Annotated in this window: 58 protein-coding genes and 1 other RNA gene (2 of these 59 running past the window's edge); 44 read left to right on the forward strand and 15 right to left on the reverse strand. The window is 29.1% G+C overall.

All coding sequences use genetic code 11. The features are described 5' to 3' along the window. The 4 genes from FRIFI_RS00755 to FRIFI_RS00770 all read left to right on the forward strand — a co-directional run. Nucleotides 1-1,225: the 3' end of a valine--tRNA ligase gene (locus FRIFI_RS00755; protein ID WP_166504713.1), read on the forward strand. Its footprint begins 1,448 nt before the window's first position; the window shows 1,225 of its 2,673 coding nt (coding positions 1,449-2,673); its start codon lies off the left edge, out of view; it ends in the stop codon at nucleotides 1,223-1,225. Nucleotides 1,226-1,363: 138 nt separating this feature from the next. Beyond that, nucleotides 1,364-1,987, forward strand: a complete 624-nt coding sequence (locus FRIFI_RS00760) for a PH domain-containing protein (RefSeq protein ID WP_092922464.1) — start codon at nucleotides 1,364-1,366, stop codon at nucleotides 1,985-1,987. A gap of 166 nt (nucleotides 1,988-2,153) precedes the next feature. Then, entirely contained in the window at nucleotides 2,154-2,939 is a 786-nt protein-coding gene (locus tag FRIFI_RS00765; protein WP_092922467.1) for a GNAT family N-acetyltransferase, read from the forward strand. A 114-nt stretch (nucleotides 2,940-3,053) separates the two neighbouring features. Continuing rightward, nucleotides 3,054-4,364 carry a bifunctional folylpolyglutamate synthase/dihydrofolate synthase gene (locus tag FRIFI_RS00770; protein WP_166504714.1) on the forward strand — a complete coding sequence of 437 codons (1,311 nt, stop codon included), beginning with the start codon at nucleotides 3,054-3,056 and terminating at the stop codon, nucleotides 4,362-4,364. Nucleotides 4,365-4,551: 187 nt separating this feature from the next. Here the strand turns inward: FRIFI_RS00770 and FRIFI_RS00775 are convergent, their stop codons facing one another. Continuing rightward, nucleotides 4,552-4,797: a TIGR03905 family TSCPD domain-containing protein gene (locus FRIFI_RS00775; protein ID WP_166504715.1), complete on the reverse strand. Its 246-nt coding sequence runs from the start codon at nucleotides 4,795-4,797 to the stop codon at nucleotides 4,552-4,554. A gap of 148 nt (nucleotides 4,798-4,945) precedes the next feature. Between FRIFI_RS00775 and FRIFI_RS00780 the strand changes: the two genes are divergently transcribed. Continuing rightward, the gene (locus FRIFI_RS00780) at nucleotides 4,946-5,809 is read left to right on the forward strand and encodes a YncE family protein (RefSeq protein WP_166504716.1); all 864 of its coding nucleotides are present in this window, start codon (nucleotides 4,946-4,948) and stop codon (nucleotides 5,807-5,809) included. 2 nt (nucleotides 5,810-5,811) lie between these two features. Here FRIFI_RS00780 and FRIFI_RS00785 read toward each other — a convergent pair whose 3' ends face one another. The 3 genes from FRIFI_RS00785 to FRIFI_RS00795 form a co-directional block, all read right to left on the reverse strand. After that, complete coding sequence (locus FRIFI_RS00785; RefSeq protein WP_092922479.1) at nucleotides 5,812-6,348, reverse strand: DUF4364 family protein; 537 nt, start codon at nucleotides 6,346-6,348, stop codon at nucleotides 5,812-5,814. A 171-nt stretch (nucleotides 6,349-6,519) separates the two neighbouring features. Further along, entirely contained in the window at nucleotides 6,520-6,723 is a 204-nt protein-coding gene (locus FRIFI_RS00790; RefSeq protein WP_092922482.1) for an alpha/beta-type small acid-soluble spore protein, read from the reverse strand. A gap of 118 nt (nucleotides 6,724-6,841) precedes the next feature. Continuing rightward, entirely contained in the window at nucleotides 6,842-7,009 is a 168-nt protein-coding gene (locus FRIFI_RS00795) for a hypothetical protein (protein ID WP_166504717.1), read from the reverse strand. 125 nt (nucleotides 7,010-7,134) lie between these two features. On the opposite strand from FRIFI_RS00795, the gene FRIFI_RS00800 reads away from it, so the two are divergent. The 10 genes from FRIFI_RS00800 (at nucleotide 7,135) to srtB (ending at nucleotide 15,812) form a co-directional block, all read left to right on the forward strand. Beyond that, nucleotides 7,135-7,902: a polysaccharide deacetylase family protein gene (locus FRIFI_RS00800; protein ID WP_092922485.1), complete on the forward strand. Its 768-nt coding sequence runs from the start codon at nucleotides 7,135-7,137 to the stop codon at nucleotides 7,900-7,902. Between the two features lie 79 nt (nucleotides 7,903-7,981). Beyond that, nucleotides 7,982-8,617 (forward strand): single-stranded DNA-binding protein, encoded by a 636-nt coding sequence (locus FRIFI_RS00805; protein ID WP_092922488.1) that lies wholly within the window; start codon nucleotides 7,982-7,984, stop codon nucleotides 8,615-8,617. 109 nt (nucleotides 8,618-8,726) lie between these two features. Then, on the forward strand, nucleotides 8,727-9,296 hold the full coding sequence (locus FRIFI_RS00810) for a class I SAM-dependent methyltransferase (RefSeq protein ID WP_240276208.1): 570 nt from the start codon (nucleotides 8,727-8,729) through the stop codon (nucleotides 9,294-9,296). Between the two features lie 77 nt (nucleotides 9,297-9,373). Beyond that, the gene (locus FRIFI_RS00815; RefSeq protein WP_166504718.1) at nucleotides 9,374-9,514 is read left to right on the forward strand and encodes a hypothetical protein; all 141 of its coding nucleotides are present in this window, start codon (nucleotides 9,374-9,376) and stop codon (nucleotides 9,512-9,514) included. Nucleotide 9,515: 1 nt separating this feature from the next. Continuing rightward, entirely contained in the window at nucleotides 9,516-11,285 is a 1,770-nt protein-coding gene (locus FRIFI_RS00820) for a sigma-54 interaction domain-containing protein (protein ID WP_166504719.1), read from the forward strand. Between the two features lie 281 nt (nucleotides 11,286-11,566). Beyond that, nucleotides 11,567-12,871 (forward strand): L-cysteine desulfidase family protein, encoded by a 1,305-nt coding sequence (locus FRIFI_RS00825; protein WP_092922497.1) that lies wholly within the window; start codon nucleotides 11,567-11,569, stop codon nucleotides 12,869-12,871. A gap of 70 nt (nucleotides 12,872-12,941) precedes the next feature. Continuing rightward, nucleotides 12,942-13,481, forward strand: coding sequence for a hypoxanthine phosphoribosyltransferase (gene hpt, locus FRIFI_RS00830; protein WP_092922501.1), 540 nt, complete (start codon nucleotides 12,942-12,944; stop codon nucleotides 13,479-13,481). Nucleotides 13,482-13,645: 164 nt separating this feature from the next. Next, nucleotides 13,646-14,053, forward strand: coding sequence for a VOC family protein (locus FRIFI_RS00835; protein ID WP_092922504.1), 408 nt, complete (start codon nucleotides 13,646-13,648; stop codon nucleotides 14,051-14,053). A gap of 67 nt (nucleotides 14,054-14,120) precedes the next feature. Continuing rightward, nucleotides 14,121-14,723, forward strand: coding sequence for a DUF4397 domain-containing protein (locus FRIFI_RS00840; protein ID WP_166504720.1), 603 nt, complete (start codon nucleotides 14,121-14,123; stop codon nucleotides 14,721-14,723). Between the two features lie 297 nt (nucleotides 14,724-15,020). Next, the gene (gene srtB, locus FRIFI_RS00845; RefSeq protein ID WP_166504721.1) at nucleotides 15,021-15,812 is read left to right on the forward strand and encodes a class B sortase; all 792 of its coding nucleotides are present in this window, start codon (nucleotides 15,021-15,023) and stop codon (nucleotides 15,810-15,812) included. A gap of 40 nt (nucleotides 15,813-15,852) precedes the next feature. Here srtB and dapD read toward each other — a convergent pair whose 3' ends face one another. The 7 genes from dapD to FRIFI_RS00880 all read right to left on the reverse strand — a co-directional run bounded on the left by dapD (nucleotide 15,853) and on the right by FRIFI_RS00880 (nucleotide 23,489). Then, a complete protein-coding gene (dapD, locus tag FRIFI_RS00850) occupies nucleotides 15,853-16,569 on the reverse strand; it encodes a 2,3,4,5-tetrahydropyridine-2,6-dicarboxylate N-acetyltransferase (protein ID WP_166504722.1) in 717 nt (238 codons plus the stop codon). Nucleotides 16,570-16,585: 16 nt separating this feature from the next. Then, nucleotides 16,586-17,332, reverse strand: coding sequence for a 4-hydroxy-tetrahydrodipicolinate reductase (gene dapB / locus FRIFI_RS00855; protein ID WP_166504723.1), 747 nt, complete (start codon nucleotides 17,330-17,332; stop codon nucleotides 16,586-16,588). Next, nucleotides 17,326-18,219, reverse strand: a complete 894-nt coding sequence (dapA, locus tag FRIFI_RS00860) for a 4-hydroxy-tetrahydrodipicolinate synthase (protein WP_166504724.1) — start codon at nucleotides 18,217-18,219, stop codon at nucleotides 17,326-17,328. Before dapA ends, dapB begins: the two co-directional genes overlap by 7 nt. A 48-nt stretch (nucleotides 18,220-18,267) precedes the next feature. Then, complete coding sequence (locus tag FRIFI_RS00865; protein ID WP_166504725.1) at nucleotides 18,268-19,266, reverse strand: aspartate-semialdehyde dehydrogenase; 999 nt, start codon at nucleotides 19,264-19,266, stop codon at nucleotides 18,268-18,270. Between the two features lie 312 nt (nucleotides 19,267-19,578). Then, nucleotides 19,579-21,507 (reverse strand): bile acid Fe-S flavoenzyme BaiCD, encoded by a 1,929-nt coding sequence (baiCD, locus tag FRIFI_RS00870; RefSeq protein ID WP_092922525.1) that lies wholly within the window; start codon nucleotides 21,505-21,507, stop codon nucleotides 19,579-19,581. Between the two features lie 59 nt (nucleotides 21,508-21,566). Beyond that, complete coding sequence (locus tag FRIFI_RS00875) at nucleotides 21,567-22,313, reverse strand: SDR family NAD(P)-dependent oxidoreductase (RefSeq protein WP_166504726.1); 747 nt, start codon at nucleotides 22,311-22,313, stop codon at nucleotides 21,567-21,569. A 303-nt stretch (nucleotides 22,314-22,616) separates the two neighbouring features. Beyond that, on the reverse strand, nucleotides 22,617-23,489 hold the full coding sequence (locus FRIFI_RS00880) for an IclR family transcriptional regulator (RefSeq protein ID WP_092922532.1): 873 nt from the start codon (nucleotides 23,487-23,489) through the stop codon (nucleotides 22,617-22,619). 339 nt (nucleotides 23,490-23,828) lie between these two features. Here FRIFI_RS00880 and FRIFI_RS00885 point away from each other — a divergent pair, with 339 nt between their 5' ends. The 14 genes from FRIFI_RS00885 to secG all read left to right on the forward strand — a co-directional run bounded on the left by FRIFI_RS00885 (nucleotide 23,829) and on the right by secG (nucleotide 39,578). Then, complete coding sequence (locus tag FRIFI_RS00885; protein WP_166504728.1) at nucleotides 23,829-25,814, forward strand: FAD-dependent oxidoreductase; 1,986 nt, start codon at nucleotides 23,829-23,831, stop codon at nucleotides 25,812-25,814. A gap of 22 nt (nucleotides 25,815-25,836) precedes the next feature. After that, nucleotides 25,837-26,352: a nuclear transport factor 2 family protein gene (locus tag FRIFI_RS00890; RefSeq protein WP_166504729.1), complete on the forward strand. Its 516-nt coding sequence runs from the start codon at nucleotides 25,837-25,839 to the stop codon at nucleotides 26,350-26,352. A gap of 475 nt (nucleotides 26,353-26,827) precedes the next feature. Further along, entirely contained in the window at nucleotides 26,828-27,946 is a 1,119-nt protein-coding gene (locus FRIFI_RS00895; RefSeq protein ID WP_166504730.1) for an amidohydrolase, read from the forward strand. 155 nt (nucleotides 27,947-28,101) lie between these two features. Continuing rightward, a complete protein-coding gene (locus tag FRIFI_RS00900) occupies nucleotides 28,102-28,344 on the forward strand; it encodes a small, acid-soluble spore protein, alpha/beta type (RefSeq protein ID WP_166504731.1) in 243 nt (80 codons plus the stop codon). Further along, on the forward strand, nucleotides 28,331-29,077 hold the full coding sequence (locus FRIFI_RS00905; protein WP_166504732.1) for a class I SAM-dependent methyltransferase: 747 nt from the start codon (nucleotides 28,331-28,333) through the stop codon (nucleotides 29,075-29,077). Before FRIFI_RS00900 ends, FRIFI_RS00905 begins: the two co-directional genes overlap by 14 nt. A 22-nt stretch (nucleotides 29,078-29,099) precedes the next feature. Beyond that, entirely contained in the window at nucleotides 29,100-29,981 is an 882-nt protein-coding gene (gene hslO / locus FRIFI_RS00910) for an Hsp33 family molecular chaperone HslO (protein WP_092922550.1), read from the forward strand. 268 nt (nucleotides 29,982-30,249) lie between these two features. Next, nucleotides 30,250-31,596, forward strand: coding sequence for an RNA polymerase factor sigma-54 (rpoN, locus tag FRIFI_RS00915; protein WP_092922553.1), 1,347 nt, complete (start codon nucleotides 30,250-30,252; stop codon nucleotides 31,594-31,596). Nucleotides 31,597-31,737: 141 nt separating this feature from the next. Beyond that, on the forward strand, nucleotides 31,738-32,763 hold the full coding sequence (locus FRIFI_RS00920) for a sugar-binding transcriptional regulator (RefSeq protein ID WP_166504733.1): 1,026 nt from the start codon (nucleotides 31,738-31,740) through the stop codon (nucleotides 32,761-32,763). 58 nt (nucleotides 32,764-32,821) lie between these two features. Then, entirely contained in the window at nucleotides 32,822-33,829 is a 1,008-nt protein-coding gene (gap, locus tag FRIFI_RS00925; RefSeq protein WP_166504734.1) for a type I glyceraldehyde-3-phosphate dehydrogenase, read from the forward strand. 166 nt (nucleotides 33,830-33,995) lie between these two features. Continuing rightward, complete coding sequence (locus tag FRIFI_RS00930) at nucleotides 33,996-35,195, forward strand: phosphoglycerate kinase (protein ID WP_166504735.1); 1,200 nt, start codon at nucleotides 33,996-33,998, stop codon at nucleotides 35,193-35,195. A gap of 164 nt (nucleotides 35,196-35,359) precedes the next feature. Further along, nucleotides 35,360-36,103 (forward strand): triose-phosphate isomerase, encoded by a 744-nt coding sequence (gene tpiA, locus FRIFI_RS00935; RefSeq protein WP_166504736.1) that lies wholly within the window; start codon nucleotides 35,360-35,362, stop codon nucleotides 36,101-36,103. Between the two features lie 12 nt (nucleotides 36,104-36,115). Next, entirely contained in the window at nucleotides 36,116-37,645 is a 1,530-nt protein-coding gene (gene gpmI, locus FRIFI_RS00940; RefSeq protein WP_166504737.1) for a 2,3-bisphosphoglycerate-independent phosphoglycerate mutase, read from the forward strand. A 179-nt stretch (nucleotides 37,646-37,824) separates the two neighbouring features. After that, a complete protein-coding gene (gene eno / locus FRIFI_RS00945; RefSeq protein ID WP_166504738.1) occupies nucleotides 37,825-39,117 on the forward strand; it encodes a phosphopyruvate hydratase in 1,293 nt (430 codons plus the stop codon). A gap of 233 nt (nucleotides 39,118-39,350) precedes the next feature. Next, nucleotides 39,351-39,578 carry a preprotein translocase subunit SecG gene (secG, locus tag FRIFI_RS00950; RefSeq protein ID WP_166504739.1) on the forward strand — a complete coding sequence of 76 codons (228 nt, stop codon included), beginning with the start codon at nucleotides 39,351-39,353 and terminating at the stop codon, nucleotides 39,576-39,578. Nucleotides 39,579-39,667: 89 nt separating this feature from the next. Here the strand turns inward: secG and FRIFI_RS00955 are convergent, their stop codons facing one another. Continuing rightward, on the reverse strand, nucleotides 39,668-40,024 hold the full coding sequence (locus FRIFI_RS00955) for a hypothetical protein (RefSeq protein ID WP_166504740.1): 357 nt from the start codon (nucleotides 40,022-40,024) through the stop codon (nucleotides 39,668-39,670). Nucleotides 40,025-40,327: 303 nt separating this feature from the next. Here FRIFI_RS00955 and FRIFI_RS00960 point away from each other — a divergent pair, with 303 nt between their 5' ends. From FRIFI_RS00960 to ssrA, 4 genes are all read left to right on the forward strand, one after another. Continuing rightward, nucleotides 40,328-40,639: a helix-turn-helix domain-containing protein gene (locus FRIFI_RS00960; RefSeq protein ID WP_092922577.1), complete on the forward strand. Its 312-nt coding sequence runs from the start codon at nucleotides 40,328-40,330 to the stop codon at nucleotides 40,637-40,639. Between the two features lie 359 nt (nucleotides 40,640-40,998). Beyond that, on the forward strand, nucleotides 40,999-43,170 hold the full coding sequence (gene rnr, locus FRIFI_RS00965) for a ribonuclease R (RefSeq protein ID WP_166504741.1): 2,172 nt from the start codon (nucleotides 40,999-41,001) through the stop codon (nucleotides 43,168-43,170). Nucleotides 43,171-43,303: 133 nt separating this feature from the next. Next, entirely contained in the window at nucleotides 43,304-43,759 is a 456-nt protein-coding gene (smpB, locus tag FRIFI_RS00970) for an SsrA-binding protein SmpB (protein ID WP_092922583.1), read from the forward strand. A gap of 150 nt (nucleotides 43,760-43,909) precedes the next feature. Further along, nucleotides 43,910-44,258, forward strand: a transfer-messenger RNA (tmRNA) gene (gene ssrA, locus FRIFI_RS00975). Between the two features lie 533 nt (nucleotides 44,259-44,791). Here the strand turns inward: ssrA and FRIFI_RS00980 are convergent. Beyond that, nucleotides 44,792-46,093: a conjugated bile salt MFS transporter gene (locus tag FRIFI_RS00980; protein WP_166504742.1), complete on the reverse strand. Its 1,302-nt coding sequence runs from the start codon at nucleotides 46,091-46,093 to the stop codon at nucleotides 44,792-44,794. Between the two features lie 110 nt (nucleotides 46,094-46,203). Continuing rightward, nucleotides 46,204-47,232: a YeiH family protein gene (locus FRIFI_RS00985; protein ID WP_166504743.1), complete on the reverse strand. Its 1,029-nt coding sequence runs from the start codon at nucleotides 47,230-47,232 to the stop codon at nucleotides 46,204-46,206. 217 nt (nucleotides 47,233-47,449) lie between these two features. Between FRIFI_RS00985 and FRIFI_RS00990 the strand changes: the two genes are divergently transcribed. The 4 genes from FRIFI_RS00990 to FRIFI_RS01005 all read left to right on the forward strand — a co-directional run bounded on the left by FRIFI_RS00990 (nucleotide 47,450) and on the right by FRIFI_RS01005 (nucleotide 51,728). Further along, a complete protein-coding gene (locus FRIFI_RS00990) occupies nucleotides 47,450-48,691 on the forward strand; it encodes an MFS transporter (RefSeq protein ID WP_166504744.1) in 1,242 nt (413 codons plus the stop codon). A gap of 149 nt (nucleotides 48,692-48,840) precedes the next feature. Further along, nucleotides 48,841-49,065, forward strand: a complete 225-nt coding sequence (locus FRIFI_RS00995) for a hypothetical protein (RefSeq protein ID WP_166504745.1) — start codon at nucleotides 48,841-48,843, stop codon at nucleotides 49,063-49,065. 69 nt (nucleotides 49,066-49,134) lie between these two features. Continuing rightward, entirely contained in the window at nucleotides 49,135-50,754 is a 1,620-nt protein-coding gene (locus tag FRIFI_RS01000; RefSeq protein WP_166504746.1) for an amidohydrolase, read from the forward strand. A gap of 80 nt (nucleotides 50,755-50,834) precedes the next feature. Beyond that, nucleotides 50,835-51,728: a LysR family transcriptional regulator gene (locus tag FRIFI_RS01005; protein ID WP_166504747.1), complete on the forward strand. Its 894-nt coding sequence runs from the start codon at nucleotides 50,835-50,837 to the stop codon at nucleotides 51,726-51,728. 177 nt (nucleotides 51,729-51,905) lie between these two features. Here the strand turns inward: FRIFI_RS01005 and FRIFI_RS01010 are convergent, their stop codons facing one another. Continuing rightward, nucleotides 51,906-52,274, reverse strand: coding sequence for a hypothetical protein (locus FRIFI_RS01010; protein WP_092922609.1), 369 nt, complete (start codon nucleotides 52,272-52,274; stop codon nucleotides 51,906-51,908). Nucleotides 52,275-52,653: 379 nt separating this feature from the next. Between FRIFI_RS01010 and FRIFI_RS01015 the strand changes: the two genes are divergently transcribed. From FRIFI_RS01015 to FRIFI_RS01045, 7 genes are all read left to right on the forward strand, one after another. After that, nucleotides 52,654-53,280: a hypothetical protein gene (locus tag FRIFI_RS01015; RefSeq protein WP_166504748.1), complete on the forward strand. Its 627-nt coding sequence runs from the start codon at nucleotides 52,654-52,656 to the stop codon at nucleotides 53,278-53,280. Continuing rightward, nucleotides 53,273-54,037: an ABC transporter permease gene (locus FRIFI_RS01020; protein WP_092922615.1), complete on the forward strand. Its 765-nt coding sequence runs from the start codon at nucleotides 53,273-53,275 to the stop codon at nucleotides 54,035-54,037. Before FRIFI_RS01015 ends, FRIFI_RS01020 begins: the two co-directional genes overlap by 8 nt. Further along, nucleotides 54,024-54,737 (forward strand): ABC transporter ATP-binding protein, encoded by a 714-nt coding sequence (locus FRIFI_RS01025; protein ID WP_092922618.1) that lies wholly within the window; start codon nucleotides 54,024-54,026, stop codon nucleotides 54,735-54,737. Before FRIFI_RS01020 ends, FRIFI_RS01025 begins: the two co-directional genes overlap by 14 nt. Before the next feature lie 32 nt (nucleotides 54,738-54,769). After that, nucleotides 54,770-55,738: an ABC transporter substrate-binding protein gene (locus FRIFI_RS01030; protein ID WP_092922621.1), complete on the forward strand. Its 969-nt coding sequence runs from the start codon at nucleotides 54,770-54,772 to the stop codon at nucleotides 55,736-55,738. Between the two features lie 13 nt (nucleotides 55,739-55,751). After that, complete coding sequence (locus FRIFI_RS01035) at nucleotides 55,752-56,297, forward strand: hypothetical protein (protein ID WP_166504749.1); 546 nt, start codon at nucleotides 55,752-55,754, stop codon at nucleotides 56,295-56,297. A gap of 295 nt (nucleotides 56,298-56,592) precedes the next feature. Beyond that, the gene (locus tag FRIFI_RS01040; RefSeq protein ID WP_092922627.1) at nucleotides 56,593-57,255 is read left to right on the forward strand and encodes a response regulator transcription factor; all 663 of its coding nucleotides are present in this window, start codon (nucleotides 56,593-56,595) and stop codon (nucleotides 57,253-57,255) included. Between the two features lie 82 nt (nucleotides 57,256-57,337). Further along, nucleotides 57,338-57,671, forward strand: the 5' portion of a protein-coding gene (locus FRIFI_RS01045; RefSeq protein WP_166504750.1) for an ATP-binding cassette domain-containing protein. The gene runs 215 nt beyond the window's last position; the window shows 334 of its 549 coding nt (coding positions 1-334); it begins with the start codon at nucleotides 57,338-57,340; its stop codon lies beyond the right edge, outside the window.

Consider the following 57,671-nt stretch of genomic DNA (forward strand, 5'->3'; position numbering starts at 1 on the left):
AAGTGTACTTGTAACTGGATACGATATAATATTCTTCTGGGTTGTAAGAATGGCATTTGCAGGAATGTTCTGTATGGGAGAAACTCCATTTGAACATGTATTAATCCACGGACTTGTTAGAGACTCTGAAGGTAGAAAGATGAGTAAGTCTTTAGGAAACGGAATAGACCCATTAGAAGTAATAGACCAATACGGAGCTGATGCTTTAAGATTCATGTTAGCTACTGGAAACTCTCCAGGAAATGATATGAGATTCTATATGGAAAGAGTAGAAGCATCTAGAAATTTCGCAAATAAATTATGGAATGCATCAAGATTTGTATTCATGAACATAGATGAAGAGATAATGAATGGTGTAACTAGAGAATCAGTTGAAAGCTCTATGACTTTAGCTGATAAGTGGATAATATCAAGAGCTAACAATGTGGTTAAAGAAGTTAACGACAACATGGACAAGTTTGACCTTGGTATAGCTGCTCAAAAAATATACGACTTTGCGTGGTCTGAGTACTGTGACTGGTATATAGAAATAGTTAAGCCAAGATTATACTCTGACGATAAAGCTGCTAAACAAACAGCATTATATACATTAACATATGTATTAGAGAAGATATTAAAACTTCTTCATCCATATATGCCATTTATAACAGAAGAAATATACACTCATCTTCCAACAGTAGAAGGAAGTATAGTAGTGGCTCAGTGGCCTCATTACACTGAAGAAGACAACATGGCTAAAGAAGAAGAAATGATGAACTTAACAATGGATGGAATAAGAAACATAAGAAATGTAAGAGCTGAAATGAATGTTCCACCATCAAAGAAAGCTAAAGTTATAATAGTTCCAACAGCTGAAAAGAAAGAAGCTATGGAAGCTGGTAGAGATTACTTTGTAACATTAGCATCTGCATCAGTTGTTGAAATAGTAGACAATGAAGCTGGTATACCAGAAGATGCAGTAAGTGTTGTTATAGATGGAGTTAAAATATTTATACCACTTGATGAATTAGTAGACTTCACTAAAGAATTAGATAGATTAAATAAAGAAAAAGCTAAATTAGAAGGCGAAATAAAGAGAGTTAACGGAAAGCTTTCTAACCAAGGATTCTTAGCTAAAGCTCCAGAAAGCTTAGTTAATGAAGAAAAGGCTAAAAAAGAAAAATTCGAAGAAATGATGAAATCAGTTCTTGAAAGAATAGAAAATATAGAAGCTAAAATAAAATAGTTTATATAAAAAGAGCTACCTCTAAATAGAGATAGCTCTTTTATTATGTTATGAAAAATCTTTGAGATAAGTGGATAATTATAGTTTATAATATAAGTAAGAGAATTGAAATACTTATTTATATTAGGAGGTAGAAAAATGGCAAAAAATATATTAGGAAGAATGGCAGCCGATACATTAGGACTATCAGATATAGGAAAGATTATATCTCCTCAAGATTTTGATAAAGTTGATGGAGACGACTACATAATGCATGAAGATGGAGAAAAAATATACTTTGTTATAAAGTCAAAATCAGATGAATACGTATTTACTAATAGAGGCCTTTTACATGTAGATGGAGCAAATGCAGTTAGTAGGAAAAGGGTTGTAAAAAGACATGAATTTTACTATGAAAGAGTAGATGAAGTTACATTAGAAACTGCAGGTACAGTAGATTTAGATATAGAAATAAAGTTTAATTTCGGTAATGAAAGGTTTAGCATAGATGTAGATAAAAAACAACTAGAACAGTTAAAAGATTTATATAAAGCTCTAGTTGAAATAAGTATGATACAAGGCAGAAATTATACATCTGTAGAAGATGGTATAAATGGACTTAAGATGGCTAATGATGCAATATCAAGAAATCATCTAGAAGGAAATCCGGTAAATATAGTAGAAGACTTAGCTAAGTTTAACTTCAACTGGATGGAAAACTTAAGAAATACATATAACAATAAAGATTTTGGAGAAGTATTTGAAAAATATATAAATAACTAATAACTCATAGAATTTTATAAAAGTTATTGATGATTTATAGAGCATAGGTATACTACCTATGCTTTTATATTTATTAGATAAAGTACAATGTAAAATATTTTAAAGGATATTATTTCCGAAAAAAGGAATATATATAATCTATATATTTAAGATTGGAGAGAATGCTATGATATTGAAACTAGAAGATAAACATAGAAATATAGTCTTAGATTATGTAGTAAAGGAGCCTAGTAAAAATTTATTTATAATAGGAGATATTGAACAGCATGGGTTTAATAAAGATTTCCAAGAAGTATGGGGAAAGTTTGATGAAGATAACAATTTAAGAGGTATTTTATTAAGATACACAAATAATTTTATACCATATATTGAAAAACTAGATGAAGATGTATATGAATTTAAGGATATTATAAGAAAATATAAAGGCAAAAAAATAATATCAGGAAAAGATACTATAATAGAAAAATTTAAAGATGTATTGGAAGATTACGAAGAAAAAATTACATATTTTTGTGAATTAAAAGATGATAAAAAACTTTTAAAATGGGATGATACTATAAAACTAGGCATCGAAGAGGATGCACAAAGGATATATGATTTATTAAGTACAATAGAGGAATTTTCTGTAGAATATAGTGTTGATACAATAAGAAGTAGAATAAAAGATAATAGCACAGTATCTTATTATATAGAAAATGACAACAAAGAAATAATAACTATATCACAAATAACGGCAGAGAATAGTAAATCTGCTATGGTTGTAGGGGTAGCAACTAAAAAAGAATATAGAGAACAAGGATATATGGGTAAATGTTTATCTAAACTATGTAGTGATTTACTTAAACGCAATAAGACATTATGTCTATTTTATGATAATCCAAAAGCGGGAAGAGTATATCGTAGGATAGGATTTAAAGAGATTGGAATATGGACTATGTTAGTAGAAAAATAATTTATTATTATGATGTAATTAAATATCATATTATAAACTAAATTAGTAAAAAATATACTATAATAAAAAGTAGATAAATAATAACAAAAGAGAAATGACTAAGGGGGATAATAAATGAACTACCAAGAATCATTACATTACATAGAAGAAACTCACAAGTTTGGTGTAAGGTTAGGACTAGATAATATATCTAAACTATTAGAACTATTAGGAAATCCACAAGATAAGATAAATATAATACATGTGGCAGGAACTAATGGAAAGGGTTCAACTTGTTCTTTTATAACAAGTATATTAAAGGAAGCTGGATACAAAGTTGGATTATATACATCACCATTTTTAGAGACTTTCACAGAGAGAATAAGAGTAAATGGAGAAAATATACCAGAAGATGATGTAGCTAGAATAGTTACCTTAATAAAAGAAAAAATAGAATATATGGTGGCAAATGGATATTCATATCCTACAGAATTTGAAATAGTAACTGCCATGGCATTTTATTATTATTGTGAACAAAATGTAGATTTTGTAGCGCTAGAAGTTGGATTGGGTGGAAGATATGATGCTACTAATGTTATAAGCAAATCAGAAGTAAGTGTAATAACATCTATAAGCTTAGATCATGTAGGTATATTAGGAGATACAGTTGCTAAAATAGCCTATGAAAAAGGTGGAATAATAAAAGAAAATGGAGTAGCTATAGTATACGATCAAAGTGATGAAGCAAAAGATGTTATAAAAAATATATGTAAAGAGAAAAATGCTAAATATATAGAAGTTACATTTGATAGTATGAAAATTAAAAAATCAGATATAAATTCTCAAGTATATAGCTGTAAGGTTATGAATAAAACATATGAAGACTTAGAAATAAAGTTAATAGGAGAACATCAAGTTAATAATTCCATGTTAGCTTTAAGTGTGGTAGAGTACTTAAAAGAAGCTAAAAATTTAGATATAAATGAAGAAGATATTAGAATAGGTCTATTAAATACAAAGTGGCCAGGTAGAATAGAAAAGTTAATGGAAGATCCTATATTTATAATTGATGGAGCACACAATGAAGATGGAGCAAGTTCTTTGGCTAAATCTATAAGTGAAAATTTTGGAGACAAAAAAGGAACTCTTTTAATAGGAATGTTAGAGGATAAAGATATAGATAGTGTGTTAAAAATAATTATGCCTTATTTTGATAAGGTAATAACAACAACTCCAGATAATCCAAGAGCTATAAGCTGTGAAGCTTTAAAAGAAAAAATATCTAAATATGTGGACGATGTAATTTCAATAGAAAACATAGAAGAAGCTGTCAATTATACACTAAGAAACTCTAAAAAAGAAGATATAATAATAAGTGCAGGATCTTTATATATGATAGGAGCAGTTAGAACAATAGTAAATAATACATTAGAGTTAGCAGAGTAGTATAAAACAAAGTGCTTTAAAATAGTAACAATGGCTATTTTAAGGCACTTTTTAAATTTAAAAACAATTATAAAATAGTTTATCAATATATTATTTAAATGAACTAAAAATTTATAAAATATATTTTATATAAATAAAAAAGAGTATCAAATAAGGTAAAATACCTAAAGATACTCATAAATAAATATTATAGAGATTGGCGTATAGCCTTAGATAATTGGTCTGGGCAAGAAGTAGTTTTTCCACCACAAGGTATATTAGCTAACTTATCAGCTACTTCAAATGCATTTTGCCCAATTACTAATTGCTTAAGTCCTATTAAATTACCTGGACATCCACCTACAAACTCAACATTAGTTATAACATTGTTATCATCTACTTCAAAATTCATTTCTCTACAACAAACGCCACTTGGCTTAAATGTTACTTTCATAATAAAACCCCTAACTTAATATATTATTTTCAATCCTATCATATCAAATATATATTTAATATTGCAATACTAAAAGATAGTAATAATATATAGATACAAAAGAATATACTATTATAGTATATGTATGAATAATAAAGGGGGCTAAAGTTTGAAGCTATACATTTCAAATTATCTATCGAATAGCATAAGTATATTAGATTATAAAGATTTTAAAACTGAAGAAATACTATTAGATGATGGGACTTATCCGCATCATTTTTGCATAAATAAAAAGCAGAAATTAATGTATTTACCCAGTTCAATTAATGGAATAATGTATATACTAGACCTGGAACTAAAGAAAATAATAGATAGTATGTCTATAGGTGGTAACTTAAGTCAGATAGGTATATCTAAAGGAGAGCTTTATATATCTAATGAAGATTCTAATAGTATTTACATAATAAATGAACATACGCTAGAGCCAGTAGGTATAATTAGTGTAGGAGAAACACCGCATGGATTTGATTTTAATGAAAAAGAAAATAAATTATATGTACCTTGTAAAAATTCTATATACTGTATAGATACCTTAAGCAAATGTATAGATAGGGAGATTAAGATAGACTTCAAAGCATGGCATATAAAGGTAGATACTAAAAAAAATGAAGTATATGTATCTACATTAGATGGAAGTGTAATAGTACTAGATGGATTTAATATGAAGATAAAGCATACAATAAATCAGTTTTTGATACCAGTAGAAATATGCTTTAACTATAGTAAAAGTGAGGTATATATAGCTGATTTAGGACATAAAAAAGTAGTAATATTAGATTATAATAACTTAGAAATTAAAGGTGAAATTAAGATAAATGGGAATCCACAAGGTTTAGCTATTTCTAGAAATGAAGAATTATTATTTGTATCTGATACTCAAAATAACTCTATAAAAGTATATAATGCAATAAATCACATGTTTATAAATGAAATTAAAACAGGAAAAGAGCCTACAACAATAATATGTTTATAGGCTTAGTGGTTATCACGTATAAGTAAATCTATAACTTCTGCATACATATATGATGCATTTTTCTTCCAATTGTTACAAATAAGCTTGGCCTGTTTCTCTGATGAAACATTTAAGTTTAAATCTATTAAGTTAGATTGATTTTCAATAACTCTCAAGTTAACAATAAATTCATGATCACTTTGTTTTACAAAGCTTGATTTTACTTGTGTATCAGATAACAGATTCTCTTTATTATTTATTATATACTCGTCTATTTTTTTAGCTGTATCTTCAGGTATTCTAGATAAGAAGTACTCTAATATTTCTAACCCTTTTTGAGTAAGAGAGTAATATTCTTTACCAGAATCCTCATAAGTAACTAAAAATTTAGATTCCATAAGTTGACTTAAAAACTGTTGAAGAGAAAAATAATTCATAGTCTCAGTTTCTAAGATAACTTGAGTAATTTGAGAATTAGTTAAATCCATATTAATTTTATTTAAAATATATAAAATTAAAAGCTTGTGAGAAGCTAATTCTTCAGATGAGTTTTCAAACATTGTACCATCCTCCGTAAACTATTTCTATATAATATATTAAACCAAAATATACAAAAATAAAAGTAGAATTTGAATATATTCAATAAATAAAATATCTTTTTTTATTCGTAAAAATATAAGAGACTACCATTTAGGTAGCCTCTTATCACTTAGATGTCAGAATTTACTATACTATTTACCTGCCATTTGGTTTTCAGCCATTTCAACTAATTTTTTAGTCATATAGCCACCAACATAACCGTTTTGTCTAGCTGTTAAGTTACCTTTGTCTATTGTGTCATAGTTAGCTAATCCTATTTCATTAGCTATCTCTAACTTCATTTGATTTAATGCAGCCTTAGCTTCTGGAACAGCTTTTCTGTTGTTGTTTGCCATAGTAAATTTCCTCCTTAGATGTTGTGTACAATACATATTGTATTGTTGATACTAATTTACCCTGGAATCAAATTTTATATACGTTTTTTTAAAAATTATTTGTGCTTTGTATCAATTTTTATTGTTTGAACTTTGTATCAATTTTTATTTTTTTATCTTTACGTACACCTTCTTCAATTCCATGTGCTTCTCTTAGATAGTGTCTACCTTCAAGTTTAAATGTCTTTCTAGCTGTTTCAACTTGATGACCTTTAATATTACCAAAAGAACTTTTTATAATTGACATAATAGCACCACCTTATATTAGTATTAACTTTAATTTGCCCAAATAATAAATTTAGTTTAATAGTAATTTTTTGAAAAAAATAAAAATAAGTTTTAAATATAGGACAACAAAAAGGAGGTGTAAATATGAAGTATAAGTCTAAAAAAATAAAATATTTTAGATCTAGTACTTTCTTTTTAGGAGTAACAATAGTTTTTATAATAGCTTTAATAGGTGGAATTAGATATGTATGTTATGAAAAAGAAGTAGCTAGTATGCCAATACATAGTGTTGATACAAATGATAAAGAAATAGCTTTAACCTTTGATGTAGCATGGGGAAAAAATAATATAGATGAAATTTTACAAGTTTTAGAAAAACATAATGTAAAATCTACGTTTTTTTTGCTGGGCAGTTGGATAGAAGATAATAAGGAATTAGTTGAAAAAATACATAATGCAGGTCATGAAATAGGAAATCATTCTAATACACATGCAAGTTTTAAAAATTTATCAAAAGAATCAAAAGTTCAAGAAATTAAGTTAGTATCAGAAAAAATATATGATATAACAGGAGAAAAAACAAGTTTATTTAGACCTCCATTTGGTGATACAGATAAAGAAACTTTAGAGGTGAGCAATTCATTAGATCATCAAACCATTAAATGGAGCCTAGATTCTATGGATTGGAAGGGATTTGGTGCAAATCATGTTATTGATAGAGTAATGAAAAATTCTGAACCAGGATCTATAGTATTATTTCATTCAAATGTAAGTAATGTGGAAAATTACATAGACACTATAATACTTAATTTAAAGAAAGATGGATATAAAATAGTTCCTGTATCAGAAATAACATACAAAGAAAATTTCAAAGTGGATAGTAATGGAGTTCAAAAGCTACAGAATAAGTAGTAATAAAAGTAAGAATTTATAAATATATTTATTATATAAAAGATAAAATATACAATTAACAAATTGTGGGGGGATAAAGATGGTAACAGTTAAAGAAGAAACGAATGTAGTGAATTTAAGAGGGGAACTGAGTGAAAACTTAGAATTCAGTCATGAAATATTTGGAGAGAAGTTTTATAACACTACTATTAAAATAAATAGACTTAGTGATTCTTATGATATACTTCCTATTACAGTTTCAGAAAGACTTTTAGAAGATATAAAAATAGAGGAAGGGAATTTATGTAGTATATTGGGGCAGTTAAGGTCTTATAATAAAAATATTGATAATAGAAATAGACTAGTTTTAACTGTTTTTGTTAGAGAAATAAAGACGATAGAAGAGGAAAATAAAGATCCAAACAGTATATTTTTAGATGGTTACATATGTAAAGAGCCCGTTTATAGAAAGACTCCATTAGGGAGAGAGATAACAGATTTATTAGTAGCAATAAATAGACCATACAATAAATCAGACTATATACCATCAATAGTTTGGGGAAGAAATGCAAAATTTGCTAAAGGGTTAAAGGTTGGAGATAGAATACAAATGTGGGGAAGAGTTCAAAGTAGAGAGTATGAAAAAAAAGGTGAAGATGGAAATAGTATAAAGAAAGTTGCTTATGAAGTTTCTATATCGAAAATAAAAAAAATGAGTGAAAATAATAATGAATAGGGTTTCATAAAAAAACTAAAAATTTACTAGTTGAATAGTTGCTCCTTATTTATTATAATTTATTCTATGATGTTAGTTATAAATGCAGAAAGTAAAGAGGGGGAGCACTGTGAAAAGCGTATTATATCATGATTACGACCCTAGTATTAGTTTGACAGATAACTCTGATGATATAACTTGTTTTTTAGATACGATAAAGTATAATGTAGGCAATCATATACTACTTGTAGGAAAAATAGGTGACCTAGGGAAAAGATTAAGAAGGCTAGGAGTATATGTAACAATACTTGAGAATAGCCCTTATGAAGACGTATGTTATTCCTTAATACACAACGGAAACTGTAATGTTATAAAAGGAACACTTGAACTATTGCCTTTTGAAGATAGACATTTTGACAAAGTTATAATATTAGATCACTTTAATAACACTGGAAATTTCGAGCAAGCATCTAAAGAAATTAACAGAGTACTAAAGATCAATGGTGAGTTAATATTAGAAGATTTAAATTTAAAAAATATTAAAGTTAAGTTAAAAAATCTAAAGCATAAACTGTGCGGAGAAAATATCAAGTACCATTATCCAAATGATGTTGCAAAGTTATTTTCAACTTTAGATTTTGAAGGTAATGTTAAAGAAGTAGAAAATGAAAGATACATTTATATAGGAAAAAGAAAATAGAGATTTTACTAATATATATAAAGACTAGGTTAGCCTGGTCTTTTATATATTAAACTAAAAATAGGAGCCATATAGTTATGAGTATAAATTATCAATTAATAATAGTAGTAATGATGTTTGTTATATTAATATCTATACAATTTACGCTAAATAAAATATATTTAGTATTAAAGGATATAAAAGAAATACTTAATTTAAAAAGATTAAGAAAGGATTAATATGGCAAACTTAAAATACATAAGAGAAGATATTCAAAATATAGCAGAAGCAATAGTAGCTGTTTTAGGTATAGATGTAACCATAGTAGATGATGACTTAACTAGAGTTGCAGGTACAGGTATATATTTAGAAAAAATAGGAGAAAAAATAAGTGGATACTCTGCTTTTAATAAATGTCTAATAGAACAGATAGAAATAATAATAGATGATCCAAGTTGTAATGATATATGTAATGAATGCTCCAATAGTGGAGATTGTAAAGAGTTTGCAGAGGTTTGTTGCCCTATAATAAGCGAAGGAGTAACCTATGGGGTTATAGGCCTTATAGCTTTTACAGAGGAACAAGCTAAAGTTATAAAAAATAATAAAGATGTATTAATGAATTTTTTAGGTAAAATGGCTGATTTAATATCTAATAAAATTAAAGCTCAAGTAAAAGCTTATGAGTTAGAATTAGAAAAGAAAAAGCTAGAGACTTTAGTAAATGGTATAGATAAGGCTATAGTATCTATTGATGTAGATGGAAATATAGATAAATATAATTTAAAATTTAAGAAAGTATTCAATTTAGAAAATAATATAAATGGTAAAAATATATTTAAGCTTTTAGAGTTCATAAAAAAACCATCAAGAGATAATTTTAAAAAAGAAAAATCACATAGTTTTAACTATAAATTAGATGGATATGAATTAAAAGGAATATACAATATAAATGAAATTATTTTAAAGAAAGAATTAAAAGGATATGTTATAGACTTTATAGATAACAAAGATGCTATTAAAAACTACAATAAAATAAATAAAGATTATAGTATAACATTAGAAAATATAATAGGAAATAGTAGCATTATAAATAGTGTTAAAAAGGAAGCGCTAATAGCTTCTAAGTCCACTTCTACAGTACTAATTACAGGAGAAAGTGGTACTGGTAAAGAGTTATTTGCAAGAGCTATACATAACCATAGTAATAGATGTGAAAATCCATTTGTAGCTGTAAATTGTGCAGCCATACCAGATAATTTACTAGAAAGTGAATTATTTGGTTATGAAGAAGGAGCTTTTACAGGAGCAAAAAAGGGTGGTAAATTAGGTAAGTTTGAAATAGCTAATAAGGGTACTATATTCCTAGATGAAATAGGAGATATGAGCTTGCATCTACAAGCAAAATTACTTAGGGTATTACAAGAAAAAGAGCTAAATAAAATTGGAGCAAAATCAAATAAATTTATAGATGTAAGGATAATAGCAGCTACCAATAAAGATTTAGAAAAAATGGTATTAAAGGGAACTTTTAGAGAAGATTTATATTATAGGCTTAATGTAATACCTATATCACTTCCAAATTTAAGACAAAGAAAAGATGATATACCAGATTTAATAGATTTTATGATAAAAGAATATTCTAGAAAGTTAGAAAAGCATGTAACTGGTATTGACAAAAATGTGCTAGATGTAATGTTAGAATATAAATGGCCAGGAAATATAAGAGAGCTTCAAAATATAATAGAGTATGGCGTGAATATGTCTATAGGAGAAATTATAACATTAGATGTAATACCTAATAAATTAAAAAATGTAGAGTTAGAAGAAGTATTAGTTCAAAATGATAAGATAAGAACTTTAGAAGAATTAGAAAAAGCAGAAATCATTAAAGCATTACATAAATATAAAGATTATAAAAAAGACAAAGAGCTAGTAGCAAAAGCATTAGGTATATCTAGAGCTACTCTATATAGAAAACTAGAGAAATATAAAATTATCTCAAAATGAGAAAAAATCTCATTTTGAGATTTTTTTTACTCGAATTGAGATAAAAATATAAATTTATACACAAAATTAATATTTAAATGCAGATTTAGAAAAAAACTAAAAAAATAATAATCTTAATTATAATGTAGAAAAATGATGACAAATGCGTACATATAAGCATTTTACGGAAACGTTTTAACTAGATAAATTAAATAATAGAAAAATAATAATTAATTTAAAAAGTTGGCACATATATTGCTATATATAAAAGTATAAACTTAATTTATGTGGGAGGAAATGTTATGAAGGATGTAAGAAATCAAATAGTTAATATATTAAAGGCAGAAGTAAAGCCAGCTCTAGGATGTACAGAGCCAGTTGCAGTTGCATTAGCTTGTGCTAAAGCAAAAGAATTATTAGGGGAAGAAATAGTTAAGCATAACGTATTAGTTAGCCCAAACGTATATAAGAACGGAATGTGTGTAGGAATACCAGGAACAGAAAGATTAGGATTAAAAATATCAGTAGCTTTAGGATTTATAGGTGGACACTCTGAAAATGGATTAAGAGTATTAGAAACTTTAACTGAGGAAGAAGTTAAAAAGGCAGAAGAGTATATGGATACTCATCCAATATCAATATCACCAGCGGATACAAAGGAAAAGGTATATATAGAAGTAAACTTAGAAGGAAAAACTAGAACTTCAAGGGTTATTATAAGAACTAAGCATGATAACTTTGTTTACTTAGAAGAAAATGGAAATGTTTTATTAAATGAAGAAGGTTTAGAAGAAATAGCAGTTACAACAGAAAAAGAAGAAAACATAATGGACACTATAACTATAGAAGAATTAGTTAAAAATGTAGAAGCATTAGATCTTAAAGACATAGAATTCTTATTAGAAGGAATAGCTATGAATGAAGAAATAGCTAACTATGGATTAAATCAAAAAGTAGGTATAGGTGTTGGATACGGAATAAAGAAATCTATGGAAGATGGATTACTTGGAGACGACTTAATGAACCAAGCTATGATGATAACAGCAGCTGCATCAGATGCTAGAATGGCAGGAGTTAAAATGCCAGTTATGAGTTCAAATGGTAGTGGAAATCACGGTTTAACTGCTATACTTCCAATAGTAGCATACAACAAGAAATTCCCTCAATCAGATGAAAGATTAGCAAAAGCTTTAGCTATATCTCACTTAGTTACAGCATACATTAAAAATTACACAGGAAGATTATCAGCAGTATGTGGATGTGGAGTTGCTGCATCAACAGGAGCTACAGCAGGTTTATCTTGGTTAATGAGCGGAGATGAAAGACAAATAGAAGGTGCTATAGAAAATATGGTAGCTAACTTAAGTGGTATGATATGTGATGGTGCAAAAGCAGGTTGTGCATTAAAATTAGCATCAGCAGCATCAGCAGCAGTACAAAGTGCTATAATAGCTAAACAACAATGTTTCGTACCACCAATGAATGGTATAGTTGGAGCTAAAGTAGAACAAAGTATACAAAACCTAGGAAGAGTAAGTGATAAAGGTATGTCTGTTACAGATGAGGTTATAATAAATGTAATGGATGATATGAACAAGGTTAAGTAATTCTCCTTGCAAAAACATCTAATCTCCTATAAAATTGAAAGTATCATTTATACATAATGGAGGATTTATTATGAATATCGAAACTAAAAAGTGGGAAGTTTTATGTTCTGAAGAACAAATTGCTACTAGACTTAAGGAATTAGGTGCACAAATATCTAAAGAGTATGAAGGAAAGAATCTTTTAGTAGTATCTTTATTAAAAGGAAGCTTTATCTTCTGTGCTGACTTAGTAAGAAACATAACTGTTCCAGTTAAAATAGAGTTTATGACAACTTCAAGCTATGGTCACGGAGAACAAAGTAGTGGGAACGTAAAGGTTGTATCAGATGTAAATTCTAGTTTAGAAGGATATGATGTATTAATAGTAGATGATATAACAGATACAGCATTAACTATGCATCATGTTATGAATCATTTAAAAACTAAAAATCCAGCAAGCGTAAAATGCTGTGTATTACTTGATAAGCCAAGTAGAAGAAAAGTTGAATTAGTTCCAGATTACTGTGGATTTGAAATAGAAGACAAGTTTGTTGTTGGATATGGATTAAACTATGGTGATTATTACAGAAACGTACCATACGTATTCAATGTTACAAATGAAGATAGATAAATAAAAAGTTGCTCTTAGGAGCAACTTTTTATTTACAAAGATTTTGTAATTTATATAAACTATATAAGTAAACTAAGCTAATATATATTTATACACATATCAACTGTAAAAATGGTTGAAAAGTGGATAACTTCAAAATGAAAATGGTTGCAGGAGGATTAAGTATGGGGATAAAAATGATACATCATATATGCATTCAAACAGAAAAATATAAGGAATCATTAGATTTTTACACAAGAATACTGGGATTTGAAGTAGTTCAAGAGAGTAAAAATTTCCACAACAGAGAATATAATACGTGGATAAAACAAGGTACCTTTATGATAGAACTTCAGACGCCTAAAGCTGGGGATAAGTTTAAAAAGTGGACATCTTTAAATGAAGGCCCAGTGCATATGGGATTTATTGTGGATAATGTGGAAGAAGAGTATAAAAGGATAAAATCGCTAGGATATACTAATTTCAAAGTTAAAAATGGAGAAATTGTATACAAAGTAGAAGGTGAAAGCTTATTTAAAATAAAAGCACCAGAAGGAACAGAAATAGAAATTAGAGATACTGATATAGCTTAGTATCAAAAATACCCTTCTATTAATATCATATTAGTATGAAAGTATTATGATTAATGGGGGGATTTTTTTGAGAAACTTCAATGAGAAATATTCATTGGTTAGAGTATTGCATGCCTTGGTAAGTGGAGAAGAATTAGATGTATATATAGATGGATTTCCTTTTTATATGGATGTAAGATTTGCTCAATTTACACCATATATATATGTACCAGAAGGAGAGCATATATTTAGCGTTTATTTAAAAGAGGAAAGGGATAGTCCTTTGAGTGAGGTTAGTATCGATGTAAAAAATGATGAGCTTATAACAGCAGCTATTATAGAAAAAAATGATAAAGTAGATATACTTCCTATACCAGAGAAAATGGGAGTTCCAGAAGATAATACATCGAAGATTAAGTTTGTACACTTAGTTCCAGAAGCACCAAATGTTAATATACTAATGGGTGGAGAAGAAATATTTAATAATGTAGGTTATACAGATTATACAGAGTATGAAAATGTGCCAATAGGAGAGTATAAGATGGATATAGAATTGACGGAAAATAAAAAAACAGTTTTAAGCAACTTAGTAAATATAAATCCAAATAGAATATATACATTTTATGTTATTGGGATATCGCCTAATATAGATATGATTCAGACATTAGATGGAGCAACTTTCTTACAGTGATAGATATAAACTATAAAAATTTGTTATTATTAAAAGTATAGATAAATTTATCTATACTTTTTTACGCTTAAGGAAATTATCATACTTCAAAAACTATAGATAACTATTGTAGCTAAGTAATACCAATTAGTTTAGTAAGCGCAAAAAAGACAATTTGAAGCGCTTCGCGATACGTCGCTCAAGCAACGGATGAAGTGTAGCGCCCACGTAGTGGCTTAAGCGAAGCGAATTTTTTATGTTCAAAGTTATATTTATGTGGTATATAATATAATTAGTTTAATTAGGAGTATAAATACTATGAAGAAAGCAAGGATTTTAATAAATATAGTCTTAATAATAGCATTATTATTTGGAAGTTATAATATTATATCTAAAGTTTTAGACTATAAAAAAGCAGATAGAGTATATGATAATATAAAGAAAATAAAAGAAGAAAGAGAAAAACAATTTGTATCAAGTGCACAAAGTAATAATAATTATAAAGTAGGCAATAGTGAGGTAGATGATAATAAAGAGGTTAAACAAAATAGTCCTTATAATAAGACTACTTTAGATTTATCTGATATAAATAAAGATTATAGAGGTTGGATAGACATTGATGGAACTAATATAGATTACCCAGTTCTTCAAGCTAAAGATAATAGCTATTATCTTAAAAAGGATATAAATAAAAATTATTTACCATCAGGTTCTATATTTTTAGACTATAGAAATAACAGATTTGAGGATAGTAATACAGTTATTTATGGTCACTATATGAGAAATAATACAATGTTTGGTGAGTTGAAGAAATTTAAAGATAAAAAATTCTTTGATAAAAATAATAAAATATACATAGAAACGCCAGATGGACAAAAATTAGAATATAAAATTTTCTCAGTTTATACAACTGATGCAAATTATAATTACATACAGACTTCTTTTAATTCTAAAAGTGATTATAAACAATTTCTTAATAAAATAAAAAACAAGTCTTTATATAACACTAATGTAGAAGTAAGTGAAAATGATAAAATACTAACTTTATCTACTTGTAGCTATGAATTTGAAAATGCGAGAACTGTAATTCATGCCAAATTAGTAAATTAAAAGGCTCAAATTAATATTTATTAATTTGAGCCTTTTATATTTAGTCCAAATCTCTAAGACCGTCCATTAACTTAGTTTTATCAGCTGTTTTTTCGTCTTTTATTTTTATGACTTTTGCAGGAGAGCCAGCAACTACCTCTCCTTCTAACACGTCATGGGTAACAACTGAACCTGCTGCCACAATAGCGCCCTTTTTTACTGTTACACCTTCAAGTATTACAGCATTTGCTCCTATTAAAACATCATCCTCAATTATAACAGGAGAAGCAGAAGGTGGCTCTAAAACGCCAGCAATAACCGCTCCGGCACCTACATGAACATTTTTTCCGATTATACCTCTTGCTCCAATAACTGCGTTCATGTCAATCATGGAATTATCACCAATAACAGCTCCAATATTTATAACAGCTCCCATCATTATAACCGCATTTTTTCCTATAGTAGCCATATCTCTTATTATAGCTCCAGGCTCTATACGAGCATGTTCATGAAGGTAGTTGTATATAGGTATAGCAGAGTTCCTTCTATCATACTCAATATATATATCGTTTATAAGATTTTCCTTACCTTTTAGAAAATCATTTATTGTATCATAGTCACCAATAAGTATATAAGAACCATTAGAACCAAATACTTTAAATTCCTTAGCTTCTTTGAAGCTGATAAGATTAGTATTTATATAAACCTTAACAGGTGTTATTTTTTTTGATTCTTTTATATATTTGGCTATTTCATAAGCATCGTTTAAATTTATCATTAGTTACCTCCATAGATTAACTTAGTAAATTATCCATATTATAATACCCAGGACTTTGGTTAACTAAAAATTTAGCAGCAGTTATAGAGCCTTTAGCAAAGATATCCTTAGATTGAGCTATATGTTTTAACTCTACAACTTCATCATGACCTGCATATATGACATTATGCTCACCAACAATAGTCCCACCTCTAATAGCGTGTATTCCTATTTCATTTTCACTTCTTTTCGCCTCGCGGCCATATCTTCCATAATTATATTCAATACTAGGTAGTACATCTTTTATTGCATTAGCAATCATAATAGCAGTACCACTTGGTGCATCAACTTTTTTATTATGATGTTTTTCTATTACTTCAATATCAAAACCATTTAACACTTTAGTAGCTTCTCTTACTAATTTTAATAAAACATTAACTCCTAAGGACATATTAGAAGAGTGGAAAATAGGAATTATATTAGAGGCATCTTTTATTTTATTTAACTCTTCTTCATTATATCCAGTAGTAGCAATAACCAAAGGGGTTTTAGTATTTAAAGCATAAGATAAAACATTATCTAAAGCTAAGTGATGAGAAAAATCTATTATTACATCACCTTTTTTAGAAATATCAGACATAGTAGAGAAAACGTTAAAAGATGTTTTTTCTTTTTGGCTAGGAGATACTCCACAAACTAATTCTAAATCAGGATCTTGTTCTATACATTTAGTTAAAACTCTACCCATTTTTCCAAAGCATCCATTAACTATAACTTTTAGCATGATTTTTCTCCTAATGATAATCCTTGATTTTTTAATTCTTGTTTTAAAACTTCTAAGTTTTTATCTTCCATTTCAGCTAGAGGTAGTCTTAAATTTCCAACATTAAATCCAAGTAAATTCATAGCAGTTTTAACAGGTATAGGATTAACTTCTATAAATAAAGCATCTATTAAAGGCTTTAATTTAAGTTGTAATTCTCTAGATCCTTTTATATCTCCTTCTAAGAATTTATAAACTAAATCATGAGTTTCTTTAGGACAAACATTAGCAAGAACAGATATTACTCCATGACCTCCAACTGATAATAATTGAATTATACTATCATCATTTCCTGAATAAATAGCAAAGTCATCTGGAACTAATCTAGCTATTTCTCCAACTTGAGATAAATCTCCACTAGCTTCTTTTATAGCAACTATATTATCTATTTTAGCAAGTTCTGCTACTAAGCTAGGTTTCATATTCATAGATGTTCTTCCCGGAACATTGTACATAATTATAGGAAGATTTACGCTTTTAGCTATAGTTTCAAAATGAAGCTTAAGACCATTTTGGTTAGCTTTATTGTAGTAAGGTGTTATAACTAATAATCCATCAGCTCCAAGTCTTTCAGCTTCTTGACTTAAATAAATAGAATGTGCAGTGTTATTTGAGCCAGTTCCAGCTATAACAGGTATTCTTTTATTAACTTTATCAACAGTATATTTTATAACAGCAAGCTGTTCTTCATCGCTCATAGTAGTGGATTCCCCTGTAGTTCCACAAACAAGTATTGCATCAGTATTATTCTCTATGTGATATTCAATTAATTTTCCAAGAGTCTCAAAATCTACACCATTTTCATCAAAAGGTGTAACTAAAGCAACTGCAGAACCTTTAAATAACATATACAAAACCCCTTTATATAAGAATTTACCTAATTAGGTATTAAAGTATTAAACTAAATCACAAGCAACTAATAATTCTGCTATTTGAACAGTATTAGTAGCAGCACCTTTTCTGATATTATCGGCAACTACCCATATATTTACTCCACTATCTACACTAAAATCTCTTCTTATTCTTCCAACGAAAACTTCATCACGACCAGTAGAATCTACTGTAGTAGGATATTTATTTTCTTTAGGATTATCCATGACAATTACACCATTCATGTTTTCTAAAGTATTAACTAAATCAGAAAGCTCAAATGGGTTTTCAAATTCAATATTTATAGATTCACTATGACTATTTTTTACAGGAACTCTAACTGTAGTAGCTGTAACCTTCATATCGAAATCATTAAATATTTTTTTTGTTTCATTTATCATTTTTAATTCTTCTTTTGTATAACCATTGTCTTCAAAAACATCTATATGAGGAAGACAGTTGTAAGCTATTGGATGAGGATAGAAACTATTAGGTTTTCCATCAACACCATCTTCTAAATCTTTAATACCTCTTACACCTGAACCAGATACAGCTTGATAAGTAGAATAAACTATTCTTTTTATTTTATATTTTTCATGAAGTGCCTTAAGAGGAACTACAGCTTGTATAGTAGAGCAATTTGGATTAGCAATTATTCCTTTATGTTTTTTTATATCTTGTGGATTAACCTCAGGAACTACTAAAGGTACATTTTCATCCATTCTCCAATAACTAGAATTATCAATAACCACAATACCCTTTGAAGCTGCTATAGGAGCATATATAGAACTTATTTCACCACCAGCAGAGAATAAGGCTATTTGTATATCTCTATCAAAAACATCTTTATTTAATTCTTCAACTACATATTCTTTTCCATTAAATACTACAGTAGACCCAGCAGACTTAGCAGAAGAGAATAAATATAGTTGATTTATAGGGAACTTTCTTTCTTCTAAAACTTTTAAGAAAGTTCTTCCAACCATACCAGTAGCACCAACAATAGCTACATTAACTTTTTTCATAAAATCACCCCAAATAAATTGATTAAGTATCTATATAAAATTATTCAAGGAGATTAAAATATATTCTATTTGTTGATAATAAATCCCTTTAAAAATATTTTCTATAAAAGAGGTAGAAAATATAGCTTTTTTGTTAAGCTTTTCAGAGAATAGAAAAATAATAAAAAAGGACTATAACTAAATAGTCATAGTCCTAAGTAAACTTTAATTTATATTATCTAACTCAATCTTAAGAATACACAGTTATATTTTAAGACTCAAATTATATTATAAATTTATCTACATCCCTTATTAAAAAGAGGATCAAATTACTTACACATTAAGTGCATTTTCACTATCTATATTAAGTGCAACTTCAATACCTTCAAGAGTAGAATTTAAAGCTACACGTGGACTTTTTGCATCACCAATCACATGGAAAGGAATTTCTAAATCTCTACATTTTAATTGAACATCTTCTAAAGCTACTGAAGTTGCACCAAGAGCAACGACTACAGCATCACAATTAATACTTGTTTCAGTTTCATCTTTAACATATACAACTTCATTTTCTTTTATTTCCACAACCTTGGCACCAGGAATTTGATTAACACCTATTACATACATATTTTCAAGCATATTCATACTTCTAATCCAGCCTAAATCTCCACCGAATCTGTCAGATTCATCAATAACTGTACATTTTATACCTTTGTCAGTTAAGTATTGAGCAGTTTCTAAACCTACCATTTTTCCGCCAAGTATAACTACATTACCAGAAAGTTCTATATTACCAGATAAAACTTCTTCATAAGTAAATACATTTTTACTTTCTATACCTTTTATTTCAGGTTTTGAAGCAACAGCACCAGTTGCAATTATTACTTCATCAGGATTAATTTGAGATACCAACTCAGGAGTTACAACTGTATTTAACCTAACATCAACACATAAACGAGTAGCTTCTTTAGCTTCCCAGTTAACAGCATCAAGCATCTCACCTTTATATGGAGCAGCACCAGCTAAGTTAAATTGCCCACCTAATTTATTGCTAGCTTCACATAAAATTGGGTTATGCCCTCTAACTTTTAGCATGTTAGCAGTCATCATACCACCCATACCACCACCAGCTATTAAAACTGTTTTAGGGTTAGTTGTTTTAGTAATAGGTTGACCTTCTTTACCAACCATAGGATTTCTCATACAAGTAATTGTAGGAATATTTGGATTCATTATAGAGTCAAAGCAGCCCTTCAAGCAACCAACACATAAACGTATACTATCAGTTTTACCATCTTTTGCTTTATTACAGAATTCATGATCTGTAATTTGAGCACGACCTATAGCAACCAAATCACACTTTTCTTCTTCTATAAATTTATTTGCAATTTCTGGATGATTGATTCTACCAACTCCAACTACAGGCATTTCAATAGCATCACGTATCTTTTTTACATTTTCAATGTTATATCCGCGAGGAGTATCAATTGAAGGAACTTCATATTTTAGAGCTGCAGACTTATTATTACCTCTTGAAATATCAATTATATCAACACCTTCAGCTTTAGCCATCTTTAAAAACTCAATTACATCTTCTATAGTAAGTCCATTTTGAACATAATCATCTAATGCATCTACACGCATAAATAAAGGCATAGTTTCTGGCATATTAGCACGCATAGTACGAATAACTTCAAGTGAAAATCTTGCTCTATTTTCTAAAGAACCATTATATTCATCATCACGTTTATTAAAAGCAGCACTTAAGAATGTATGAGGAAGATAAGTATGAGCAGCATGGAATTCTATAGCATCACAGCCAGCTTTTACTGCCATTTTAGTGGATTTTCCATAACAATCAACAATTTCTTTTATATTTTCATGAGTCATGCCTTCTGTAACCATAGGAGTTCTATCTTTTGGAAGTAGAGCTATTGCAACTTGACCACCATGCCAAATTTGAACACCTATTTTACCACCAACGCTATGTACGCTATCTATAAGTTTTTTCATACCTTCAAAATGTTCATCTTTATAAAGGGCTACATAACCATTACCATGAGTACTTGGGTGTATAGCACAAACCTCAGTAAAATTAAGTCCACAGCCGCCTTTTGCAATTGCTACATGATAATCAATTAAATTTTGTGTAACAAGTCCAGTAGGAGAAGCCATTTTTGTCATCATTGCTGGAAGTATTACACGGTTTTTTATTTCTAAATCTTTTATTTTAAATGGAGAAAACAAAGAATTATAGTTCATAATCATATCACCTTTCACTATTAAAATTTATTATTTAGCTATACGTTATATTTATAAAATTACATTACAATTCCACCATCAATATTTAATATTGCACCAGTTGTATATGAAGAATCCTCTGAAGCAAGGTATACAAAAGCACCAGCCATTTCATAAGGCTCAGCCATTTTTCCAAGTGGAGTTACTTGTCTCATATGTTCAACCATTTGATCTGTAACAAACTTTTTTACCATTTCAGTAGCCACAGAACCAGGAGCAACAGCATTAACTCTTATATTGTATTTACCAAGTTCTCTAGCAAATGATCTTGTAAGGCCATTTACAGCAAACTTAGAAGCAGTATAAGCACATTGTCTGCCAGCACCATTTACACTTACTAAAGAGCTTGTGTTAATTATATTACCACCGCGGGCTTTCATAATTTTAACCGCAGCTCTTGTGCAACGGAACATTCCTGTAACATTTACGTCCATAACTTCTTCAAATTCTTCATCTGTCATTAAATCGATATCTTTTGTAGCTGTAATACCAGCATTATTAACTAATATGTCAACATAGCCCCATTTATCAACTACTTGTTTAAACATTTCATTGATTTCATCAGTACTTGACATGTTTGCGTGAACTGCTATAACATCAGCATTAGGATATTTTTTTTGGATAAGATTTAGTGCGTTATTTGCAGTTTCAGCTCTACTTCCACATATTGCAACTTTAGCACCTTCTTTGACATATCTATCAACTATAGCAAAACCAATACCACGTGATCCGCCAGTAACGATTGCAACTTTATTTTTTAGTTTCATAAAATTAATTCCTTTCAAAGTTAGTTTATATGTTAATTACAAAACAATTACAATGGAGTTATAAATTAGATAAGATAAAACAAAACTAAAAAATTTAATTTAATGTGATAAATAAATTTTTATTCAATTAATAGAATTGAGTATTCGAAATAATTACATTATTAGAAATGATTAAATTTTCCAAAACAACTATTGAGATAATCGTAGGACACAAAATTTAATTTGTCAATAAAATTTTAAATTTGAAATTGTAAAGTTTTATAAAAAATAAAAAAGCTGCAAAATTTAATATTTACAACTTTTTTAACTATTAGAAAGTAAATCAGATATTGTTTTTGAAATATCTAATAAATCTTTAATAATATCTTGTTTATGAAACTTATTTAAGTAAGATTTGTGACCGTATATACTAAGTGTTGCTATAGCTTTCTTATTATTTAAAATAGGTACACAGTAGCAAAGTTCATCAAAGTGATACTCACCAGATTCATAAGCATAGCCATCATTTTTTACCTTTTTTAAGTAAGCAACTAAATCATCAATGCTTGTGAAGAAGTTACCTTTAAATCTGCTATTAGATACTTTTGAAAGGTAAATTTGTATTGCTTCATTAGAAGATTCCAACTGGCAGTTATAAGCTAACATACAATGAGCTACGGCAGGACGATAAGCCTCACAATTTAGAGGATCCTCATGTAGTGAATAAAAAGTTGTAGTGTAGTAACCAGAGTAGTTTCCTATCACAAAAACATTTGAACCTTCAATTACGGATAGAGAAACTGAGTTGCTATATTTTTCTGCTAAAAATGCCATATATGGTCTTGCAGTAGTAGCTATTGGTAAATTATTAGCAGCTGAAAATCCAAGAATGAGCGCTTTACTACCTATTGTATACAGACCTGTTTTAGGATCTTTTGATAGAAAATCTTTTTGATACATTGTGGTTAAAGTTCTATGAACAGTACTTCTGTGTAAGTTCATAACTTCAGCAATAGAAGAAACGGACATTTTACCACCATTTGAATGAATAAGACTTAATATATCTAAAGCCCTATCTAAACTTTGTAAAGAAGACAAACTTATATAAACCCCTTTCGAAATATATAATTTTTTTCTTATAGTATAGCATAATTTAAATAAAAAAATAAAAAATAATTGTTCCATATAGTGCGACATTCATATGGAGATAATATAAAAAAATTATAAAAAATAAGTTGAAATGTATGTAAATATCGAACTTATAGTACGTTTATAGTTTATTTTTAATAAAATAACTTTAAAATAGTGTTGCGGTATATGAAAAGGGTTGCTACAATGAAATTGAAATATACTTTTAATACTTAAAAACATATTATTTTCAATAAAATTCAAAACAGTTACATTTTATACTATTCAAATATTCAGATTAAACTTAATTAATTCAAAATAATAGAATTTAAAACAATTAAATTCCAAATAATTACACCTAATAAAATTCAAAACAACTATTAAAATTTATTTAAGGGAGAAGTAATTATGGATAATTTTAAACTATATACACCAATTAACATAGGCAATGTTGAAATAAAAAATAGAGTTTTAATGGCGCCTATGAGCCTTGGCTATGAAGAAAAAGATGGAAATGTAAGTTCAAGACTTCAAGACTTCTGGATTGAAAGAGCCAAGGGTGGAGTAGGTCTTATTGTTGTAGACGCAGTTACAGTGGATAGCTCAGTTCCATATTTAGGATTTACAATTAGTTTAGGAGAAGATAAATTTATCCCTAAATTCAAATCGTTTGTAGATGAAATTCATGCAAATGGTTCAAAATTATTTCCTCAAATTACACATCCAGGACCTGAATCTATTTCATGGATGTTTGGTAAAACACCAGTAGCTTCTTCAAACTATATAAATAGTTTAGGAAAATCAGTTAGAGAACTTAAAGTAGAAGAAATTGAAGCTATAGTTGAGCAATATGGTGATGCTGCAAGAAGAGCTAAAGAAGCAGGTTGCGACGGGGTAGAGTTTCACTGTGCCCATGCATATATGTTAGCAGGTTCTTTCTTATCTCCACTTAGAAATAAAAGAACAGATTGCTATGGAGGTAATTTAGACGGTAGAGCTAAATTTGCTTTTGATGTAATTAAAAATATAAAGAAAAAAGCTGGAGATGATTTCCCTATACTTATGAGAATTTCAGGCGATGAAAGAGTATTAGGCGGAAATACATTAAATGATATGTTGTATTTAGTACCTAAATTTGTAGAAGCTGGGGTAGATGCTTTTGAAATTTCTGGTGGTACTCAATATGAATTATGTTGGAAAATAATCCCTTGCCATTATGAGTCACCAGGAGTAAATATAAAAGAAGCTGAAGCTATTAAAAAAGTTTCTAAAGTACCTGTATTTGTAGTTGGTAAGATTAATGATATAAAACTTGGCGAAAGTTTAGTTGAAAGAGACGTTGTAGATGGAGTAGTATTTGGTAGACCTTTACTTGCTGATCCTGAACTTGTAAATAAAGGGTTTGAAGGAAGATATGAAGATATAAGACCATGTGCAAGTTGCGGTGGACCTTGTATAACAAGAGAAAGATCTAACCCAGTTGCAAAATGTGCAATAAACCCTGAACTTGGGCGTGAAAAAGAAATGGCTATTACAGAAGCAAAAATAAAGAAAAATGTAGTAATAGTAGGTGGTGGACCAGCTGGTTTAGAAACTGCAAGAGTTGCAGCTAAAAGAGGTCATAAAGTTACTTTAATTGAAAAGTCAGATAGACTTGGAGGTCAAATAAATCTTGCAGCTATTCCTCCTCACAAACAAGATTTAACAAGATGGGTTAAATATTTAAAAGTTCAAGTTGAAAAATCTAATGTAGATATAAAATTAAATACAGAAGCAACAGCTGAGTATATAAAAGAATTAAATGCAAATGTATGTATTATCTCAACTGGTTCAACTCCGTTTATACCAAAAGTAAAAGGCATAGAAAATATTGATGCTATAACAGGTAGTGATGTGCTATCTGCAAAGGTTAAAGATGCAATACATGGAAAGGTTCTTGTAGTTGGAGGTAGTCTTGTAGGATGTGAAGTTACTGAAACCATATTGCACAATGCAGTAGGACCTGTACAAATTCATATGATTGAAATGTTAGGTGAAATTGCACCAAATCTATGCCCAAATAATAAAGTACCTCTTATGAAAATGCTTAATGAAAAAGGCGTTGTAATGAGCACTAATACAAAACTTTTAGAAATTACAGAAGATGGTACAGGAGTTATAGTTGAAAAAGATGGAAAAGAAGAAGTGCTAAGTGGATTTAGTAAAATAATTTTCTGTTGTGGTGCAAAACCGGTAAATAATTTAGCAGATGAACTAAAAGATATTGAAGTACACATTATAGGAGATGCCAACAAGCCAGGACAAGTCCATCATGCTATTGAAGCAGGAGCAATACTTGCAAGAAAAATAGGAGATGTAGAAAATTTAGATAGCGAAAAAGCGATTGCAAATTAAAAATTAAAGAGGGGGATCCGGTATGAGTACTATTGAAAAGTTAGAACAAAGATTAATACAAATGGAAAAGGAAATTACAAGACTTAAAGATATAGAATCTATAAAAAGTTTGAAGGGAAAATATCTACGTTGCTTAGACTCTAAGCTATGGGATACAATAGGAGAATGTTTTTGTGAGGATGTAACGACAAGTTACTCAGATGGAAAACTTTCTTTTACAGGTAAAGAAGAAGTTGTAAATTTCTTTAGAACTTGTATGCCACCAGAACATATAACTATGCATCAATGTCATACTCCTGAAATCGAGTTTGAAAGTGATACTGTAGCTTTTGCATATTGGTATTTAGGAGATAACCTAATATTATTAGATAGAAATATGGGAATTAGAGGTGGAGCATTTTATCGTGAAAGCTATGAAAAAGTTAATGGAGAATGGAAGATAAAGACAATTGGATATAAGCGTACATTTGAAGAAAGATGGGATAGAAATGATCCAAAAAGTGCAAAGATTACTTATAATATGCATAGTAAAGAATAAAATAGTCAAGTGATTAACTCTTATGTAGGATATAAAGCTTTTGTATTAAATATAAAACTATCCTTATTTTTAATAATATATATTGTTTTTAAAGATCCTTACGAGGGTCTTTTTTTACGCTTAAGGAAATTATGATACTTCATAAACTGTAGATAATTATTGAAATTAAGCAATACCAATTAGTTTTATGAGCGTAAAAAAGACATTTTGAGCAACGGACGAAGTCGTTGGCGACATGAAGTGTTTTGCCGACACGTCGCTCAAGCGCAGCGAATTTTTTATATCTTTAAAAATAGAGTACAAGTATAGTCAGATTCATTGAATTTTATTTTTGTATATAAAATATGAAGGAAAATGTAGAGTCTGTACGGAATTGGAGAATATATTATTTATAGTGAAACCATTATAAAAGCTATCGGGGTCGAGATTCAAATATAAATAAGTTAACAAAACGATATATTAAGGGGGGAAGTATATGATAAAAAATATACCTTTAGAGAATAAGATTAACAAACATAGAAAGATATTAAATTCCATTGCAGAGCTAGGAAGAAAAGAGTTTAAGACGTCACAATACATAAAGGATTATTTAGATGGAATTAATATATCATATAAAGAATATCTAGATACATCTATCGTAGGAATTATAAAAGGAAATAATGGTGATAAAACTATAGCATTTAGAGCAGATATGGATGGATTGTTAACAGATGAAGGTCCGAAACACTTATGTGGACATGATGGACATATGAGTATATTACTAGGTCTTATAGAATTTATCAGTATGAATAAAGAAAAATTAAAGGATGATATAGTATTTATATTTCAACAAGCAGAAGAAGGTCCAGGTGGAGCTAATGAGTTGATTGAAGCAGGAATAATACAAGAATATAATATAGATGAAATTTATGGTCTTCATATATATCCAGATATAGAAACAGGATATATAGGAGTAAGAAGTGGATATTTTATGGCACAGGCAGGAGATATAGATATAAATATATATGCTAAAAGTGGGCATGGAGCAATGCCTCAAAATGGAATAGATGGAGTTGTAGTTGCCTCGAATTTAGTCACTAATCTTCAAACTATAATATCCAGAAATGTAAGTCCTATTGATACAGCTGTACTTAGCATAGGAATTATAAATGGAGGAACAAGAAGAAATATTATAGCTGAAAATGTTAATTTACAAGGCACAATAAGAACATTTAAGCCAGAAGTATATAGTAAGATTAAAAAAAGAATACTAGAAGTGTGTAAAGGAATGGAAGTTTTATATAATTGCAAAGTAGATTTAAAAATAAGAGATGATTACCCAGCTGTTAATAATGATAAAAAGTTATATGAAGAATTTATACAAATCATAGATAAAGATAGGCTAATACAACTTGAGCCACTTATGATATCAGAGGACTTTTCATATTATCAAAAAGAAGTACCAGGATTATTTTTCATGCTAGGAGCAAGAAATATAGAAAAAGGGTTTGTTAATGGACTTCATAACATTAATTTTGATTTTGATGAAGAAGTTTTAAGAAATGGTCTAGAAATATTTATTAAATTGTTAAAACATAAGAGATCAATATGTTAAAATACATTTAAAAATTTATACTATGAGTATAAAATAAGAATTATTTAATATATAGTTAAAGAAATGAGTTTTTATAATTAAAGGATACCCCTATAAATGTTTGTATAAATTTCGTCTAAATGACAAGAATACAAATATGTAAAGGGGTGTTTTTTATGGATTTAAATAAGCCAGGCAAAAAAAGTACAAGTAAATCTAAAAAGAAAAAAATATTGACAGACAATGATATAATGAAATATGAGATAGCATCAGAACTAGGTCTAATAGACAAGGTAAATGAATTAGGCTGGGCAGGTCTTACAGCTAAAGAAGCTGGAAGAATTGGTGGAATACTCACATCTAGAAAAAAACAAAAGAAAAAGATGGAGGAGTCAAATAAAGAGGATGGATCAGTATAAAGATTTTGCATTCATCTATGATGAACTTATGAATGAAGTTGATTATAATGGATGGGTTGAGTATATAGAAAAAATAATAGAAAAAGAAGGTACTAAAGTACAGAATATATTAGAATTAGCTTGTGGTACAGGAAATTTAACTATACCATTAACTAAGAAAAACTACGATATTGCAGGAATAGATATATCAGAAGAAATGCTTGGAGTAGCTAGAGAAAAAGCAGAAAAAGAAGGTGTAGAGTTAGTATTACTACAACAAGATATAGCTGAATTAGACTTTGATATAACAAATTTAGACTGCGTATTATGTGCTTGTGATGGATTCAATTATATAACATATGATGAAGATTTAGAAAATGTATTTAAAAAGACATATGAACTTTTAAAGGAAAATGGATTATTTATATTTGATATAAGTTCATTCTATAAATTGTCATCTGTACTTGGAAACAACATGTATGGAGAAAATAGGGAAGACATAGCTTATATGTGGCAAAACTACTTTGATGATGAAGAAAATCTAGTAGAAATGGAATTAGCCTTCTTTGTAAAAGATGAAGACGGTAGATTTGAAAGATTTGAAGAAGTTCATCAACAAAGAGCATATACAGAAGAAGAAATATTAGACATGTTACAATCAGTAGGATTTAAAGATATAAAAGTTTATTCAGATTTTACATTTGAAGCACCAAAAGAAGATAGTGAAAGGATATTCTTTGTAGGTAGAAAATAAAGGCATATATGGAGGAATTGTTATGAAGGATTATGTAATAAGAGCAACTGCAGGAGAAGGTCAAGTTAGAGCTTTCGTAGCAACTACTACTAACCTTGTAGAAAAAGCAAGAGAAGTACATGGTACAACAAAGGTTGCAACAGCGGCTTTAGGGAGAACATTAACAGCAACATCAATAATGGGGTTAATGATGAAAAATAAAGGTGACAAGGTTACTGTTATAATAAAAGGTGGAGGTCCAATAGGAACTATACTTACAACATCTGATTCTACAGGAATGGTAAAAGGATATGTTCAAAATCCACAAGTAGAAGTACCAGATTATGAAAATGGAAAGCTTAACGTGGCTGCAGCAGTAGGAACTGATGGAGTAGTTAAGGTTATAAAGGACTTAGGTCTTAGAGAGCCTTACAATGGAGCATACCCACTTGTAAGCGGTGAAATAGCAGAAGACTTCACACATTATTTTGCATTATCAGAGCAAACACCATCTGTAGTATCATTAGGTGTTCTTACAACAGAGTATGAAGTAGAACATGCAGGAGGATTTGTTGTTCAGCTTATGCCAGATGCAACAGAAGAGACAATATCTCAACTAGAGCAAAATATATCTAAGTTAGACTCAATAACAAATATGATGTTAGAAGGAAAAACTCCAGAAGATATATTAAGTATAGTATTAGAAGGACTAAACCCAAGAATATTAGATAAAATAGAAGTTGGATTTGAATGTGAATGTTCAAAAGAAAAAGTTGGAGAAGCGCTAGTTTCTATAGGAAAGAGACAACTTCAAGAAATAATAGAAGAAGATAAAAAAGCTGAAATAGGATGTCAATTCTGTAACTCAAAATATAATTTTAATGAAGAAGAATTAATAGAACTATTAAATAGCTTAGAAAACTAAAAAATAAGCTCTTTTGCTAAGTACCTTATTAAATGGTAAAATATACTTATGCAAAAGAGCTTTTTTACTTACTAAGGGAATTTATCGCCTTGGAAATCGTGGATAATCTATAAATTAAAGTTATATTAATATATTTGAAAAAAGTAAAAAAGAATTTTTGAGCAGCGGACGAAGTCGTTGGCAATATGAAATAGTTCGCCCATACATGGCTCAAGCAAAGCGAATTTTTATTATAAAAAATTACATATAACAATGGGGTGAATAGGTAATGAACTTTAACCAAGGACTGGAACTAACTCAATCTCAAAGCCTAGTAATGACGACTCAGTTAAAGCAATCATTAGCTATACTAAATATGAGTAAGTTAGAGCTAGACGAAGAAATAAAAAGAGAATGTGAAGAAAATCCTTTAATAGATGCAGAAAAAACTACAGAAATAGATTGGGAAGCATATATTAAAAATATTGAAAAGTCCAACTTATATGATAAAAATGAGGTTAGCTACAACAGGGATAATGAAGTTAGCTTTGAAAATATGGTAAAGTATTCATCAAGCTTATATGAAGACTTACATTTTCATATAAGTTTATATAAGCTAAGTAAAAAAGAAATGGAAGTTTGTGACTATATTATCGACAGTCTAGATGAAGATGGATATTTAAGAGTAAATGAAGAAGAAATAATAAGTGAATTAAATATAGATAAAGAGTTATTTGAAAGCTGCTTATTAAATATACAACAATTAGAACCAAATGGTGTAGGAGCAAGAAACATATCAGAATGCTTAATTATACAAATAAGAAATTTAGGTATAGACAATGAAATATTAGAAAAAATTATATTAAATGACTTAGAATTGATAGGAAATAATAAATATAGGGATATTAGTAAAAAATACAAAATATCTCTGCAACAGTGTGTAGATATGATGGAAATAGTTAAAAGTCTAAATCCAAAGCCAGGTATATCTGTTAGTAAAGAAAGTAGTATGTATATACATCCAGATGTAATAGTCGAAAAATTAGATGGGGAGTTTATAGTATATAGAAATACTAACGATAACTATCAATTAAACATAAATAATTTTTATAAAGAAATACTAAAAAATGCAAGCTCAGATAATAGTGCAAAGTCGTTTATAAAGGAAAAATTAAATTCAGCGACAATGCTAATTAAGAGCATAGAAAGTAGAAATAGTACAATTATGAAAATAGCAAAAGAAATTGTAAAGTCTCAACGAGAGTTTTTTGAAAATGGAGTCAGGTATATAAAGCCTATGAGGATGAAAGATATTGCTGATAGATTAGGTTTTCATGAATCTACAATAAGTAGAGGTGTAAATGGAAAGTATATGCTAACAACTTTTGGAATATTTGAATTTAGATATTTTTTTAGTAGCGCTATAGAATCTAATAAAGATGAGGGTACATCTAGCTTAAGCATAAAAAAAATGATACAGGATAAAATAAAAGCGGAAAATAAGAAAAAGCCATTAAGTGACGACAAGATAGCAAGTATGTTAAAAGAAGAAGGGATTAATATAGCTAGGAGAACGATTGCTAAATATAGAGAAGAGCTTAAAATACCATCTTCAAGTAAGAGAAAACAATACTAGTATTAGAAAATAAAAATAAAAATATCTCAAAAACTATTGAAATATATTTACATTTCATTTACAATAAAATTATCTTGTGGGACTAAAAAAATACACGGGGACATAAAAAGTCCCTCAGTGGACGTTGATGAAGGAGACAATATGAATAACTTAATAAAAATTCAACAAAAACTAATTCCACAAGTTATAGAGCTAATGGAGAAAAGATACTCTATTTTAAGACAGATATCCTTGAGTGAACCAATAGGTAGGAGAACCTTATCAAATGTTTTAGGAATTAGTGAGAGGGTCGTAAGATCAGAAACTGAGTTTCTAAAAGAACAAGGTCTTATAGAGGTAGCAGTATCTGGAATGACCATGACTCAAGAAGGTATGGATCTTTTAGAGGAGCTTAAAGATATCATGAACGATATCATGGGATTATCAACGCTACAAGAAAAGGTAAGAGAAAAGCTTGGAATAAAGAAAGTTTTACTAGTGCCTGGTAGCTATGATCAAAATCCTAGCTTAATAAAAGATATAGCAAAACTAGGATCAGAGTATTTCTTAAGTATCTTAAAAGATGGAGATGTAGTTTCTATAACAGGTGGAAGTACTATGTTAGAGTTTTCAAATGCTATAAAGACTGACAAAAAATACGAAAATACAACTGTAGTACCTGCAAGAGGTAGTATGGGAAAAGATGTAGTAAGTCAATCTAACAACATAGTAGCGACAACAAGTAAGAAATTAGGAGCAAACTACAAATTATTACATATACCTGATGAACTAGGTACGGAGGCTATGAAAACACTTACACAAGAGCCTCAAATAAAAAAGACTTTAGATATGATTGAAAAAACTGATGTATTAGTGTTTGGAATAGGAATTGCACTGGAGATGGCCAAAAAAAGAAGGCTTCCAGAAGAAAGAATACAAGAACTTATTGATAAAGATGCAATAGGGGAAGCATTTGGACATTATTTCAATAAAGATGGTGAAATAGTATGCAAGCTAAATACTGTAGGGATACATCTAGATACTTTCAAAAAAACTAAAGAGAACATAGCTATATTTGCTGGAACTCAAAAAGCAGAATCTTTTATAGCTATGACAAATATCAATAAAAACATATCACTAGTAACAGATGAAGAAAGTGCAAATAAAATATTAGAGTTATTACAATAGTTTATAACTAGCATTGCTAGTAAAAATATATTTTATACACAATTTAGGAGGTAGCATTATGGTTAAAGTTGCTATAAACGGATTTGGTAGAATAGGAAGATTAGCTTTAAGAAAATTAATGGAGCAAACAGATAAGTTTGAAGTTGTTGCTATAAACGACTTAACAGATGCTAAAACATTAGCTCACTTATTCAAGTATGACTCTGCACAAGGAAGATTCAATGGTGAAATAGAAGTTAAAGAAGGTGCTTTCGTAGTTAATGGACATGAAATAAAAGTTACTGCTGAAAGAAACCCAGCTGATTTACCATGGGCTGAACTTGGAGTTGATATAGTATTAGAATGTACTGGATTCTTTACTTCTCAAGAGAAGGCTGGACTTCATTTAGAAGCTGGAGCTAAAAAAGTTGTTATATCTGCACCAGCTACAGGAGACTTAAAAACTGTAGTATTCAATGTTAACCATGATGTATTAGATGGAACAGAGACTGTTATATCAGGGGCATCTTGTACAACTAACTGCTTAGCACCAATGGCTAAAGCATTAAATGATGCATTTGGATTACAAAAAGGATTCATGACTACAATACATGCATACACTAATGACCAAAATACATTAGATGGTCCTCACGCTAAGGGAGATTTAAGAAGAGCTAGAGCTGCTGCTGCAAGTATAGTTCCTAACACTACAGGTGCTGCAAAAGCTATAGGTTTAGTTATACCAGAATTAAAAGGTAAATTAGACGGAGGAGCTCAAAGAGTTCCAGTTATAACTGGTTCTTTAACTGAATTAGTTTGTACATTAGATAAAAATGTTACAGTAGAAGAAATAAACGCTACTATGAAAGCTGCTTCAAATGAATCATTTGGATATACTGAAGAGCCATTAGTATCTTCAGATATAATAGGAATAGACTTTGGTTCATTATTTGATGCAACTCAAACAAGAGTTATGGAAGTAGACGGACAACAATTAGTTAAAGTTACTTCTTGGTATGACAATGAAATGTCTTACACTGCTCAATTAATAAGAACATTAGGATACTTTGCTGGTTTAGCTAAGTAATTTAATATAGAGTCCAGGCTTGTAGTTTAAACTACAGGCTTAGGACTTTTTTAAAAGAGACTTACAACAAATAACAACTAAAAATAAGGTATGCTAAATTCGGTGTTATGGAAAGATTATTCATTTTAACAATGGGTTAGCTCGATTTAAAAGGAGAGAGATAAATATGTCAATGCTTAATAAAAAGACTATAGAAGATATAAATGTATGTGGAAAAAAAGTTTTAGTAAGATGTGATTTCAATGTGCCTCTAAAAGATGGCGTTATAACAGATGAAAACAGATTAAACGGAGCTTTACCAACAATAAAATACTTAATAGAAAATGGAGCAAAAGTTATATTATGTTCTCACTTAGGAAAACCAAAAGGAGAAGCTAAGCCAGAATTATCTTTAGCACCAGTAGCTACTAGACTATCAGAAATGTTAGGTAAAGAAGTTGTATTTGCAGCTGATGATAACGTTGTAGGAGAAAATGCAAAAGCTGCTGTAGAAAAGATGGAAAATGGTGATGTAGTATTACTACAAAACACTAGATATAGAAAAGAAGAAACTAAAAACGAAGAAAATTTCTCAAAAGAATTAGCATCACTTGCTGAAATATTTGTAAACGATGCATTCGGAACTGCTCATAGAGCACACTGTTCAACAGTAGGAGCTGGTGAGTTCTTAGAAGAAAGAGCTTGCGGATACTTAATCCAAAAGGAATTAAAGTTCTTAGGAGAAGCTGTTGAAACACCAGTAAGACCTTTTACTGCTATACTTGGAGGAGCTAAGGTATCTGATAAGATAGCTGTTATAGAACAATTATTAGAAAAAGTAGACAACCTAATAATAGGTGGAGGAATGGCTTATACATTCTTAAAAGCACAAGGATATGAAATAGGAACTTCTCTAGTAGAAGAAGAAAAAGTAGACTATGCTAGAGAAATGATGAAAAAAGCAGAAGAAAAAGGCGTTAAGTTATTATTACCAATAGACAACGCTGTTGCTGATAAATTTGCTGATGTTAAACCAGTTATAACTGAAGATGCAAATATACCAGAAGGATTCATGGGACTAGATATAGGACCTAAAACAATAGAGTTATATGTAAATACAGTTAAAAACTCTAAAACAATAGTATGGAATGGACCAATGGGAGTATTCGAGTTCGAAAACTTCAATAAAGGTACATTAGCTGTTGCTAAAGCTATGGCAGATTTAACTGATGCTACTACTGTAATAGGTGGTGGAGATAGTGCTGCTGCAGTTAACCAATTAGGATTTGGAGATAAGATGACTCACGTATCAACAGGTGGAGGAGCTTCTTTAGAATTCTTAGAAGGTAAAGAATTACCAGGTATAGTAGCTTTAGATAACAAATAAATTTGAAAATTATCGTAAGACATTTATTTGTCAAACATTTATATATATGACCACAGTTTAGTTTTACCTTAATAGGTAGAGCTGCCTTAATAAATATTTATTAAATCTAGGGAAATCTTAAATAAGGTTTCTCTTGGGTTTAATCAAAAGTGGAGGAGTAAAAAATGAGAAAGCCTATAATAGCAGGAAACTGGAAAATGCACAAAACTATAGCAGAAGGTATAGCTTTTGTGAATGAAGTTAAAGATAAAGTAAACAATGATAAAGTAGAAGCTGTAATATGTGCACCTTTCACTTTATTAAAAGACTTAAAGGAAGCAACTAAAGGAACTAACATAAAGATAGGTGCTCAAAATATGCACTTTGAAGAAAAAGGGGCATTCACTGGAGAAGTATCACCACTTATGTTAAAAGAATTAGATATAGACTATGTTGTAATAGGACACTCAGAAAGAAGACAATACTTCAACGAAACTAATGAAACAGTAAATAAAAAAGTTTTAAAAGCTTTAGAAGTTTCAATAGATCCAATATTATGTGTTGGTGAAACTTTAGAAGAAAGAGAAGCCGGAGAAACTAAAGCAGTTTGTAAAGTTCAAGTTGAAAAAGCTTTAGAAAACGTGGCTAAAGAAGATTTAGCTAAGGTTGTTATAGCATATGAGCCAATATGGGCTATAGGAACTGGAAAGACTGCAACTAGTGAAGATGCTAATGATGTAATAAAATACATAAGAGAAGTTGTAAAAGATATATACGGAGACCTAGCTAACGAAGTTAGAATTCAATACGGTGGAAGTGTTAAGCCTGCTAACGTAGCTGAAATAATGGGTCAAAGTGATATAGATGGAGCATTAGTTGGTGGAGCTAGCTTAGAAGCAAGTGACTACACTCAACTTGTTAACTACTAAGGAGAGGAAACTATGAAAAAGCCTATAGCATTAATAATAATGGATGGTTTTGGAGAAAGCAAAATAGTAGACGGAAACGCTGTACTAAATGCAAATACTCCTAATCTAGACAACTTAATAAAAGAATATCCGCACACTTTAATAAGTGCTAGTGGACTTGATGTAGGTCTTCCAAATGGACAAATGGGTAACTCAGAAGTAGGACACACTAACATTGGGGCAGGAAGAATAGTATATCAAGACTTAACTAGAGTTAGTAAGGCAATAGAAGATGGAGATTTATTCAAAAACGAAGTCTTACTAGAAACTATGAAAAATGCTAAGACTAGCGCACTTCATTTAATGGGATTAGTATCTGATGGTGGAGTACATTCACATATAGACCATTTAAAAGGCATTTTAAAGATGGCCAAAGAAAATGGTGTTGAAAATGTATATGTACATGCATTCACAGATGGTAGAGATACAGATCCTAAAAGCGCATTAAAATATATACAAGATGTAGAAGACTACATGAAAGAACTTGGAGTAGGTAAATTTGCTTCAGTTTCTGGAAGATACTATGCTATGGACAGAGATAAGAGATGGGATAGAATTAAGCTTGCATATGATGCAATGGTTAATGGAAAAGGATTAACTGCATCTAGTGCAAAAGAAGCTGTAGAAAACTCTTATGCAGAAGATAAGAATGATGAATTCGTTCTTCCAACAGTTATAGTAGAAAATGGACACCCAGTAGGTCTTATAAAAGAAGGGGATTCAATAGTATTTGGTAACTTTAGACCAGATAGAGCTAGGGAGATAACTAGAGCAATAGTAGATACAGATTTTACAGGATTTGAGAGACCAAACATGAAAACATACTTTACATGTTTAACTACATATGACATAACTATAAAAAATGTACATGTAGCATTTAAACCTCAAAGCCTTGAAAATACATTAGGGGAATATTTAGCGAAAAACGGTAAAAAGCAATTAAGAACAGCAGAAACTGAAAAATACGCTCACGTTACATTCTTCTTCAATGGTGGAGTTGAAGAACCTAATGAAGGTGAAGATAGAGAACTAGTACCATCGCCAAAGGTTGCAACTTATGATTTACAACCAGAGATGAGTGCTTATGAAGTAACAGATAAGTTACTTGCTAAAATAGATGAAGACAAATACGACTTTATAGTTGTAAATTTCGCAAATCCTGATATGGTAGGACATACAGGTGTAATAAAAGCAGCAATAAAAGCTGTTGAAACTGTAGATGAATGTGTAGGAAAGGTAGTAGAAAAGATACTTTCTAAAGGTGGAGAGGCTATAATAACTGCTGACCATGGTAATGTAGAACTTATGCAAGACCCAGAAACTAAATCTACTATAACAGCACACTCTACAAATCCAGTACCATTTATATTAGTAGGAGAAAAAGATAAATCATTAAGCCTAAGAGAAGGCGGAAGATTATGTGATATAGCACCTACAATATTAGAAATGATGAATTTAGATAAACCAGAACAAATGACTGGTGAATCTTTAATAATAAAATAAATTTTAAAATTAAAACTATAAAATAATAAAATATAAAACCCCATCAAAGAATTTTTTTATTAAATATAAGATATTATATTCTTAAAAATAGGTATAATATTAAGTAGTTTACTTAATTTTTAAAATTTAGACATTAAAAGTAGCAAATAAACCATTTAAAATCGAAGGGAGATACAAACATGTCAGTTATAGAATTAGTATATGCTAGAGAAGTATTAGACTCAAGAGGAAATCCAACTGTAGAGGTTGAAGTAGCTTTAGAAAGTGGAGCTCAAGGTAGAGCAATAGTTCCATCAGGAGCATCAACAGGAGCTTTTGAAGCTGTTGAGTTAAGAGATGGCGACAAGTCAAGATACTTAGGAAAAGGTACTGAAAAAGCTGTTGCTAATGTAAATGAAATAATAGCTCCTGAATTAGAAGGAATGGATGCATTTGACCAACCAGGAATAGATGCATTAATGATAGAATTAGATGGAACTCCAAACAAAGGTAAGTTAGGAGCTAACGCAATATTAGGTGTTTCTATGGCTGTAGCTAGAGCTGCTGCTGATGAAGTAGGATTACCATTATTCCAATACATAGGTGGAGTAAATGCTAAGCAATTACCAGTGCCAATGATGAACATATTAAATGGTGGAGAACATGCTGATAATAACGTTGACGTACAAGAGTTCATGATATTACCAGTTGGAGCTAAAACATTTAAAGAAGGATTAAGAATGGGTGCAGAAGTATTCCATTCATTAAAGAAAGTTTTAGGAGAAAGAGGATTAGCTTGTGGTGTAGGTGACGAAGGTGGATTCGCTCCAAACTTAGGATCAAACAGAGAAGCTTTAGAATTAATAGTTGAAGCTATAGAAAAAGCTGGATACAAGCCAGGAGATGACGTAAGATTAGGTCTTGACGTTGCTGCTACAGAAATGTACAACAAAGAAACTAAAAAATATGTTTTAGCTGGAGAAGGTAGAGAATTAACTGCTGAAGAAATGGTTAATTTATATGAAGATTGGGCTAACAACTTCCCAATAATAACTATAGAAGATGGATTAGATGAAGAAGATTGGGATGGATGGAAGTTATTAACTGATAGATTAGGAAACAAATTACAATTAGTTGGAGACGATTTATTCGTAACTAATACTGAAAGATTAGAAAGAGGAATAGAAGCTGGTGTAGCTAACTCTATATTAGTTAAAGTTAACCAAATAGGAACAATAACTGAAACTTTAGATGCTATAGAAATGGCTAAGAGAGCTGGATACACTGCAGTTATATCTCATAGATCAGGAGAAACTGAAGATACTACTATAGCTGACTTAGCAGTAGCAGTAAATGCTGGGCAAATAAAAACTGGTGCTCCATCAAGAACTGATAGAGTAGCTAAATACAACCAATTATTAAGAATAGAAGAAACAGTTGGTGAGCAAGCTAGATACTGTGGATTAAAATCTTTCTACAACTTAAAAAAATAATTAAATAAAAGTAATATAAAAGGGGTTTAGATTATCTAAGCCCCTTTTTTACATATAATAAAATTTATTAATATTTTATGGATTGCAACATAGTGTTACAAAAGAAAAGATACAATATAAAACAATTACAGAAAACATCAAACTATACTGTATACCTTGAATACACTAGGGTTATATGATATATTAAAGTGTAAGACAAACCTACAATTAATGAAGGAAAGGAGGGAATATAGATGGATTTAGGTATGATATTAATGGGAGTACAAGTAGTACTATCTATAATTCTTGTAGTAAGCATAATGCCACAAGATACAAAAAGTGCAGTTCCTTCACAATTTGGTGGAGAAGGTAACCAAAGTTACTTCAAGCCGAAAGGAAAAGAAGCATTCTTAGCAAGAACAACTAAGGTAGCAGGGGTACTATTCTTTATAAATGCAATAGCAATGCTTTTAGTAAAATAATATTAAATAATTGGCCATTATTTAATAAAAATTAAGATTTAAAAATTAAATTTAATTTTTAAAGAGGCAGCTACAACTAGTAGTTGTCTTTAATTTTTTTCATCAATTTCTTCTATATAAATATCAGCCCAAGTAACACGATTACAAAAAGGACACTTTAATCTAGATTGAAGAACAGAATTTATAGCAAACATCTGATGAAACTTAATATAAAACTTATGACTACAATTTTTACATACATAAGGAATATGCTTAATTTTATTATAAACAGACACAAAAAGCATAGTAATTGAAACGATGGTAATAACTAAAAAACAAAAATTTTGATTAGGAAACTCATAAAACTCAAAAATTAATCCAATTATAAAAAAAAGGACAGACCAAATAATGATAGGTTTGAAAGTAAGACGATTATAAAAAGAAAATTTATCCCAAAACTTACTCATAAAAACACTCCCTATAAACTAATTAACTAAATAGTAGCACTTGCAAATCAAGAAATCTACCTAATAACCCATAGTTATCTAAAAAAAATAAAGTAAAATAAAACAATTTATGATATCAAAACAAAAAGTATAACCTTAAAGTACTAATATCTAAGAATATATTGAAATTTACTAGTTGAAAGTGTTGAAAAATACAAGAATTTTATACACTCTTATCTTGAATTTAACAAGGATTTTTTAGGTTACATAAAGAAATAAATGATTAAAGATGTTACAAAACAATGGAAACAAGGAGGTATAACTATGGCTGTGTTTAAGATGAAGCAAGATGATGAATGGAAAAGAAACTATATATTAGAATTCAATGATATGAGAGATAATTATGAGTACAAACTACAATTAAAAGACGTAGAAATAGAAAGATTAAAATCAGAGATCTTAAGATTAAGAGACAGTAAAAATACTCTAAAACCAAGAGATAAACAAATTTCAGATAGAGATATACAACTTATAAAAGACTTAAGAGTTTGTAAGCTAAGCTATAGTGAAATATCAAAGAGAACAAAATGGAGTAAAGCAACAGTAAGTAGAGTATTAAATGGACTTTATGATTAATAAAAAAAATATAAATTATATAATATAAAGCTCATGCGTTATAAAAATATATAAACATGAGCTTTTTAATATGAAAATACCTATAATTACATGAATAAATATATAAACTCATATAAAAATAAAATATAAATTACAAAATATGGCTATTGTATTGGAATAAATTGCTTTTTTATATACAATAGACTAATAAGAATAGTTTTCTTTAACATAAAATTTTTTATAAGTATTATATTTACTAAAAAAGTATATATTTTAAATATAAGTAGTAAAAAATAAATAAAATTATAATACTAATAAAGTATGTAAATACACAAACTAAGTAATAACAAATTTAAAAATAAATTTAGGAGGAAGCACAAATGTTACCAGGACTTAAAGAACGTTTATTAGGCTTAATAAATGACAAAGCATACAATCCTCTAAAAAAAGAAGAATTAGCATTAATATTTGAAATACACCCAACTGAAATGCCAATGTTTTATAATTTTTTAGAAGAATTAGAAGAAGACGGATATATATGTAAAACTAAAAAGGGAAAAATAACATCTCCAAAATCAATGGGATACTTTGTAGGAAAATTCGTAGCTCATAGAAAAGGATTTGGATTTGTAGAATCTGATGAAGAATACACTCAAGACTTATTCATACCAGCAAGTGAAACAAATAGTGCTATGCATAACGATAGAGTAGTAGCTGAAATAATAAAACCAGCAACAGATGAAAGAAGAGCAGAAGGTGCTGTAATAAAAATACTTGAAAGAGAAATAACAAAAGTAGTAGGATTATTCCAGCCAAGTAAAAGCTTTGGATTTGTAATCCCAGATGAAAAGAAATTTAACCAAGATATATATATACCTAAAAAATACTTTAGTGGTGCAAAGGCTGGAGATAAAGTAGTTTGTCAAATAACTATATGGCCACAAGAAGGAAGAAAGCCAGAAGGTAAGATAGTAGAAGTATTAGGACCAAAAGGAACTAAAGAAGTAGAAATACTATCAATAATAAGAGCACATGGATTACCAGAGGAATTCCCTAAAAAAGTATTACAAGAAGCTGAAAGTGTAGCACAGCCAATAACACAAGAAGAAATAAGAAGAAGATTAGATATAAGAGATATGAACATATTCACAATAGATGGTGAAGACGCAAAAGACTTAGACGACGCTATATCTATAGAAGTACTTCCAAATGGAAACTTTAGCCTAGGAGTACATATAGCAGACGTTACTCACTATGTACATGAAAAAAGCAAACTAGACAAAGAAGCATTAAAAAGAGCAACTTCAGTATACTTAGTGGATACAGTAATACCAATGCTACCTAAAACTCTTTCAAATGGAGTATGTAGTTTAAATCCAAATGAAGATAAGCTTACATTATCAGTATTTATGGAAATAGATAGAAAAGGTAATGTTAAAAAGTACGATATAAAAGAAACAATAATAAACTCAAAAGCTAGAATGACTTATACAGAAGTATCAGACATATTAGAAAAAGATGATGCAGAGTTAAAAGAAAAATTCGCTCACGTAGTAGAAGAATTTAAAAATGCTGAAATATTAGCTAAAATACTAATGAATAGAAGAAAGCAAAGGGGAGCAATAGACTTTGACTTCCCAGAAGCTAAAATAATATTAACACCAGAAGGAAAAGTAGCTGATATAAAACACTACGAAAGAAGAATATCAAACAAAATAATAGAAGAATTCATGCTTATAACAAATGAAACAGTAGCAGAGCATTACTTCTGGTTAAACATGCCATTTGTTTATAGAATACATGAAACTCCATCAGCAGATAAAATGCAAGACTTAAGTAGATTTATATCTACATTTGGGTATACTATAAAAGGAGACTTAGAAGAAGTACATCCAAAAGCATTACAATCAATAATAGAAAAAATAAAAGGAACAAGAGAAGAAGAAGCAATAAGTACAATAATGCTACGTTCACTAAAACAAGCTAGATATTCACCAGAATGTAGTGGACACTTTGGTCTAGCAGCACAGTACTACAGCCACTTTACTTCTCCAATAAGAAGATATCCAGACCTTCAAATACACAGAATAATGAAGGAACATATAAATAATAAAATAAACAACAAAAGACAAGAACAACTAGCTCATACAGTAGAATATGCATCAACTCAATCATCAGAAAGAGAAAGAGCAGCAGAACTTGCTGAAAGAGATGTAAAAGATTACTACAAAGCTGTATATATGGAAGACAAAGTAGGAGAAGAATACAATGGTATCGTATCAAGTGTAACATCATTTGGTATGTTCATAGAACTTCCAAATACAGTAGAGGGATTAAGTCGATTAGCAAATATGGGAGATGACTATTATATTTATGACGATATGACATATACTATAATAGGAGAAAGAACTAAAAAGACTTACAAAATAGGTGACCCAGTTAGAATAAAGGTTGCTAATGTAAATGTAGATTTAAGAGAAATAGACTTTGAAATACTATACAAATTAGAAGATGAAAATGAAATAGAATCTGAAGAATCTATTGAAGAATAGATAATATAATAGTCGAAATACTACCCTCCGTCGGAGATACCGACAGAGGGGGTGGTATTGACTATTTAATGCACTTATGGTATATTTTTACTAATAAATGTTAGTGAAGAATTTTTAAGTAAGAGGTGAGAGTATGGCAGGAACAAAAACACTTGCTACAAACAGAAAAGCAAGACATGAATATTTCATAGAAGAAACATATGAATGTGGAATAGAATTAAAAGGTACAGAAGTAAAATCTATAAGAGCAGGTAAGGTAAACTTAACTGATGGATTTGCATCTGTAGATAACAGTGAAGTATTTTTAAAACAAGTTCATATAAGCCCATACGAACAAGGAAATAGATTCAATGTAGACCCTCTTAGAGTTAGAAAATTATTACTTCACAAACATGAAATAAGAAAGCTTATAGGAGCAACTACTGTTAAGGGGTATTCATTAATACCTTTAAGTATGTACCTTAAACATGGTAAGGTTAAGATAGAATTAGCCCTAGCAAAAGGTAAAAAGCTATATGACAAACGTCAAGATTTAGCTAAAAAAGATGCTCAAAGAAATATAGAAAGAGAACTAAGAGGAAAATATTAATAGTGATTACAAATACTATTCAAAATTCCATTAGATAACATTGATTTTTATTTTAAAAAGTATTATATTAAATATATCAACAACACAACTTAATATAAATGGTGAAAACAAGGTTTGTGAAAGTAAAGTCCAAGGACTATAAAATACCACGGGGGCGTAAAGGTTTCGACGTGGGTTTGGAACTTGGGGTTGCGTGTCGTGTTACTCTGGGTCACGTAAAAACTGGGGAACTTAAAATAAACGCAAACGATAATTACGCTTTAGCAGCATAGTGCTGCTAGTCCCGCCTCGCCCTCCTGCCGGCTAGGCCTGGACTTCATCTATGCAGGGAACTACTCTCGGGGTGTCTCGACCGAAAGTGGACTAATTGGGACTGGTCAAGCATATAGCCTGCCACTGGGCGATATGTGAGACGAGATTCGAGTACAGTTGGCTACACACGTAGAAGCAACGAGGAAAGGACTTGCGGACAGGGGTTCGACTCCCCTCGTCTCCACCATTGAAATACACGAAAAACATATTGATATAATAGTCAATATGTTTTTTTATAATTCAAAAAAGTATCTATGATGAATTTAAAATACGTCAAATTCTTTATAAAAACTGATAAAGTATTAAAATAGTTCAAAAATTCATGAGATAGATTGGTTTAAAATCAGTTATTGTAAGTGAATTTAAGTATCATACTAAAATAGTAGGTTATTCATTTTAGAAACCAATGGCTACAGATTTAAGTATAAAAATTTTAGATAAGCCTGTCGGTACAATTGACAGGCGAGGTCTTGATATTTCAATTAGACTTAATTATGCATTTTAGTAAAGAGGCACTAATGTAAATTAAAATGGTTTACTAAGAGAATTTTATTATAAAAAAGTTAACTTTGCCATAATAACTCAATATGATATTGATGTAATTGTAAGTATAATAAATAATAGACATCGCAGTGTCTTGGATATAAAACCTTGCCGAGGTCTTTGATACAACATAAATATAAACTGTTGTACTTGCATTGAAAATTATAATTTAAAAGTTTATGATATTTTTTTAGTTTCAATTACATTATTATCTTTATTCATTTTTACTATCGAACTAGTAGAATATAATAATCCTGCATAAGCTATTACAGCATAGATTATTGTAGATATCCATGCATTTGTAAAGCCAGACTTATCAACTATAAATCCAAATACTGTAGAACCTGAACCAAATCCAACCGCAAAGAATATTTGTACAATACCTAATATAGTACCAAATTCTTTGTTACCAAATAGAGCACTAGTCATATAAGATGGTCCTATTATATATGAAAACATAGATATGCCTAGACAAACTGCAAATACAAATCCAAGTGCATTTATCTTACCAATAAATATTAAAGATAAACCACAAATTATAACTAATAATTCTGCTAGTATAAGAGATTTTGTTATACCAAATTTATCAAACAGAACGCCACCACAAAGGTTTCCAAATATTGAAAACAGTCCAAATAGAGAGGCAACTAATGCTGATCCTAAAGTTAATACTTTAGCTTGTTCTAATATTTGTAAGTATGGTATAAATTGTAATGCCATTCCACCAACATATAATCCTACAAATACAAATGATATTGCGAAAATCCAGAAGTATTTTATTTTGCTAACTTCTGCAAAAGTATATCCCCAGTTAGGGCTTTGTGAAGAAGTTTTTTTAGATTTCTTTGATTTATTCATTTCTAATTCAGATTTTGACTTTGGTAATCTCATTACAAATAATGCTATTGGTAATGCTACTATTATAGCTAATAATCCGAATCTTAAATAAGCACCTTTATAGCCAATTGCTGGATTAGATAGCCATTTACCTGCAAATTGTTGAAGAATCATATTGCCAAGTCCTCCACCAGAGAATGCAAGACCCATTGCAATACCCTTATTTTCTGTAAACCAACTATTTATAAGTGTAGGAACTCCTATAGCTGATATTATAGCTGAACCTATTTGAACTAATATAGATAGCGCATAATAAGCGAATATATTTCCTTCAGCTAAAGACATAGATGCAAATCCAACACCTACTAAAATAATACCTATTACATATAGCAATTTTATATTTGCTTTAGGAGTGGAATATAATTTTCCGATAAAAGGAGAGCATAATGCAGATACTATAGTACCAATTGTGAATATTAGTGAAAATTGAGTATAAGTAAAGCCCTCTCCTGAAGTTACATAACTTGTAAATGCAGGTTGAATATTAGCTGCTAATGAGTATGGAACTGCTTGGATAAGCATACAACCTACAACTATTAACCAGCCATAAAAAAATGTGCTTTTTTGTTTTGTTTGTTCCATGATGAATACCTTCTTTACTTTTATATTTAGAAAAGTTTAATAAGCTTATTAAACTTTTTATCTAATCTGTTGCAATAGTTATTTAACTTTCACAACAGGTTAGATTATACTTATAATAATATTCCAATTAAAATTATTGCAGAAACAATTTGTAATAACCCTATAAATAATCCATACAGAGATACTGATTTTCCTTGTTTAATTAAATCCTTTACATTAACCCTTAATCCGATAGCAGCTAAAGCAATTATTTCAAATTTATTGCTTATTTCTTTGCAAAGAATTGAAACATCATTGCTTATTATATTTAAAGAGAATAAGGCACAAGTTATAAAGAAGCCTATTACATACCATGGAACCTTTATTTTTCCTTTTTCCATATCTTGTACTTCTTCTTCTATAATTTCTTTATTTGATTTATGTTTTAAATGACCTAATACGAAAACAACAACAACTAAAAATATTATACGTACAATTTTAAATATTGTAGATAAATCTTTTACATGTTCATTTACCATTGCTCCACTAGCGACAACTTGTCCTACAGATTGTAATATACCTCCGACCATGGCAGATGTTTGAGTAATCTCATTATTATATAAGAATTGAGATATCATAGGTAATAAGAACATGAGGACTATACCAGTTACGTTAACAATAGTTATCGATATTCCTTTTTCCTTATCATCAGCTCCAATTACAGGTGATGTTGCTGCTATTGCAGAAGATCCACATACTGCATTACCACTTGCCATCATATATCTGAAATTGTCTGAAAAACCTAATTTTTTCCCAATATATAAAGCTCCTATTATTGTAATTGCCATTTGTAATACTATAAATATTACTCCAGAAAATCCAATTTCATATATAGTAGATATACTTAATGTTGCACCTAATAACACTATTGAGTATGACAACAAATCAGTTTCTGAAAACTTATATCCCTTTTGAAATATATTATGATTTAAAAATACATTACCTACAAACATACCTAAGAATATAGCAATAGATGCTGCTCCAAGCTTTGGAACAAATTTTGCAATAAGTATACTTAAATATGCTACTAATATAGAAACTATAAATCCAGGTAATATACCTTTTATATTTTTTATAAAATTATTATTTAATTTTTTCATTATAGTACTCCTTTTATTATGATATAAATTTAATTTTAAATTCATATTTACAATTTGTTAAATATGTTTTTTTTATAATAAATATAAGTATTTACCTATATATCACATATAAGTATTTAGTTATATGTGATATAAAATTTACGTATTTAACAAATTAAATAAAAATATTTATAATAAAGTTATGAAATTTAGCAAAGAAAAGGAAAGTGAGAGGATTATGAAAAACGAACAAAATAATAAGAGAAGATACTTAATAGTATTTATTTGTATGTTAATTCAAGCAATACCATATTGCATATCTCAAAATTTACAAAGTCAGATGCAAACACCAGTATCTCAATCAGGTGTAGTATCTGAGGTAGGATTTACATTACTATATTTATCAGGAACAATTCCGGCATTATTCAATCCAATAATAGCTAAAGTATATGATAAATTCAAAATTAAATATATATATGTAGCAGGTTTAATAATATCAGGTATAGCATTCGCATCATATGGAATGGCTCAAAATGCAATAATGTTTAATGGAAGTGCATTTTTTACACAAGTAGGAACAATATTATTTACAGGTTTATCATTACCAATAATGATGAGTCATTGGTTCCCAGGCGAAGGTAAAGGGACAGCATTAGGAATAGCATTAGCAGGTGGATCATTAGGTAATGTATTTTTACAACCAATAACTGTTAAGTTATTAGCTAACGTTGGATGGAGAGGAACATATATGGCATTAGGGGCAGCTATGATAATAATAGGTGTGCCACTAGCATTATTATTCATAAGATATCCAAGACAAGAAGAAGTCGTAATAGAAACATCATCTAATAAGTCAAATGCGAAACCAGCAAGAGCAAAATTTGATGGTTTATCAGACAAAGAAAATGATAAAAATCCAATATTCTGGACTTTCTGTGTAGGGTGTGCATTAATATGTTTTGCAGTTGTTGCAGTATCGACACAAGCAATACCAGTATTAGGACGAAAAGGATTTGAAGCAGGGAAATTAGGAATCGCAGGATCAATATTTGGAGTATCATGTTTAATAGGTAACGTAGTAGGTGGTAAATTATTCGATAAACTAGGATCATTTATTCCGATGGTTTTATCAGGAATATCTACAGTAATAGCATTATTAATAATGGCATTTATGCCAGATGGAAGTGCAATAGGATTTTTAGTACCTATATGTTCAGGATTAACTGTATATACAATAACATCAGCGCCAGCATTTATGCCAGCAGATGTATTTGGACAAAAAGATGGAACAATGAAATTAGCAAAAGTAGGTATGTTCTATGCATTAGGTAGTTCAATATCAGCATTATTATTCACAACTATATCAAACAAGTTAGGATTAACTGGCTCATGTATGTTATTTATAGTTGTTGGTGTAGTAGGATTTGGATTAAATTTATTTGCTCAGATAAAATCAAAAAAAATGTTCGCACAAAACTAATGATTGATAAACCTATAAAATATAGATTATTAATAATTTAAAATTTTATAGATGGTCTAAAATAGCTTATTTGATTAATATTAATTTGGGGATATTTTGAATACTTAATGCAATAATAGCAATTGCTATATCAGTATTAAGTATTCAATATGCAACATATTTTACAGGAAGAGTTTGGAATGAGTTCAATATTAGTTGGGACATTAGGTTCAGTATTTACTCTATTTTGTTTAATAGGAAATGTAACTGGAGGAGCTTTATTTGATAAAATAGTTACATTAAAAACAATGTCTATATCATTAGTACTTTCAATTGTAGCTGTAATAGGATTAATGATATTTACTACTTACATCAATAAAAAAGTCAAAGATTAAAATAAAAATTAGCATAAAGTATATATTTACTTTAAGAAATAAATTAAATATGGATTAGGAGTGAATAAAATGAGAAAAATATACTTCAATGGAGAAATTATAACAGTTAATGATAAAGAGCCTATAGTAGATGCTGTTTTAGTTGAAAATGGGAAAATAATAAAAACAGGATCAAAAGAAGAAATACTAAAATTAAAAAATGAAGATACAGAACTAGTAGATTTAGATGGTAAAACCATTTTACCAGGTTTCATAGATTCTCATAGTCATATTATTGCAGTAGCTCAGACTTTAATGATAGTAAATTTAAGTGATGCAAATTCTAAAGAAGAATTTATAGCAATATTAAAAGATTATGTTAAAAATAATCCACCTAAAAATGGAGAGTGGATAATAGGATTTGGTTATGATAACACAAGATATGAAAATGAAGAACATCCAACTAAATTTGATTTAGATTTGGTAACTAAAGATATACCTATATTTATAAGTCATGCGTCAGGTCATATTGCAACTACAAACTCAAAGGCGCTAGAAGCTTTTGGATATGTAGGAACAAACTATGAAGTACCAGAAGGTGGAGTTGTTAGAACTGTAGGAGAATCAAATGAGCCAAATGGAATATTAGAAGAAAATGCTTGTTTATCTCCTGAAAAGAGAAAGGTAATTCCTACACCATCTGTAGATACACTTTTAAGCTGTATAAAGAAAGCGCAACAAATATATTCATCTTATGGATTAACAACAGCTCAGGATGCAAGTATAGATGAAAATTTAAATCAACTTTTAAATTTAGCAGCTCAAAAAAATGAATTAATAATTGATATTGTTGGTCAAGCTGTTCAACATACAACATTAAAATTATTAAAGAATGAAGGAACACCAAAGAGAAAATACTATAATCATTATAAGTTACTAGGTGGAAAAACTTGGCTTGATGGCTCACCACAAGGAAAAACAGCTTGGTTAACTAAGCCGTATTATGAAGTTCCAGAAGGGGAATCTAAAGATTACTGTGGGTATGCAACTCAAGAAGATAAAGACGTAATAGAATATTTTAAATCTTTAATTGAGAATAATATACAGGTAAATGTTCATTGTAATGGTGATGCGGCATCAGATCAATTTATAAGATGTTATAAAAAAGCTTTAGAAATGACAGATAATAAAACTGATTTAAGACCAGTAATGGTACATGCTCAAACAGTTAGAGAAGATCAATTAGATGATATGAAGGAACTTGGTATAATACCTACATTCTTTTTAGATCATATATGGTTCTGGGGAGATTATCATTATGAATCAGTATTTGGACCAGAAAGAGCTAATAGACTTAGTCCAGCAAAATCTGCATTAAGAAGAAATATAAACTTTACATTACATCAAGATTCGCCAGTAAAGATGCCAAATCAAATACTAGCAATGCATAATGCGGTTAATAGACAAACTCAAAGCGGTAGGATATTAGGAGCTGATCAAAGATTATCTACTATGGAAGCAATAAAAGCTTTAACAATAAATGCAGCATATCAGTATTTTGAAGAAGATGAAAAAGGATCTATAGAAGAAGGTAAAGTTGCAGATTTTGTAATACTTGATAGAAATCCTTTAGATGTAAATTTATCTGAGATTAAAGAAATAAAAGTATTAGAGACAATAAAAGAAGGTAATACAATATATAAAAAATAGTAAAATTAAGAAAGAGGTGAAACTTTATTTTCACCTCTTTTTGCTAGATATAGTAATATAGATATGAGGAGGATATACTTATGAATATTAGAAAATTAGAGATTTTTTATAAAACAGCTAAGTGTTTAAATATGAGTCAAGTAGCAAAGGATATGTATATTAGTCAACCATCAATAAGTCAATGTATATCTGAAATTGAGTCAGAAATTGGTACAAAATTGTTTGATAGAATAGGTAAAAAACTGTACTTGACACATGAAGGTAAAATTTTTTATGAATATACAAGGAGAATATTAAATATTTATGAAGAAGGGATAAATGTAGTACGTTCATCTAAATCTAATAAAGGAAAATTAGTTATTGGTGCAAGTACAACTATAGGTACATATATAATGCCCTATATAATACATAAATTTAATAAAAAAGAAAAAGATATTGAAATATCTATGATTATAGATAATAAGCATAATATAGAAGAACTTATATTAAATAATAAAGTAGACATTGCATTTATAGAAGGCACAGTAAATTCAAAAGAAATAATATTAAAAGATATATGGACAGATGAGCTTGTATTTATAAGTTCAATAAATCATGAATGGAATGGAAAAAAATACTTAGACATAGAGGATTTAAAAAATAATAAATTTATTATAAGGGAAGATGGCAGTGGAACAAGACAACGATTTGAAGGTTTTTTAGAAAATAATGATATTAAATTTAATTCATATATAGAATTAAGTAATTTAGAGGCTATTTTAAATTATGTTAAATTAAATATAGGAGTAAGTTGTGTACCTTATATGTCTGTTTTATCTGAAGAAAATTCAAAATCAATAAATGTATATAGGATAAAAGATCATAAGATTAATAGATCTTTATATAGTGCTATACACAAAGATAAGTATATTTCTAAACCTATAGAATGTTTTATGAAATTTTGTGAAAAAACAGATATTTTAAATAATAAATAATCATATATGAAAAACTATAATTGACATATTAATTATTTTACTACAATTTATTACATAATAATCGTGGGTATTATTCTTGTGATTCGTCTCCACCATTGAAATCCACGAATACCTATATCCAAAAGGATATAGGTATTTTTATTTTAAGATAATAATATAACAAAAGAAATTTAAAAATCAATTAATATTAACAATAAAGAAAGCATAGCTCCAGATAAACCAACTTGAGTGTACCAAGGTATTAATTGTGTGTTTAAAAAAGAAATCTGATAAATAGAATACTCCATAGAATATAAGAAGTATAAAAATAATTTTACCGACGCGTTTGGTTTTATCAAGATTACATTGTTTAGAATTTTGCGATTTAGAACTATCATATGCTCTAACTTCACCGTTTTTATCGATGAATATATCACCATGTGAGGTATTCCAAGCACAAGAACTAGCACTTAAATTTATTGAATTTTCCTTAAGGTTTTCTTTTTTAAAAGGGTATATATTTATGTTCTTAGAAAACTCTTCAATTATATCTATTTTACTAAGCATTAATCCTCATTTAATTTATGGATTAAAATTATGTATATATTATCACAAATATTTTAGTTTAATTTGTATAAATTACATAATTATTTGTGATTAAAAAAAAGCGAAAATGATATTGATTATCTATATCAAATGCTATATAATGTATTAAAAATAAACGATAATGATGAATAAAAATAATTAATTGGATGCTCATGAATATTTAAGAAAATAAATAATAGTTATAAGACATAATAGAAAGGAGACAGCTATGGAACATATTTTTATTAATTAACAGATTAGACTATAGATATAGCAATGAAATATAATTATGAGGATTTAATGATAATGAGTATCGATATCTACAAATTGAAATATAAGACATGATAGAAAGGAGACAGCTATGAAATATATTTTTATTAATCCAGTTGTAGATAATATGTATATAAAAGAAGATCTAGATAAATTATTACTTAACAATGGTTACTCAAGGGTAGAAGTTGAAAATGATTGGCATAAGGTTGTAAAAGAAAAGTATAATGAAGCTCTTAAATCAACAGAAAAGGCACTTTTAGATCGAAGGTGTCCTTTAGCTATTGATACAATTAATGAATATATAAATGAGCAGGATGTTTTTATTCCTAAAATTGATCCAATTCTAATACATTGTGGTATAGAAATTGCAAATAGAGAGGATCTAAAAGGAAAGAAAAAGGTAATTACTACGCCATGTAAAAGTCTAGCTTCATATGGAAACAAAAAGGGTTTAGAAGATACAGTATTTATAAGCTGGAAAGAATTTATAAAGAAATTAAATTTATATGAAAAAATTCAAGTAAAACTACTTGATGAGAGTCCTATTCCACTGGGTTATTTTAATTCATTAGAAGCTAAAATTAGTAGTATCTCAGGAGAAGAAAATATAGAAGCGTATTTTAAAAATAACCTACATAAGGAAAGCGACTTGGTTGAGATGCTTTATTGTAAGGATGGATGCAACAATGGAGATGGAGTATTAATAAATGAATAAGAATAAAGTTATAAAAACATCAATTTCTATAATAATTTTGGTTTTAATATGGAGTATAGTTACTAAAATGGATATAGTTAGTTCTTATATTTTACCATCTCCATCAAAGGTATTAGACAGCTTATTAAAAATGATTAAATCAGGAGAAATCTTTGAAGATATTTACATAAGTTACATAAGAGTTTTAAAAGGATTTTTCATAGCAACTTTATTAGCTTTTTTATTAGCAATGGTGAGAGTTATTTTACCAAAATTTAATGATTACTATGAAAATATAGTTCAATTTTTAAAGAATGTACCACCATTAAGTTTAATATCATTATTAATTTTATGGTTTGGTATAGGAGAAACAACTAAGATTGGGATAATAGTTTTAACTGCGTTTTTCCCAATATACCTAAATACGGTAAAGGGATTTGTAAGTTGTGATAAAAAACTGTTAGAAGTTGGAGAAATTTATGGATATTCAAAAGTAAATAGCTTTTTTAAGATAAGAATTCCATATGCTATGTCAGATATATTAGTTGGAATGAGAATAGGACTAGGTTATAGTTGGAGAGCTATAATAAGTGCAGAAATGATTGCTGCGTCAACTGGTCTAGGTCATATGATTTTATTTGCTCAGCAAATGTCTAGAACAGATAAAGTTATAGTCGGTATTTTAGTAATAGGTGTAGTTGGTTATATAACTGATAGATTGTTTGCACTTATAATCGATAAGGCTTTGAAAGGATCAGAAGAAAATGGATGGGATTAAATTAGTAAATGTAAGTAAGTTCTATACTGTTGAAAAAGAAAGTATGAAAGTTCTAAATGGAATTGATTTAAATATACCAGCAAATAAGATAACTGTAATCTTAGGTCGAAGTGGATGTGGAAAGACTACTTTATTGAGACTTGTATCAGGTTTAGAAGAATTTGATCAAGGAGAGATATTAGGTACTAATTCAAAAAGAAAGGCATATGTATTCCAAGAGGATAGATTAATGCCATGGCTAGATGTAAAAAAGAATATAACATTTGGTATACATAATAAAAATATAGATAATAGAAAAATTGATAGGATTATTGAAACTGTAGGTCTTAAAAAATTCTATAGTGCATATCCAAGACAATTATCAGGTGGAATGAAACAAAGAGTCTCGATTGCAAGAGCATTTGCATATGATCCAGACTTTATAATGATGGATGAGCCTTTTTCGGCATTAGACTTTTTTACAAGAGAGCAAATGCAAAATGAATTATTAAAGATTCACCAAACATCAAAATGCTCAATTTTATTTGTAACTCATAGTATAGATGAGGCACTTATCCTTGGAGATAAAATAGTAATTTTAGAAAAAGGTGTTATTAAATCTCAATATGAAATTAAAGAAAAAAGTAGCACAAGAGACTTATTAGATGATAAGTTTGTTAAATTAAAAAAACAAATAATTGATGATTTAAAAGTTATTTAATTAAAGATATATAAGTAATGGAGGATAAATTTATGAAATTAAGTAAGTCAATAAAAATAAAATTAACATCGGTACTTGCAACTGGTGTATTAATGATATCAATGGTTGGATGTACAACAACAAAAGAAGCAAGTTTAGATAAGTTAGTAATAACACATGTAACTTCACCTTTAAATGTACCAAGTATAATACAAAAAAATAAAAATGTTTTTGCTAATGAGTTCAGTGAAAATGGTAAAGATATAGCTATTGAGTATGCTGAAATAACATCGGGGGCTGATCAAACTCAAGCATTAGCATCAGGAGATGTTGATATATTATACGCTGTTGGAGGAACTTCTGTAGTTTCAGCAGCAGCAAATGGTGCAGATATAAAAATATTAAATATGTACAGTAGATCACCAGAAGCATTCTGTATGTATTCGCTTGATGAAAACATAAAATCAGCACAAGATTTAAAAGGTAAAACTATAGCAGGACCAGTTGGAACTAACTTACACCAACTATTAATAGCATACCTTGAAAAAGCTGGAATGACTATAGATGATGTTAACTATGTGAATATGTCTATAGCTGATGCAAAAGCAGCTTTAGATGGAAAAAGTGTTGATGCAGCATTAGTTGCAGGACCTACTGCATATAAAGCAGAACAACAGGGATATAACTTAGTTACTAATGGAAAAGGATTAACAGATGCAGTAATAGCAGTTGCAGTTAGAGAAGATTTCTATAATGAGCACAAAGAAGAAGTTGAATTATTCATGAAAGCTCAAGAAAACGTAAATAAATACATGAATGAAAACTACGATGAAACTATGGAAATAGTTTCTAAAGAACTTGATTTAGATAAATCAGCAGTTGAAGAAATGTATAAACAATATGATTTCAGTATAGAAACTACAGATGCAGACCGTAAAGCATTTCAAAATGTAGCAGACTTTATGTTAAAAACTGGAATGATAGAAGAAGAAGTTAAGACAAATGAACTTTTTATAAAATAGTAGGTGAATATAAATGATACAAGAAAAAGTTATAGTAAAAGATCAAAATGATATTATAGAGATAACTTACGATGATATATTAAAATATCATGGTAGAGAAATGATAGGTGGAGCAGCTTTAGCATTTAAAATAATGCTTATGACTTTTCCTAAACTTTCTGATGAAATACCGCAAAGAGGAAAGTTTAGTTTTTATAGTGGAATAGGGAAAAATGGAAAAGGTATAATAGATGCAGCAGAAATGGTTATGCGTGTAAAAACTTATGGAAATTTAGAACTAGATATTGATTATTCTAATGATAAGATGGGACAAGAAGCACCAGGTGGTGGAAGATATTATTTTGAAATAGGATATGATGATAAACTAGTTAAATTGTACTTAAAAGAGGGGGTTATACCTAGTGAATTTATAAATTATTCAAAATTATCACATAAGTGCAAAGCAGAAAATATTTCTATGAGAGTAGAAGATCAAGAAAAATTATTATCATTGAGAAAAGAACTAGCTATCAAAATTATGGCATCTGACCCAGAAGACCTATTTGTAATAATAAAATAAAAATCAGTAGCATAATAAATAATATTACATTAAATTAACTTGTGTATTCTAGGTTAAAAATTAATCGTGGGTATTATTCCTGTGATTCGTCTCCACCATTGAAATCCACGAAAAGGTATTGGCTAAATAGCCAATATCTTTTTTTATGGAAAATAATATTATATTTATACTAGACTTAATAATATATACATTTACAAAATAATTAATGGAATATGCTATAATAGCTTTGTATTAGACTAAAATTATTTTATTGATAAATTTATAAACAATATTTATGTTGTATAGGGGAGATGGCATGAAGAATCGAATTTTAATTATAGAGGACGATAATGAAATATCTAATATGATTGCAGATTATCTTGGTAAAAATGGATATGAAACGCATATAGCTAAAGATGGAATAAGAGGGATTAAATATGTGATAGAAAAGAAGCCTGACTTAATTATCTTAGATATTATGTTGCCATATAAAAGTGGTGATGAGATTTTAAGAGAAGTGAGGGAATTTTCCGATATTCCAATAATAGTAGTATCAGCAAAAGAAAATGTACAGTTTAAAGTTGATTTATTTAAAATAGGAGTAGATGATTATGTAGTCAAGCCATTTGATTTATTAGAACTTCTAGCAAGGATCGAAACAAATTTAAGACGCTACTTAAAACTTACAAGTCAACAAACACTTTATAAACACAAAAACATAACACTAAACTATGATTTAAAGGAAGTCTTTGTTGATAATAATGTTGTCAAACTTACATCTAAGGAGTTTGAGATTTTATACTTATTTATAAAATATCCAAACAAAGTATTTTCTAAGAAAAATATATACGAAACAGTGTGGAAAGACTCATATGCATATGATGATGATACGATAAACACTCATATAAGTAATATAAGAAAGAAAATTGATAGTGAACTAATCGAAACTGTTTGGAAAATGGGATATAAGTTAAAGTGATTATTTTAGAATTTCTTTAGAATTTAATTTAGAAATTCTTATATTCTAAAATATATCATATAAGGCAGAGGAGATGATAAATATGTCAGAGATAATTTGCCAAACAGTAAACTTATCAAAAAAATATAAAGATAATATAGTACTTGATAACGTAAATATCAACATTAAAAGAGGCGACATTTATGGTCTTATAGGGGAAAATGGAGCAGGTAAGACTACATTAATAAAAATAATCGCTCAGTTAATAAACCAAACAGAAGGAAAAGTAAAGCTATTTGGAACAACTGATAAAAATCAATTGTGCAAATTACAAAAAAATATTGGGTATACAATTGAAAATCCAGCACTGTACATGGACATGACAGCAAGAAAAAACCTAGAAGTAATACGTATGCAAAAAGGAATACCTGGAACAT

This window comes from Romboutsia hominis (assembly GCF_900002575.1).
In the GTDB taxonomy this organism is placed as follows: domain Bacteria; phylum Bacillota; class Clostridia; order Peptostreptococcales; family Peptostreptococcaceae; genus Romboutsia_C; species Romboutsia_C hominis.

Coding starts and splice junctions, on each gene's coding strand:
- FRIFI_RS00815 (WP_166504718.1), top strand. CDS start 9,374: ATGAGTATAAATTATCAATTAATAATAGTAGTAATGATGTTTGTTATA.
- eno (WP_166504738.1), top strand. CDS start 37,825: ATGTCAGTTATAGAATTAGTATATGCTAGAGAAGTATTAGACTCAAGA.
- FRIFI_RS01040 (WP_092922627.1), top strand. CDS start 56,593: ATGAAGAATCGAATTTTAATTATAGAGGACGATAATGAAATATCTAAT.
- FRIFI_RS01035 (WP_166504749.1), top strand. CDS start 55,752: ATGATACAAGAAAAAGTTATAGTAAAAGATCAAAATGATATTATAGAG.
- FRIFI_RS00825 (WP_092922497.1), top strand. CDS start 11,567: ATGAAGGATGTAAGAAATCAAATAGTTAATATATTAAAGGCAGAAGTA.
- gpmI (WP_166504737.1), top strand. CDS start 36,116: ATGAAAAAGCCTATAGCATTAATAATAATGGATGGTTTTGGAGAAAGC.
- hpt (WP_092922501.1), top strand. CDS start 12,942: ATGAATATCGAAACTAAAAAGTGGGAAGTTTTATGTTCTGAAGAACAA.
- FRIFI_RS00990 (WP_166504744.1), top strand. CDS start 47,450: ATGAAAAACGAACAAAATAATAAGAGAAGATACTTAATAGTATTTATT.
- smpB (WP_092922583.1), top strand. CDS start 43,304: ATGGCAGGAACAAAAACACTTGCTACAAACAGAAAAGCAAGACATGAA.
- FRIFI_RS00900 (WP_166504731.1), top strand. CDS start 28,102: ATGGATTTAAATAAGCCAGGCAAAAAAAGTACAAGTAAATCTAAAAAG.
- FRIFI_RS01010 (WP_092922609.1), bottom strand. CDS start 52,274: ATGCTTAGTAAAATAGATATAATTGAAGAGTTTTCTAAGAACATAAAT.
- rnr (WP_166504741.1), top strand. CDS start 40,999: ATGTTACCAGGACTTAAAGAACGTTTATTAGGCTTAATAAATGACAAA.
- FRIFI_RS01000 (WP_166504746.1), top strand. CDS start 49,135: ATGAGAAAAATATACTTCAATGGAGAAATTATAACAGTTAATGATAAA.
- FRIFI_RS00785 (WP_092922479.1), bottom strand. CDS start 6,348: ATGTTTGAAAACTCATCTGAAGAATTAGCTTCTCACAAGCTTTTAATT.
- FRIFI_RS00995 (WP_166504745.1), top strand. CDS start 48,841: ATGCAACATATTTTACAGGAAGAGTTTGGAATGAGTTCAATATTAGTT.
- FRIFI_RS00765 (WP_092922467.1), top strand. CDS start 2,154: ATGATATTGAAACTAGAAGATAAACATAGAAATATAGTCTTAGATTAT.
- FRIFI_RS01005 (WP_166504747.1), top strand. CDS start 50,835: ATGAATATTAGAAAATTAGAGATTTTTTATAAAACAGCTAAGTGTTTA.
- FRIFI_RS00920 (WP_166504733.1), top strand. CDS start 31,738: ATGAATAACTTAATAAAAATTCAACAAAAACTAATTCCACAAGTTATA.
- rpoN (WP_092922553.1), top strand. CDS start 30,250: ATGAACTTTAACCAAGGACTGGAACTAACTCAATCTCAAAGCCTAGTA.
- FRIFI_RS00770 (WP_166504714.1), top strand. CDS start 3,054: ATGAACTACCAAGAATCATTACATTACATAGAAGAAACTCACAAGTTT.
- FRIFI_RS00800 (WP_092922485.1), top strand. CDS start 7,135: ATGAAGTATAAGTCTAAAAAAATAAAATATTTTAGATCTAGTACTTTC.
- dapB (WP_166504723.1), bottom strand. CDS start 17,332: ATGCTAAAAGTTATAGTTAATGGATGCTTTGGAAAAATGGGTAGAGTT.
- FRIFI_RS00790 (WP_092922482.1), bottom strand. CDS start 6,723: ATGGCAAACAACAACAGAAAAGCTGTTCCAGAAGCTAAGGCTGCATTA.
- FRIFI_RS00835 (WP_092922504.1), top strand. CDS start 13,646: ATGGGGATAAAAATGATACATCATATATGCATTCAAACAGAAAAATAT.
- FRIFI_RS01030 (WP_092922621.1), top strand. CDS start 54,770: ATGAAATTAAGTAAGTCAATAAAAATAAAATTAACATCGGTACTTGCA.
- FRIFI_RS01025 (WP_092922618.1), top strand. CDS start 54,024: ATGGATGGGATTAAATTAGTAAATGTAAGTAAGTTCTATACTGTTGAA.
- FRIFI_RS00865 (WP_166504725.1), bottom strand. CDS start 19,266: ATGAAAAAAGTTAATGTAGCTATTGTTGGTGCTACTGGTATGGTTGGA.
- secG (WP_166504739.1), top strand. CDS start 39,351: ATGGATTTAGGTATGATATTAATGGGAGTACAAGTAGTACTATCTATA.
- FRIFI_RS01015 (WP_166504748.1), top strand. CDS start 52,654: ATGAAATATATTTTTATTAATCCAGTTGTAGATAATATGTATATAAAA.
- FRIFI_RS01020 (WP_092922615.1), top strand. CDS start 53,273: ATGAATAAGAATAAAGTTATAAAAACATCAATTTCTATAATAATTTTG.
- FRIFI_RS00890 (WP_166504729.1), top strand. CDS start 25,837: ATGAGTACTATTGAAAAGTTAGAACAAAGATTAATACAAATGGAAAAG.
- FRIFI_RS00885 (WP_166504728.1), top strand. CDS start 23,829: ATGGATAATTTTAAACTATATACACCAATTAACATAGGCAATGTTGAA.
- FRIFI_RS00875 (WP_166504726.1), bottom strand. CDS start 22,313: ATGAAACTAAAAAATAAAGTTGCAATCGTTACTGGCGGATCACGTGGT.
- hslO (WP_092922550.1), top strand. CDS start 29,100: ATGAAGGATTATGTAATAAGAGCAACTGCAGGAGAAGGTCAAGTTAGA.
- FRIFI_RS00960 (WP_092922577.1), top strand. CDS start 40,328: ATGGCTGTGTTTAAGATGAAGCAAGATGATGAATGGAAAAGAAACTAT.
- dapD (WP_166504722.1), bottom strand. CDS start 16,569: ATGATAAATTTAAACGATGCTTATGAAATAGCCAAATATATAAAAGAA.
- FRIFI_RS00980 (WP_166504742.1), bottom strand. CDS start 46,093: ATGGAACAAACAAAACAAAAAAGCACATTTTTTTATGGCTGGTTAATA.
- baiCD (WP_092922525.1), bottom strand. CDS start 21,507: ATGAACTATAATTCTTTGTTTTCTCCATTTAAAATAAAAGATTTAGAA.
- FRIFI_RS00820 (WP_166504719.1), top strand. CDS start 9,516: ATGGCAAACTTAAAATACATAAGAGAAGATATTCAAAATATAGCAGAA.
- FRIFI_RS00805 (WP_092922488.1), top strand. CDS start 7,982: ATGGTAACAGTTAAAGAAGAAACGAATGTAGTGAATTTAAGAGGGGAA.
- FRIFI_RS00760 (WP_092922464.1), top strand. CDS start 1,364: ATGGCAAAAAATATATTAGGAAGAATGGCAGCCGATACATTAGGACTA.
- FRIFI_RS00775 (WP_166504715.1), bottom strand. CDS start 4,797: ATGAAAGTAACATTTAAGCCAAGTGGCGTTTGTTGTAGAGAAATGAAT.
- dapA (WP_166504724.1), bottom strand. CDS start 18,219: ATGTTATTTAAAGGTTCTGCAGTTGCTTTAGTTACACCTTTTGATGAA.
- FRIFI_RS00905 (WP_166504732.1), top strand. CDS start 28,331: ATGGATCAGTATAAAGATTTTGCATTCATCTATGATGAACTTATGAAT.
- FRIFI_RS00895 (WP_166504730.1), top strand. CDS start 26,828: ATGATAAAAAATATACCTTTAGAGAATAAGATTAACAAACATAGAAAG.
- tpiA (WP_166504736.1), top strand. CDS start 35,360: ATGAGAAAGCCTATAATAGCAGGAAACTGGAAAATGCACAAAACTATA.
- FRIFI_RS00880 (WP_092922532.1), bottom strand. CDS start 23,489: ATGTCGCACTATATGGAACAATTATTTTTTATTTTTTTATTTAAATTA.
- FRIFI_RS00955 (WP_166504740.1), bottom strand. CDS start 40,024: ATGAGTAAGTTTTGGGATAAATTTTCTTTTTATAATCGTCTTACTTTC.
- srtB (WP_166504721.1), top strand. CDS start 15,021: ATGAAGAAAGCAAGGATTTTAATAAATATAGTCTTAATAATAGCATTA.
- FRIFI_RS00985 (WP_166504743.1), bottom strand. CDS start 47,232: ATGAAAAAATTAAATAATAATTTTATAAAAAATATAAAAGGTATATTA.
- FRIFI_RS00930 (WP_166504735.1), top strand. CDS start 33,996: ATGTCAATGCTTAATAAAAAGACTATAGAAGATATAAATGTATGTGGA.
- FRIFI_RS00795 (WP_166504717.1), bottom strand. CDS start 7,009: ATGTCAATTATAAAAAGTTCTTTTGGTAATATTAAAGGTCATCAAGTT.
- gap (WP_166504734.1), top strand. CDS start 32,822: ATGGTTAAAGTTGCTATAAACGGATTTGGTAGAATAGGAAGATTAGCT.